A 57,671-nucleotide genomic window follows, 5' to 3' on the forward strand; every position below is an offset into this window, starting at 1 on the left:
ACGGTTGGCTGGCTGACCGAGGATGGACCTATGCGGTAGGTAACATTAGCCGCCCGGTAGCACGACTGTTGCGGCAGACCCATAAGGCACTGATGCGCGGGATCGAGGTTGCCCGCCCGGGGAAGACGTTGGGGGATATCGGGCATGCTGTGGAAAAAGCGGCAGGCTGGCGGCGGTTCGGCAACGTCAAGCCTCTGATCGGGCATGGCATTGGCCGCCAAATGCATGAGCCGCCAGAGGTTCTGCACTATGGTCGTCCCAAAACGGGATTACCGCTGCGCGAAGGGATGGTGATTACCATTGAGCCGGTATTTACCCTCGGAACCGAGGGGGCCGTGCTCTGGGGGGACGATGGCTGGACCATCAGCACAGCAGACGGCAGTTGGGGAGCTCAATACGAGCACACGATTGCGATTACAAAGAACGGTCCTTATATTTTGACCTCGTAAAAGAGAGTTGTGCCATAGGGAGTCAATGTGCGGGTCGTTAGCATAAGGCTCTCTAGGTAAGTTTTTTCAGGATGACACATTCATTGTGGTTGTAGAGATTTTACGATAAAGCAACAGATAAATTCCCAGCTCGACAGGCGAGGAAACAGCCATCACAATTCCCGCTACTTTGCCGTCCAGTCCTGGAAAAAAGCAGATACACAGAATAAGCGCGAGAATCGCAAAGCTCACAGAAAACAGCCTACCGATAAAGATAGGTTTAGTATTACCGATTAATATCGACCGTCCTATAAAATATTCCACCCAAGGATAAAATGCAACATAGACAGCCAGTATGCGAAGCAGTCCTCTGGTTTCTAGCAACAGTTCTCCTTCCAATCCCAATACATTCCGTAACACAGGATCGCCAGCAAATCCGAAGGAGAGTAACAGGAGTAGCATTGGCGACAGGATAGACAAAAAGCTTAAAAATATCAGCACTTCCCTGCGCTTGGTCGTATAAAATTGAATCACAATTTGATGCAAAGAGCTGCAAAACCAGACAAATAGATTCAGGATTTGCAGTGCTACAGAAAAGGATGCCACGGCCAACAGTGGATCAGTTGTATTGTTCAGCGCTGCTTGGATGGAAGGATTCAGGATAACCAGCACCAGCGCCGAATATAGCAAAGGAAGGTAAAAAGGTAGGAGATGCTTCGCGTGATGGATGGTTTGCTCCCCGTTGTCAGGAGGCAGCTTTCTTTTGAGAACCCGGCCTTCTAAAAAAGTAACGACCAGCTCTATGAGAATACCTGCAATAAAAATGGCGGCACCGACTCGTCCGTCATTCGTCCAGCCAGCACGGATCAAAAACCAGGAAGCAATTAGCATCACGATAATACGTATGGACGAGCTGAATGTCATCCATGCCGTTCGGTGCTTGTTAATAATAAGTCCCTGATATATGTTACGGACAGCTACTAATATGTATAGTAAAGTAAGAACCTGAAATACGTTCTTGGTGGGTTCAATTAATACGGGGGACACACCAAATACATATTGAAAGACCAGATTGCCTACGGGCGTCAACCCGATGCTCCAGCCGATGATCAATACAGCCACAGCCACGAACGTACATAAAATACTGATAGAATGAACGGACTTGCGATCATAACCAAATTTCGTGGTCATTTGCCGTACAGCGGTTAACGGAGTTTCCAACAGTAGGCACAAGCTGACGGCGACCGCATAGCTGCTTAATGTAAACGAAGGATGTTCCGAACGAGCAAGCACGGCATTGACGATGACATGCGTTAGTGCAGCAATTAATGACGAAATGCCAAGCGGCACATAAAATGAAACAATTTTATTCAAGTCGAATCCCCCAGTAAACGAATAGTGTAGTGAACGGGTTATCCTATCCAACTTCACTAAACAATGAATATCCTTATTATAGATCAAGATTTGGATCGTCGATATAATAGAGTGCATAATATTGGAAACTAGGAGTGGAACTTACATGAACATCAGGGAAGCAACGATATCAGATGCCGAGGGCATCGCCAAGGTGCACGTAGATTGCTGGAAGACGACGTACAAAGATATAATGCCTGCCCAGGTTCTGGAACAGATTTCCTATGAGCAAAGAACAGAACTGTGGAATGCGAATCTATCCAGTGAAGACGGTCATCGGGTATATGTTGCTGAAAATGAGAAGGGGGAAATCATCGGATTTGTGAGTGGGGGTCCAGAAAAATCAGGTGAATACCCCCCGTATGGGGGAGAAATAACGGCTATTTACGTTTTGAGTGAATACCATAGTTTAGGCTTGGGGAAGAGACTATTTTTACGTCTGCTTCAACATTTTAATAGTATGGATATTCACTCTGTAATCGTATGGGTGCTAGCAGATAATCCAGCATGTACTTTTTATGAAAGGCTGGGGGCCAAACTTATAGTAGAACAACATATTATAAATATGAGTGGCAAAAACCTGAACATGGTGGCTTACGGTTGGATACTATTCGGATAGAATACGCTTTTGTCCTTCCAAAGCACGAATCGGTGCGATATTTTGCGTAAATTCCAACGTTCCCAGATAGCGGCCCTCTGCATCACGGATGGCAAAATAACGGATGTAGACAAATTTATCCTTGATTGGAATCCAAAAATCTTCAACATCCTTGCGACCTGCCTTAAAATCTTCCAGCAGCTTCTCAACGACATGCACGCTTTGGGGTGGGTGGCAATTCTGTACGGTACGACCAATGACGGCTTTCGTGCGTGCGAAGATTCGTTCCTTACCATGGGAAAAATAGCGAACAACATCATTTTCATCAATAAAAGTCAGGTCAACGGGTAGATGATTCAACAGTAGTTCCAATTGTTGTACAGATATAATCCCCGTCTCGAATCGCACGAAGCCCTGCGGTGTTCCAGATGTGCCTTCCGTTTGCTCAAGGGCTTCTGCCGGTTCCTCTGCCCGTTCAGGTATCCATTCACGTTCGGGAGCGGTCAAGCAGAACCCGATTTCTTCGCTTTCCCGGGCTATTTTCAGCCACTCATCCTCTGTCAGCTTACTGAGTGCCATCGGTAGCAAAATATTTTCTTCCTTGAATATCATTTCATTCACTTCGCTCATGATATGGGCAAGTGCCTTCCCAATCTGTTCACGATCTCCGTTATATTCGGTGAGCAGATTCTTTGCCTCCTTAATCGCGGCACGAATGCTGTCGTCCACACCCCACATAACTTTGGTTGGACCAAAAATTCCATAGCGTTCTAGATAAGGAAAGACCAGATTTTCTTTGCGGCTATAGTGCTTGTCGAGATCGAGCAGCAGACTTAAATCTTCCAGTAACTTGTAGATGATTTTGGGGCTGTCGTCCTTTTGAAATTGGTCCGCGTGCAATGACAACTTGAAGTTGACCAATCGTTCGATCTCCCGATTTTCCAGCTTGAAGGTATGAACGGGATGTCCCGGTTGTTCCTCTGGTCCTGAAGGACGGTGAATATCCTCAATGGAACCCTTGAATATCGATGTATGCACGGAACAAAGACGCTGCACTTCCGATACGGGAATTCCCTCCTCGGTCATCAATGCATGCTCCATAGCTGAAATTTCCGCTACGCTTACTCCGCCAACAGCCTCTGCGAAACGCGCTTTGACTTCCTCCACGCTTTTCCCGGCATGTAATTCTTTTATAATTTCCTTTAGCGTTTGTTGGCGTTCCGTTAATTCCTGTGCTGTATGTTCACGGTTGTTAATTAGCTCGCTCATGATTGTTAGCTCCTTTATTTTTGAATGGTAAAACCATGTTGCAAAAACGTGCTTTCCACGGTTTCCATAGCTACTTTTTTCATTGCAATACCTTTGGACAGTGTCATAAAACGACCTGCGGTCTGTAACATGCCAGGCTTGGCGATATCGTGAAAACCCAGCTCTACCATAATGTCCTTCACTTCGGGATAACGATTAACAAGGTTAAATATGGGCTCATCCCAGTGCAGTATCTTATCCATTTATTCATCCCCTTGATTGAGAACGTTTATCATTTACAGAGTAGCATAGGTTCTGACGAGCTTTTGTGATTGTACGCACAATTTACATTCAGGTGTTGACAGTTGTAATTCATGGTTTATATACTGTGTATAAGGATATATACAGTAATAACACTGATTACTGTAATAATAACTTCGTATGAAGAGAGAACGAGGTCGTCATTACAGGCAGTGCAGAAGGGATCAGGATAAGAAAATGACAATCATCAAGCAGGCATGGAAGATTAACCGGCACGATTTTCGTAACAATCCATATGTCATGCTGTGGACATTGCTGTTTATTGCGTATTTGGGATTTACTATGAGTTTTGCTGTAAGTGTGCAATGGGGTGAACTTGGAAACTTGAGTCCAGTAGCCGATTTTATCATGCTGGTGTTGATTCCGTTTCTCGGATTCATTTATAACCGCCGTGCTTTTAAATATCTTCAGGAAGATTCCTATACGCATATGCTAGCCTTTTTCCGCACTTTGCCTATACCGATGAATGCGGTGATTATGAGTCGAATTCAACAGGCGCTTTTGGCGTTTGTTGTGAACAGTGTAATATTTTTCACTCTATTGTTTACGTTGTCAGCTACGTTTCGGGTATATGCCAGTACAGGTTTCTTTGTATCGTTTGCACTTACCTGGATAGGCTACGGCATGCTGATTCAAGCCATTTATATTCATTTGGAATTTCTTAAAAGAGGAAAATCCTACTTTTGGCTATCCATTGTCATCATGCTCATTTGTGGGATAGTTACGATTATAGTTCGAGTATGTGGAGCCAATCTGGTATCGTTAACAGCATTTTATAGCAAGGAATGGAAGCTGTTGTCTCCGGTGATGTGGGGAGCGTTGCTGGCAGGAGTTCTGGGTATGTGGGTGTCCTATAAGGTGACACAGCGTAGGCTTATGAAACGGGACTTAACTTAGCGGTATGTGTACAAAGATAGATAAAAAGGGGGGGAGAAGCAGGTGAATATACCAGTGCAAATTGATGAGAATAGCGCGGAACCGCTGTATGCACAAATTGAAAAGCAACTTCGTTCACTCATCGTAACCGGACAGATTGCAGCGGGAACGCTGCTTCCCTCCATTCGGGAGTTTGCAGGGACGCTCCGCTGCAGCGTCATCACCGTCCGGCGGGTCTATCAGGATTTGGAGAATGAAGGCTTGCTTCGTACCCGGCAGGGGACGGGCACCTTCGTAGCTCTGGTCGAGGACGATAAGCGCTCAGGTTATCGCCTTAAAGCAGTGACCGAGGCGTTGGAAACGGCGATTGACACAGGCATTGCTGTGCAGATGACAGAACAGGAATTGTTGGAGCTTTTCGCAGAAATGGTGAAGAGAAGGTATGAAGTCCAAGTGAAGGAGTGACACCCGTGAAGAACGATATAAATCATCATGTGGAAGTTCCTATGGGGATACAGATAAAAACACCCATTATTGAGATGAGCCAAGTCTATAAAACCCGAGGTAACCGGGAAATTGGACCGATTAATCTAACCATTGAACCGGGATATGTAGTCGCTTTGGCTGGACATAACGGATCGGGCAAAAGTACATTGATTCATCTGCTGACTCAGCTTATCCACCCGGATTCCGGTGAAATCCGTTGGTTCGGTCAAGCGTATCCAGACGGCATGCCGGCAGATACACGACAATGGGTTGGGTATATGTCAGAGCAGCCAAGCCGGGAGGAAGATCGAATCACGGCAGAAGAAGCAGCGGCTTTTCGAGCCTTGTGGTATCCCGGCTGGGATGAAACACGTTTTCAGCGTCTGATGGAACGATTTCAGGTCCCTCAGCATACGAAATTATCGCGCATGTCCAAGGGAGAGCGTCGTAAGTTTGAACTGGCTGCAGCCTTGGCACCTCACCCTCGTTTGTTGCTGCTGGATGAGCCTTCGTCGGGTTTAGACCCTTTTGCCTGGAAAATCATGCTGGAGGAACTGCGGGATTGTATGGAGAACGGCAAAACGACGGTCATTATTGCTACTCATATTATAGACGAGATCAAGCGTTTGGCGGATTATATTGTCCTGATGCATGATGGCAAGCTGCTCGGCAAGCTGGAAAAAGACCATTTGCTCGAAAATAGCAAAGAAATGTGGTTTGAAGGCACGCCAGAGGAGGCATCGGAGCTTCCGGGAGTGGTAGAGACGGAGAGCGAAGGCGGATTGCAGCGAATTGTAACGTTGGCAGCTGGAGAGACCAGCGCCATATTGGAACAAGCGGGCATTCGCCCTATCCGTGTGCGGCGTTTGGAGCTGGATGATATTTTAATACATTGGTCTGCTGGACAACTATCAGAAGATGCGGAGATATACACGCAGAAAAAAGGAGCGGAGTAATCATGAGCATGCTGCAATTGAAAGAGGTCGTGAAGCAATATGGGAACCACACGGCGGTGAACGGAATTTCGCTGAATGTGAACGGCGGGGAGATTTACGGATTACTGGGAGGCAATGGAGCAGGCAAAACGACAACGATGCGCATGGTGCTCGGCCTGATTTACCCTGATGGAGGAAGCATTCAATATGAGGGCAAGCCCTACAGCAAGGAGCTTCAGCGGACGATGGGCTATTTGCCTGAGGAGCGTGGACTATACCCCAAGGTGAAGGTGAGCGAGCAAATTAACTATTTGGGCAGGCTGCGCGGCATGTCGGCCAAGGAGGCGGACAAAAGCCTACGCTACTGGCTGGAACGCTTTGGAGTGCCGGAATACTACGACAAGCGGATTGAGGAGCTATCCAAGGGGAATCAGCAGAAAATGGGCTTTATTGCCGCTGTTGTGCATCGCCCAACGCTGCTTATTTTGGATGAGGCCTTCAGTGGGCTTGATCCGGTGAACGTTGAATTGCTTAAGGATACGGTGAAAGAGCTGCGGGACGATGGGGCTGCGATTTTATTCTCGACCCACCGCATGGAGCATGTGGAGGAACTGTGCCGCCATATTACGATCTTGCATCGCTCAAATACAGTTGTGCAGGGAAGTGTGCAGGAGATTAAGGGCCGTTACCCACGTGAAAAAGTTCGTCTCATTACTACAGGTGAAGTGAATGGACTGGAGCAGCTGCCCGGCGTGCGCCGTGCAGAGCCTATGGATCGCGGCTGGATGCTGCATATTGAGCAGCCGGATGCGGCGAAGCTGATTTTACAAACGGCGTTGGAGCAAACGGATGTAGAGCATTTTGAGATCAAGGAACCTACGCTGAACGAGATTTTCATAAGAGAGGTGGGGGATTCCCATGAATAGACTGGGTACGGTGATCGGTTTTACGTTTCGTCAGAAGGCGAGAACCAAATCTTTTATCATTACAACGCTGGTACTGGCCTTGCTCATTACGATTGGTATGAATCTGCCGTATTTGATTTCTTTGTTTAAAGGAGATGGGGCAGGAGGTTCGGGCACAACGGCAGCCGAGCATCATCGCTTGGGACTGATTGCCGGAAGCCGGATAGAAGTGGCGAATCAACTGGAGCAATTCACCAAGGAGCAATCCAACCCGGCAGCCATCTGGGTGCGTTATGACAGCGTACAAACGCCGGCCATGCAGCAAGCCTTGAAAAACGGGGAGCTGCAAGGTTACGTGCAGTTCACGGAGCCTGCCGCCAAGGGAGACGCGTTTCCTAAAGTGGAGTATGTCTCTGTAGAAAAAGAGCCATCTCCTGCTGTAATTACATTGTTGCAGACGGGACTTCAGGAAGCTAAGGTCAAAGCCATTATGGGTGGCAATGCATTGACCAGCGATCAAATTCGTGAAATTAGCACACCTGTATTGGTGGATAGCAGGGAAGTAGACGGTCCGTCTGAGGCAGGGGGAGCCGTGGGGACAGAGAAAAAAGAGACCTCTATGATTAACTATGGTTTGGTCTATGTACTGATGATTTTATTCTTCACCTCCTCCATGATGACGGGGAATATGATTGCTGCAGAGGTGACATCGGAAAAAAGCTCACGTATCATGGAGATTCTCATCACAAGCGTCTCACCGTTGACCCAGATGTTCGGAAAAATTATCGGCATTTTCCTGGTTGGCCTGCTGCAAATTGCTGTCTTTGCAGCCGTTGTGTGCGCTAACCTTATGCTGCCGCATAATAATGTCATTCTTAGCTCAGCCGGGCTGGATCTGTCGCAACTGAATATCGCAGTGTTGGGCTATGGTCTGGTATTCTACATCCTCGGCTACTTTCTGTACGCAGTATTGTTCGCTGCGGTGGGCTCTATTGTTAGCCGTACCGAGGAGTTGGGACAGGCGATCATGCCGATTACCGTGCTGTCACTGGCGGCCTTTTATATCGGTATCTTCAATATCGCCGCACCTGATACGATTTTCGTAAAGGTGGCCGGGTATATCCCATTTTTCTCGCCGACTGTCATGCTGTTGCGGATTGGTCTGGAGCGGGCGAGCCTGCTGGAAATCTGGCTGTCACTTGGTATTCTGGTCGCCTCCATTTTGTTGTTCGGTTGGCTGGCCGCCAAGATCTACCGTACGGGCGTCTTAATGTATGGCAAACGTCCTTCATTCAAAGAGTTAAGAAAAGCTATGAAGGCTTACAAGATTTAAATTTTTAATTGCGGTGTGTGAGTAACGGTTATAGGTGAGACAAAAGTAATTAATAAATGAGATTTTTTTCAATACATGTTTGAGATAGAGTGGGGACCTTGATTCATCAGAAGTACCGATGGATCAAGGCTTTTCTACTTTATATGGTGATGATTAATAATTGGTATGTTTTGAGAGGAGAAGTTACTACTGAATAGAGATTATCTTCAATTTTATTGAGATTAGTCGTTGGGTAGCTGATTCTATTTTTAGTTTTCGCCGTCCAGACTTGTATTTGAGATTTATTTTGAATATTCAAACGTTTCGCAACTTCACATATACTCATATACTCTTCATTGACCAACCGAGCGGCCTCCAATTTTAATTCCAAGGAGTACGCCCGAAGGTTTGTCTTTTTTTAGCCATGAAAAAACCCCCTTTGCTAGGCAAGATTAAGTCCATCTTAACAGATGTCTTTTTTCTCTTGTCTACTAAAAGGGGATAATTTGTTTTAGTTCTGTAAGGGAAATTGATGTACTATTCGCCAGTCTTCAGCCGTATATGAAGGCTTATAGGAAGCCCTCTAAGTTGGATGAAATTTTATGAGATATCGAGATTAAAAGCTCACGTTCTTGTTCCGAGAGATCTTGTGAAGCAACTTCCTCCATTTTTGTCCAAACGGTAACAGCTTCATCCACGAGTTTTCGGCCAGTTTCAGTCAATGTAACTAGGGTGACGCGTCCGTCCTTGGGCGATCTGGAGCGAGTGACCAGCCCTGATTCTTCTAACCGCCGAACTGATTTGGCAATCGTTGAATGATCTAGTCGCATAGTCCGCCCGAGACTCTGCTGCGATTGTCCGTCTTGCTCTCCTAACTGCATCAACATAATTTCTTGACCTGTAAATAGACCAACTTCACGCAACAAGTGTGCGGCTAAACTACGATGTGATCTCGCCATGGAAAACACTGCAAAGTTAATGGGGAATTGCTGGATGACTTGCATTTCTTTCTCAAAATTAGACGTATTAGATATAGACTGGTTCTCTTCTTCAAAGTTATTCATTACTTTTCACCTTTCCGCTTTTACTTTTTATTAAGCGTAGAGAATAATTCAATACTTGTAAAGTAGCGGAGTTGTGAATGGAAAAATACCCTACTATAGCTTTTATTTCGCTGTAGTAGGGTGCCGAACAAAAAGGTTAGAAGTAACTTTTATTTCATCGTTGGATAATCGGTATAGCCGTGGCTGTCGCCGCCATAAAAAGTTTTAGGGTCGGCTTCATTCAAAGATGCCCCTGATTTCAAACGTTCCACTAAATCAGGATTGGCCAGTGCCAAGGTTCCTACCGACACCATATCTGCCAAGTTATCTTTCAAGTCTCTATCCAGTTCTTCTAAAGGACGTCCTGGTCGATTAACAATAAGTACATGGGGCCAAGCCAAACGTATATTTTTAAGAATCACTTCATCGCCACCATGCAGAATATGAAGATAGGCTAGGTTAAGTTTAGCAAGTTCAGAAATCAAGTATTCATATACTTTAGGACCGTCTTTACCTTCACTAAGATCACCTAAAGGAACCCCAGGAGAGAGTCGGATTGCAGTACGACTTGCTCCAATTTCCTCAGCTACAGCTTTCGCTACCTCGATGGCAAATCTAGCGCGATTTTCAATCGAACCTCCATAAGAGTCGGTGCGTACATTCGCATTTTCAGAAATAAATTGATGTACAAGATAACCGTTTGCTCCATGAATCTCTACACCATCAGCGCCAGCCTCTATCGCAGCTGCTGCAGCTTTGCGGAAGTCCTGAATCGTTTCCTGAATTTCTTCCAGACTTAATTCACGTGGGACAGGAACATCTTGCATTCCTTTTGCAGTATACATTTGTGCCTTTGGAGCTACAGCTGAAGGTGCAACGGGTTGACGGTGATGAGGTGTATTCTCTGGATGTGACATCCGACCTGCATGCATTAGCTGAATGAACAAATATCCTCCTGCATTATGAACACGATCTGTAATCTGTTTCCAACCTTTAATGTGCTCATCAGTATAAATACCAGGTGAAGATAAATAACCTTGTCCATCTTCGGATGGCTGGGTTCCTTCACTGATTAGTAGACCCATTGAAGCACGTTGTTCGTAATACTCCGCACTAAGTGTTCCGGGAGTACCATCATAAAGGGCGCGTGATCTAGTCATTGGGGCAAGAGCCAAGCGATGTGACAAGTTCAAATTTCCTACTGTTAATGGTGTCCAAATTGTATTCATATGAAAACCCCTCTCGTTTTTTCGAAAAATATGTTTCCGGCAACGTAAATTTAGCAAATATATATTTGATTGTCAACACATTTATATTTTTGAACAATCTCTGCCTATACCAACAAGAACTAACTAGCAAAGTAGCAGAGTATTTCAAAGTATAAGGCTCTTCTATTTAAAATGCGTATCATTCATATCTTATAGAAGACCTACATTTTTTCATCATTCATACTTGATATATATTACTGCGAATATAAATAGTATTAGACGTAATCGCTTACATTTCGTACAGTGTAAAAGAAGATTCCACCTATAAAAAACGCTTGGTTGCAACAATGTACTTGTTTTATCAAAGTAAGATACATCCAGAGTATCTCTGAAGGGGAGTTTTTAATGAAAAAAAATTACGATGAATTGGCGCTTAATATTGTGGAACATGTTGGCGGCGATGAGAACATTGAAAGCCTATACAATTGCGCCACCAGATTGCGCTTTCAGCTAAAAGATAATAACAAAGCAAAGACAGAAATCCTTGAAAACCTTGATGGTGTGTTAAAAGTGGTACAAAGCGCAGGTCAATATCAAGTAGTTATTGGTAGTGATGTAGCTGAAGTATACAAAGCGATAGTTAACAAGAACGGCCTAGAGACTAATGAGGAAGATAAACAGGAGTCTAAAGGGAAGTTAAGTAATCGTATTTTCGGTATTATTTCTGGAATATTTGCTCCGTACCTCCCTGCCATTGCGGCGTCGGGTATTCTTAAAGGCTTGCTAGCACTTTTTACTTCGGTGGGTTGGTTAACTCCTGAAAGTGGAACATATGCCGTTTTGGCAGCGATCAGTAATGCGCTCTTTTACTTTTTCCCTATTTTTCTTGCCTTTACTGCAGCAAAACAATTTGGAGCCAATCCTTATGTAGCAGCAGTAATCGGTGGTGCGCTACTAGAGCCTAATTTTACTGCTCTCATGTCCAACGATGCGACAGAATCAAGTTTTATAGGAATACCTACGGTTCTTATGAGTTATGCTTCTTCGGTTATTCCAGTTATTTTAGCAGTGTGGCTATATTCTTATCTTGAAGGATTCTTGAATCGTATTCTTCATAAAGATATTCGAATGATTTTGACACCGCTTGTAGCCTTGGTTATTACAGTTCCGCTCACCATTATGATATTTGGTCCAATAAGCGGATATCTTACAGATGCATTAGGTGCAGCAATGACGTTTCTCGGGGAGAAGAATGGTATTATTACCGGAATTATTGCCGGGGGACTCCTCAGCTTTCTGCCTCTGTTTGGATTACAATGGGGGATTATTCCTATTCTACTTCTTAATCACTCGACATATGGGTTTGATACGTTCAACCCAATGTGGGTAATGGGGACTTATGCACAAATGGGAGTGGCTCTAGGCATATTTATTAAGGCAAAAGAAAGAACTCAAAAAAGTTTTGCCTTGTCAACATTTTTCACTGGAATCGTTGCAGGTGTTACAGAACCCATTTTATACGGGATTGTTACGAAGTATAAAAGAACCTTTCTTCCAATCATTATTGGCGGAGCCATCAGTGGAGGATTGATTGGGGCGCTTCAAGTCAAACAATATGCATTTGCGTTCGCAGGAGTCCTTGCGTTCCCGACATTTTTTGGAACAACCTTTTGGTGGTATGTATTGGGGGTCCTAGTATCTATCATGATTTCTGCATTAATTGTCATTTTCTTTGGCTTTGAAGACAAAGAAAAAACAAAAAAGACTCCAAATGAACCATCTAATGAAGGAGTAAAAATAAAGGAATATCAAGAAAAAAAAGACGCTTCGGAAGATGTATACAGTCCACTTAGTGGTGAGGTCGTAAAGTTGGAAGACATGAATGATGGTGTTTTTTCAAGTAAAGATATGGGAGATGGTATTGCCATTATTCCTTCAGAATACAAAGTATATGCACCTATTCAAGGGCGCATTACTAATTTTCTTTCGTCAAAGCACGCTATAGGGATTACTTCGGACAACGGAGCTGAACTTTTGATTCATGTTGGGATTGACACAGTGAAACTAAAAGGAAAGTATTTCACTGCAAAAGCAAAAGAAGGAGATTATGTCGAGGTAGGGGATCTCTTACTTGAATTTGATGGCGTTAAGATAAAGGAAGAAGGTTTTGAACTATTTACTCCACTTATTGTAACGAACACTTCAAATTATTCAGCTATTCAAATCAGCGTCGATAAAAAGACAATTACCAACGGAGAAAGGCTTCTGACTTTATTGCCTTGATTCAGCATTTCGAATGCAATCGGACTGTTTGAGATTGAGCTAACCACCTGTAGAGGAGGCATTGAAATGGTAATGGATGAATACGAAGTAAAACAAAGATATGAAAATGTATACAGTATAAGTGATTGTCCGGCAATCTACAGTTACTTGGTGGTCGGATCTGAGGCTGCCATGTTGATCGATACCGGATGTGGCGTTGGGAGCATTCGTAAAGTAGTAGAGGGTATTACGGACAAACCTTACATTGTTGTGAATACACATGGTCATAACGATCATGTTGGTGGAGACTATCAATTTGGAGAAGTGTTTATTCATCCTGCAGATTTGCAATTAATGTTGGAGTTATACACAGATTCTTCTTATCAACAAGAATTTTTCAATCTTTTCGGTGATTACGGAATTCAATATTTTGATCCAAAATATAAGGATGATTTTTTGAAAGCCGGGCCTCCTGAAAAGATAAATGAGCTATACGATGGACAAATATTTAATTTAGGGGATATTGAAATTGAGGTCATTCATGTTCCGGGACATACTCCAGGTTCTGTCGCTCTCCTCGATAGGACGAACAGATTGCTCTTCAATGGTGATGTTGTGATGCGAAACTCGTCTTTAATTCATCGAAACGGTATGAATGTGCAGACTTACATCGAAAGCCTTAATAAACTATGGAATCGCAGGGACGAATTTGATTGGACGATTGCTTCACATGGTCATCGGGACCCCAAATTAGGGTTTAGGCCACTGGAGACTTTCTACATCAAAAAATTGCTTGACTGTGCTTCCGCTATTGATATCAATCAGAGTGTTGAAAAAATTGAGGTGGATGGAAAAGGGCTTTTATTTGTAGAACCAGGAAAAGTTCTTGGGGAAATAGATACGGTGGCTATTGGTTACAAACCTGAACAATTATAATTTCTAAAATAGGAGAATTCATATGAACATTCAATCGTTTCCAAAAGATTTTTTATGGGGAGGTGCAATCTCTGCTAATCAAGCAGAAGGGGCTTATCTAGAAGATGGTAAAGGCGTGTCAGTCAGTGATGTTCTAACAGGTGGACTATAAAACGTTAATCGTCAGCGCAGAAGCCAACAATACAATGGCGTTCAGATATTGGTGAGTGGTCACCTTCTGAATGCCCCAGATGTGCAAGGAGTCTGCGGACAAATAGGTTTTCATCCGAGAGTTGCACCGTTCTACGCTCGTTCCTTCGTTGTAAAGTTCCTTCCAGCGCTTCGTGTCTCGATGTTGACCGGAATAGCGGAGAAAGCCGCTTTTCGTATCGAATTTGACGACCATTCCATAGTTGGAGGATGAACAAGCAGCCATACCGAGCGTGCACTCCATGTTCCCGTTCCATAAGAGCAGGAGCCATATCGCCGTCATTGACATGAGCCGGTGTAACCGAGAGCGCCATGGGTAGCTCGCTTGCGGTATCGACGGCAAGATGAAGCTTGTAACCAAACCACTTGACTTTGTTGCCAAAAGAGTCAAACTTCGCACCCCAGTTGGCATTTCCGGTCAACTCGCTTTTCCGTTTCGGCTGCTTCTTCTCATAGGCATGAATCGCTGCACTGTCGACCGCCACATGACTTCCGTCGATGATTCCTTCCTTCTTGCATTGTGCGACAAGATCCTCAAACAGGCGCTCTGCCAGTCCTTCTTCATACGGAATTTATCAGGTTTTTATTTTTAATATAAGAAAAGGAGCGCAAGAAATGAATACAACAGAATTAGCAGCATTTATCATTGAAAGTGTTGGTCAAGAAGAAAATGTAAATGAAGTTACTCATTGTGCTACCCGCTTAAGATTTATTTTAAAAGACCGATCCAAAGCAAATAAAGAAGCACTGAAAAACAGCGATGATGTGTTAGCCGTTGTAGAAAGCGGAGGACAGTTTCAGGTGGTTATTGGCGGGCGAGTGGCTGAAGTATACCTTGAAATTGTGAAACAGACGAACTTATCACAAGCGGCAGCTACATCAGCGGATAAAAGCCAAGAAAAGGTTGGGATAATACCCAAAGTCTTTGATGTTATCTCCGGAACATTCTCCCCGCTGATTCCATTATTAGCGGGTGGCGGGTTACTTAAAGCTTTATTAACATTATGTGTTACATTTGGCTGGATGGTCAAGGAAAGTGGTATTTATATCTCACTTTCCGCAGCTGGTAATGCTATATTCTATTTCTTGCCGGTTTTTGCAGGATTCACGCTTGCTAATAAATTAAATGCAAATGGATATATTGGTGCTGTAATTGGCGCTGCCCTTCTTGAGCCGAACTATACAAACCTTTTAGTCAAAGGAGCTGCAGCAGTTGATATTTTTGGCATTCCAATTATTCCTGTCAGCTATGCAAATTCTATATTCCCTATTTTTATTGCAGTCATTGCTTTCTCATTTTTAGAAAAGTTATTAAAGAAAATTATACTGAAAGATTTGCAATTTTTTTTAGTTCCATTAGTTTCATTAGCAGTTATGGTACCTTTAAGCTTTCTAGCATTTGGTCCATTTGGAACTTATGTGGGTGCAGGTATTGCCAATGGAATACAAGTTTTATTAAGTTTCAGTCCCCTATTAACAGGTGCTGTTCTTGGTAGTGGGTATATGTTCTTGGTAATATTTGGACTCCACTGGGGGATTGTACCGATTACATTGCAAAATTTACAAAATGGAGGCGATCCGCTCGGACCAATGAAAGCAGGATCTACATTTGCTCAAATGGGTGTTGCAGCAGGGGTCTTTCTAAAAACAAAAGACAAAAAATTGAAGGCAATTGCCGGTCCTGCAGCAATCACAGGTATGATGGCTGGTGTTACCGAACCAATTCTATATGGTGTCGTTTTGAAATATAGAAGAACAATTCCTTATGTTGTAATTGCGGGTGCCATTGGCGGTGCTTTAGGTGCATCTTTAGGTGTTGAATTGAAATCGTATTCATTCTATAGCGTGTTAAGTATACCGGCATTTGCACCCATTGGCTTGCATGTACTGAGCGTTTCAATCAGTTTCTTTATTGCACTTGCCCTTACTTATTTCTTTGGGTATGAAAGTAAAGGTGCTGTAAATAAAAATCAAAAAACAGGAAATGCTGCTGATCTGAAAAATGCGAACAACGATGATTCGGAAGAAATAATTTACTCGCCTGTTCAAGGTAAAAGACTTTCTTTAACGAATGTCAATGATGAAGTTTTTTCTTCTGGTGCCATGGGAAAAGGGGTTGCCATTGAACCGATAGAAGGGGTGATCACTTCTCCAGTGAATGGTGTTGTTACAACAGTTTTTCGGACAGGACATGCTATTAGCGTTACATCTGCGAGTGGTGCTGAAATATTAATTCATATAGGTTTAAACACAGTGAAACTTAAAGGGAAATACTTCAATACGATTGTAAAAGTAGGTGATTCTGTCCAAATCGGGGATAAATTAGTTGAATTTGACATCGGGAAAATTAGAGAAGCAGGTTTTGAATTAACAACACCGATTATTATTACCAATACAGATCGGTATCTCGATGTTATTCCGCATACTCTCGATAATACTCAAGAAGTATTAACGTTAATTAAAGCTAAATTTGTTAGTTGAGTTTATAAAATATCATGAATTGAGAGGAGAATACACATGAAGAATCTAACATTTCCAGATAATTTTTTATGGGGAGGAGCTATTTCTGCCAATCAAGCGGAAGGGGCTTATTTAGAAGATGGGAAAGGCGTCGCTGTCAGTGATGTACTGACAGGCGGATTGTACGGTTCAAAATTATCGGAACCTGTTGGTAAATTGCCTTCTCACGAAGCGATTGATTTTTATCATCGCTATAAGGAGGATATCGCGCTTTTTGCAGAAATGGGTTTTAAATGTTTCCGTACCTCCATTGCTTGGTCACGTATTTTCCCGAATGGGGATGAAGAAACCCCAAATGAAAAAGGATTGCAGTTTTATGATCAATTATTTGACGAGTTAATAAAGAACGGAATTGAACCCGTTGTAACTATTTCACACTATGAGTTACCACTGGGTCTTGCGGATAAATATAATGGGTGGGCAAACAGAAGGTTGATTTCACTTTTTGAAAAGTATTCTAAAGTATTATTTGAACGCTACAAAGGCAAAGTGAAATATTGGATGACATTTAACGAAATTAATAGCATATTGGTTCATTCTTTTACTAGCGGAGGAATTAGAGATAAAGAAGATACCAATGCGATCTATCAAGCAGCTCATAATCAATTTGTAGCCAGTGCATTAGCAGTAAAAGCCTGTCATGAAATCATTCCAGACGGCAAAATCGGCTGTATGATTTTCTACAGCCCGACATACCCATTTACTTGTGCGCCAGATGATGTAATGACATCCGTGACAAAGGAAAGGGAGTACTATTTGTTCTCCGATGTCCAGGTTCGCGGTGAATATCCTGCATTTACTAAGCGCTTATTTAAAGAAAAAAATATTCATATCGAAGTAACCAAAGATGATCTAGATATTTTAAAGAATTATGTTGTAGATTACGTTGGATTCAGTTATTACATGAGTCGTACGGTTTCGGCACAACCGGAAGGGAAAAAGGAAGTCGGCGGAAACATGGCCAAAGGCATTAAAAATGAGTTTCTAGAGATTTCTGACTGGGGTTGGGAAATCGATCCTGTAGGTTTGAGAATTGCAGTTAACCGTTTGTATGACAGGTATCAACTTCCACTGTTTGTTGTTGAAAATGGACTGGGAGCTGTAGATATCTTGGAAAACGATACGGTTGAAGATGATTATAGAATCAATTATTTGAAACAGCATCTCATACAATTAGCCGAAGCGATTAAAGATGGCGCTGAAGTCATTGGATATACCAGCTGGGGGCCAATTGATATCATTAGTGCCAGTACCGGTGAAATGAAAAAGCGATATGGCTACATTTACGTGGACAAGGATAATGAAGGGAATGGTAGCCTGAAACGTTATAAAAAGAAAAGTTTTTATTGGTACAAGGAAGTGATCCGTAGTAACGGACTTAGTCTCTTCGAATAATCGCAGAAACCCGTGGAAGCACGATATTTCTTGTGCCTTCCACGGGTTTCTGCTTTTAGAACATTCTATTAATCTTATGGATTGAACAAAGGAACGATGGATTCATTTACGAGTTCAATGAATGTTTGTATGACAGGGGATTGATTTTTACTATCCCAGACAAGAGCTGTAACAGTATGAAACTCATTGTCTTTGATTTCTCGATAGATCACTTCATTTTGCAATAATAGGTGCATGGATGCTGGTACTAAGGCTACACCGATCCCCGTAGAAACCAACGAAATGACCGTGGACATTTCTTCAGTTTCTTGTACAATCCTTGGACTAAATCCTGCTTGGTAGCAAGAATTAATTACTCCGTCGTAGTGGACTTGGTTAGCCCGTCTTCCTGTAACAATAAAGTCTTCATTTTCTAAATCAATGAGTTGAATTGGAGATGCAGTTGTTGAATTTACAACTAATGGATGTTCTCTCGGTAAGGCGATTATCAAAGGCTCTTGTCTTATGATTTGAAGATTTATTTCTTCGCTTTCAATAGGTTCACTAATGATCCCTACGTGAATGGTTCCATCTTTTAATGCATTAATTTGTTCGGACGATGTCAATTGTTTCAAAACCACATGAATAGCGGGGTATTGAGCTCTATAATGCTTAATGATTGCTGGAAGAATATCATAGGCTGTAGAAGCGATAAAACCAATTACGATTTCACCAATCTCCCCACTTTTCATTAATCTAACAGTATGGATTGCTTCTTCTAAATGATCAAAAAGGTGATAAACCTTTTCTAAAAAAACTTTGCCTTCTTCAGTTAAATCAACATTTCTTTTTGTACGATGAAAAAGTTGTACTCCGATTTCCTCTTCCAATTGGCGAATCTGTAGACTTAAAGGTGGTTGTGCCATATTCAAACGGTTAGCAGCTTTACCAAAATGTAATTCTTCAGCAACTGTTTTGAAATATTTTAAATGTCGTAACTCCATCTGTTTTCTCCTTTTAGTAATACTTATTATGTATTATTGCCACGTTATATATATATTAGACGTTTTATTTTTGGTTTTGTAAAGTTAAATGTGAGAAGGGTGTGAAATTAATATCCAAATTTTAAAGGAGACGAGTACCTTGAAAAAGCTAACTAAAAACCAAACAATAATTTATCTTATTGTTCTGGTTATTATGTGGGGAGCCAATTGGCCATTAACTAAATTAGCACTAGCATACGCGCCACCAATCTTGTTTGCAGGGATGAGAACACTGATAGGTGGGGCCATTTTAGTTATTTTTGCTCTACCTAAATACAAGTCATTGCGATTCAAAGAAAACTGGTATATTTATGTAATTTCATCTTTGTTTAATATTATTTTATATTATGGTCTTCAGACGGTTGGTTTAAATTATATGCCTGCTGGATTATTTTCAGCTATTGTATTTCTTCAACCTGTCCTTTTAGGACTATTTTCATGGATTTGGTTGGGTGAGGCGATGTATGGCCTAAAGATTATAGGTTTAATCTTAGGTTCTATTGGTGTGTTTACATTGAGTGCAACTGGTTTTAACGGCAACGAATCATCAGTCGCAGGTGTAATTTTAGCGCTAGGGACCGCTCTTTTCTGGAGTTTTGGGGTTGTGTATATGAAAAAAACAAATGAAAGAGTAGATGCAACTTGGGCAATAGCACTCCAACTACTCATTGGTGGGGTGATTTTAACGGGGGCAGGATCAGTATCTGAGAATTGGACGGATGTTGTATGGAATGCACCTTTCATTTCCTATTTACTTATTATAGCGATATTTGTGATTGCAATTGGTTGGTTAATTTATTTCACACTTGTTGGTTCTGGAGAAGTAAGTAAGGTAGGTTCTTATACATTCTTAATACCAGTTGTCTCTATAGTGACAAGTACGCTATTTTTACATGAAAATATAACTATAAATATATTAGTGGGACTACTGTTAATTGTAATAAGTATATTGTTAGTTAATTATAAACCAAAAATCAACTCAGAAAAGTCGAACGTAAGACGAGCATCATAATAGTAAATTTAGATGTTTCCATAAAACCTGTACCCTATGTAAAGGACATTTCTAAAAAGAATTATACTGCTTGAGTTTTGTGATACAACAAGCCCAGGGTAAGTTTCCAATACAAATTTTTGATGAAGATAACTTTCCATATAATGAATGTACCTTAGTGTGCGCTAATCTCATCTTGAGAGTCCTAATGATCTTAGAAATGTACTTCCTTTTTTAGTAAAGTAAATATTCTACATCATTATAATTTAATCAGGAGGTTAGGGATTAAATCTGCTTTATACAAAAAAAGATTTTCCAAAGATTGCGCTCAGATTCTATTACTAGAGGGATTATATATGAGTAGGAGGAGAAACTATCATTTCGTAAAATAACTTCGGCTACAGACAAAAGTTAGGACACAGGAAAAGACTGGTTGGGTAGAGATTCAGTTCTATGGCTAGTTATCCTATCGATAACTTTAGTAGTTCTAGTAATTTGAGATCTGCTCAATTCTTCGATTCTTTACCCAGTTGGCTGAGAGTTATGGTCGTTGTAATCGACATCCTTGGATTTGGGCTCAAAATAGTTCGAGTTTTAATGAATTATAGATTTTCTCATTCTTCTAGATTTAATCAATGGGATCTTATACAACCCAGTTTTTCTGGTCGTATATAATGTGAACTTATAATACAAATGCTTACCTTTGGATTTCCAATGGTAAGCATTTTTTGAGTGGTTTAAACCAACAGAGGTATTTAATTTGAGTATGTATATTTATACATTTCGTCTTTTGCGGATATTCTCATCAATTCTGAAAATCAGTCATTTTCAGTAAAGTAAGGGTATAAGCATTCTCACTAATTCTGACGCCACACAAAGTGTATGAAGCTATGAATAGTTATGCATTTTTATACATTAAATAATATTTATTTTCTCCGAATGGGTGGGTTCGATTGTGAACCTACCCATTTTCCATTGAACACAGTTATGGTTCTTTCTGTAAACAAAATCACTAATTTGTCCGATACATACATAAGGATGATTTACTGTTAAATATACCCTTGAAAATTATGATTTCACATATCAACTACTTGAGACGTGCAGCCTATGTAATGTGACGACTAGAAAGGAGGTAGAGCGTGAATCGTGAAGAGGTTTTTCGACATTTTAAAAATGAGATGGCGTATTGGGATTAGCTCAGAAAGTATGCGATGTAGCTGCGTCTATTCCTGTATTGGGTGCCCTACCGAAAGCAGCAAGTCAAAAAATAGCTTCGATTCGTTCCGAAGTGGCTTCCTCTGGACCGTCATCCATAGTACATTTGCATACTGGTTCGGTGGTGACGGATTGTAATATTTAAAATATTGTATGGATTTTGACCATTCCATTTAAGCTTGATACAATAGGTTAAACTAAGTGGAGATACTTCAATATAGAATGGTGTGGTCTAAACTTGCAACATGAAAACGAACTTTTGGATGTATGGTTGTCTTTGTCTCACATCCATTCCACTTTAAATGATAAGTTAGAACAAGCTTTACTACAAAATTATGATTTATCTTTGAAGGAGTTTTATGTTTTGGGTTTTATATCCAATTCCGAGGAAAAAAAATTACGACTGCAGCAACTTCAAGAATTGGTGGGATTAAGTCAAAGTGCGACATCGAGACTCGTAGTGAGAATGGAAGCCAAAAACTGCGGGGCTTTACAAAGACATACATGCGAGGATGATCGGCGAGGTGTGTATACTCGGATTACGGAATTAGGTGAAAATAAATTCCAGCGTGCACTTCAAACCTTTAATCAGGTGTTACAATCAGAACTTCAGAAAGATGGAGTGAAGTCACAATTTCAAAATCTTACGCAAAAGCTGTTTTAGACTTTGATAGAAATGCTATGATTGGAAAGTGAATATTTACATGATTGCGCATGCATGTTTTTATCAGGCTTCCAACCATGTATGTATAGAAACGCCCTTCCAAAACTCCTCCTCATAGGAGGAGTTTTATCATCTGGAACCGTCGCTACTCCTTTGATTAAGAAACAGAGGCCGTATTGCGTTTTTCCTTGGCATTGCCGCGGTCGCGACGACTCAGCAGAAATCCGACCAGAGATGCCGTGGATTGCTGGAAAATCATCCCGAGTACAACAGGTAGTGCTACCGGGGCCGGGAAATAGGTGATGGCAAGCACGGCTCCTGCGCTAATATTGCGCATGCCGCCGTTAAAGACAAGCGCCGTACGGTCTGCATTATTCCACCGCATCAGTCCTGATATCAGATAGCCGATTGCATATCCAGTGGAAGCAAGGACGATTATGGATAGGCATACTCCGACAAGCTTGAGATTAAAATCGACCAGATAAGGCGCGATGACAGATCCGTTAATCATTACGACAAGAGCCATAGCCAGCTTGGAGAATGGGCCCAGTCGAGGTCCCCATACCTGCTTGATCTTCCCTTTAGTCCATTCGTTCAACACCATGCCGATTAGCGAAGGAACGACAATCATCCAGAACAGGCTCTGCATCATCGCCCAGGTATCGAGCTGCACATCCGCTCCGATCAGTAGGGACATGATGCCCGGAACTGCAAATGGGGCCAAAATCGTATCAATTAAAATGATCGCCAATGTCAGCGCCGTATTGCCTTTATAGATGTTGACCCACACGAAGCTGGAAATGCCCGTAGGGATAGCCGCACCAAGAATAAGTCCAGTGATCGTATAAGGATCATCATTGAAGGCCAGATGCCCCAGCATCATGGCAAGAAGCGGCATGGCCAGGTGAAGAATAAACAGACAGGCGATCAGTGGACCAGGATGTTTTATCACATGGACAAAATCCTTAAACCCCATACTGATGCTGCCCGCGAAGGTCATGAATGCAAACAGCCAGGGAGAGAGTTCTGTATATTGTGACAACGGCGTACCGATTAGGACGCCAATTAGAATGCTGATTGGTGTAATTAGCGGCATAGCTGCATTTAGTCTACGATTCAACGTGAGGAGCATACAAAACTTCCTTTTTTAACCTTAAGTATAGACCTTGCACCCCCGATTCGTAAATGATCTGTGACCTTGCTGCAGCCCGATAGAAGCAAATTTGAACGCTCCTGATGAACATAGATCAACCCTTCAAATTATTTCGGTATTCCAAAGGAGAGCAGCCCATTATTTTTTTGAATAGTCTGGAGAAGTAGTAAGGGTCCCTAAAACCGAGTTGTATGCTAATTTCTTTAATAGAAGCATTCGTCAAATCCAAAAGCTGACTGGCCCTCTGTATCTTCATTCTTAAATAGTAATCGACAGGAGAGTAGCCGGTGGATTGCTTGAATATCAAGTTCAGATGCTGCTTGGATACCTGAACATGCCGACTAAGTTCCTCAAGCGAAACGGTGGATTCCAATTGTTCACTCATATAGCGTGTTGCTTTATCCACATGACTCTGGTACGTACTGTCTTCCTTGCGAAATGCAACGGATACAACAAAACTCAGCAGATAACGGACAGTTTGCGATACTTGAACTAAATGTATGATGGAGTATGATTTATTCAGTAAAAGGTCGTAACACTGATGAAATAGCTCCAGTAGTTTGACTTCATCACTGGCGGCCATGGAAATATACGTTTTAAAAGGCTCAAATAATGCCATAAAGTCATCCACTTGGTCCCCTTTGAGATGAAACCAGTAAATCGTCCAAGGATCTCCATCGTCAGCCCCATAAGCATGCGGCATGTCCCTGGGAATGTACGCAAAGCTTCGCTCCGTCATGTCAATCATTAGGCCATCCTTTGTTCGTATCCAACCTTTTCCGCTGGCACAGTAGATGAATATATGAGAGTCACATCCGTGCATTCTTTCACGAAAATGATGGCGGGCATGGCTGAAGCAGCCTATATCCGTAATATATAGATTTTTTGTAAGCGGATTCGAATTTAATTTATCCAGCATATAGGGTGGAAGGACATATAACTTTTCACCCTCAAATCCATCAGCTTTCTTATTCATAATCTATCCATCTCCCAGCCGTAAGCGGCTCTAATGATGAAATACGTATATAATCCATCATAAACAGTGGATTGTCAATTGTCTGTAATGTCGCTTACTTGTAAGCTCTGAATATAAGGGCGACTATGAGGGAGTGATGGAATTGAGCACTTTCGATGCTAAGGCACGCGTGTGGGAGGAAACCGTGCAGATCCCAACGTATGGAATTGGTAAACCCGACAAAAATCCAATGTTTCTGGAGAAACGTGTCTACCAGGGAAGCTCCGGTCGAGTGTATCCGCATCCGGTAATTGATAAAATTGAGGATGAGAAGAAACTTGAAAATTACCAAATGGTTTTTCTGGAAAATAAATATTTGCGCATTGAGATCATGCCAGAGCTGGGAGGCCGCATTTATCGTGCGGTCGACAAGACCAACGGTTACGATTTTGTATATTATAACAGGGTCATCAAACCAGCGCTTGTGGGCTTATTGGGGCCGTGGATATCTGGAGGGATTGAGTTCAACTGGCCGCAGCATCACCGTCCCAACACTTATGGACCCGTTGAATACAAGTTGGAAGAACATGACGACGGAAGCGCAACGGTATGGGTGAGCGAAATTGATCGTATGTTCGGCACGAAAGTAACAGCTGGTTTTACACTACAACCGGATAAAGCATACCTTAAAGTTGAGGCCCAGCTATACAACCGGACTGCCGAGCCTCAAACGTTTCTATGGTGGGCCAATCCAGCCGTAGCGGTACATGAGCACACACAATCTGTTTTTCCTCCAGACGTATCAGCCGTGTTCGACCATGGAAAGCGAGATGTATCCCGTTTCCCGATCGCTACAGGCACCTATTATAAAATGGATTATTCTGAAGGTGTAGATATCTCCCGATACAAAAATATTCCTGTCCCCACTTCATATATGACCTATAAATCGGATTACAATTTCATAGGTGGTTACGATCATATAAAACAAGCCGGGCTTTTGCATGTGGCCAACCATCACATCTCTCCTGGAAAAAAGCAATGGACATGGGGAAATGGCGAATTCGGCCAAGCATGGGACCGGAATCTAACAGACGAAGATGGTCCCTACATCGAGTTGATGACGGGGGTATATACCGATAACCAACCAGATTTCACTTGGCTTCAGCCGTATGAAGAAAAATCGTTCTCGCAGTATTTTATGCCTTACAAACATATTGGTATGGTCAAAAACGCTTCAATTGACGCAGCCGTTAATCTGGAATTAAATCGCAGCGAAGGGACAGCACAGATTGGAGTCTATGTAACTTCGTCATTTCGTGAGGCTGTTGTGGAATTACGCAGTCAGCGGAAAGTTTATATTAAAGAAACCTTAGATCTGACACCTAATAAGGCCGTTATACAGAAGACAGTTATTTTGGCTGAGGATGGGGATTATGAACTATGCTTAACCGTCAAAGACGCGACCGGAAGGGAGCTGATTAGCTACCAGCCGAAGAAAAAGGAAGTTGAACAGATCCCGGCTGCTGCCGCCCCCCTGCCAGAACCGGAGGAATTAAGAACGAACGAAGAATTGTATTTAGCAGGACAACACTTGGAGCAATACCGTCATGCTACCTTTGAACCCGAGGCGTATTATCTTGAGGGCCTGAAAAGAGATAAAAATGACAGCCGCATAAATGTGGCATATGGTACGTTGCTTCTTCGTAGAGGATTGTATTCAGAAAGTGAAGAGTGCTTTCGTAAAGCTATCTCGCGGGTAACCTGGCGTAACTCTAATCCCTATGATGGTGAGGCCTACTACCAGCTTGGTTTGTCGCTAAAACACCAAGAGCGGATGGATGAGGCGTTTGCTGCATTTTATAAATCAGTATGGAGTGCGGCATGGCAAGACAGCGGGTATTTCTCACTGGCACAGATTGCGACAGAACAAGGGAACTATGAAGAAGCATTGGAGCTCGTGGAGCGTTCAATCATCCGCAATGCTCACAATTACAAAGCACGCAACCTGAAGTCGGCTATTCTTCGTAAGCTCGGCAGCTACGAAGCGGCAATAGCCTTCTCCAAGGAAACGATGAAGCTCGATATCGCCGATTTTGGAGCTTACCGTGAGCAAGCATTATCTTTAGAGGCTCTCGGGTTACGAGATGATGCTAAAACGGTCCTCGAAGAGTTGGGAAAATGGATGCGGGGAGATGTGCATAATTATATAGCGGTAGCATCGGACTACGCGGCGGCGGGACTCTATGAGGATGCAGCATGTGTGCTGGAAGAAGCTCCAAGGCAGGCGAAGACATACCCTATGCTGTATTACGTTCAGGCCTTCTGCTATGCTAAAATCGGCAAGCATGAGCAGGTGAACAATGCTCTCGCCCAGGCCGCAGATGCAGTACCCGACTACTGCTTTCCTAATAGTCTGTTTGAGTTGGATGTGTTACAATTTGCAATTCGAACGAGACCGGGGGACGGAAAGGCGCATTATTACTTAGGTAATTTACTCTATGATAAGAAACGGTATCTGGATGCTATTTCCAGCTGGGAAACGTCTCATTCCATTGACGATACTTACCCCGTTGTTCACCGTAATCTTGCTCTTGGATATTTTAACAAACAAGGCCAAGTAGAGAAGGCTCGCCATTCGTTAGAGCAGGCCTTTGCGTGCAATACTTCAGACGCGCGTGTTCTTTATGAGCTTGACCAGCTGTATAAGAAGCTGAACATCAGGCCCAACGACAGATTGAACCTAATGGAGAGTTATCCGAGAATCATAAAGCTTCGCGATGATCTGTTTTTGGAATATGTAACCGTTCACAATACGATGAAGCAACATAAGGTAGCTTTGTCCTTGCTGACAGGGAGAATATTTCATCCATGGGAAGGCGGAGAGGGGAAGGTAACTGGACAGTATAGGCTTGCCAAGGTAGAGCTTGCCAAGTCCGACCTGAGGTCTGGACGGATTGAACAGGCTGTAAAAGGGCTGCGGGAGGCTTTAGTGTATCCAGAGAATCTTGGCGAAGGTAAGCTAGAGGGTTCCCAAGATAACGATATTTACTATTATTTGGGCTGCGCGTATGAGCTATTGAAATTAACAGATGAGGCAAGGCAGGCCTTTTCCACGGCCTCTCAAGGACTGGGGGAACCTATTAACGCCATGTATTATAACGATCAGCAGCCGGATATGATATTTTACCAAGGATTGGCCTGGCAGAAACTTGGCTATGCGAAGGAAGGCGTGCGTCGATTCAACAAGCTCATTGATTACGCCGAAAGACACTTATTTGAACCCGTGAAAATGGATTATTTCGCGGTCTCGTTACCCGACTTTCTCATCTTTGAAGATGACCTGAATATTCGTAATCAGGTTCATTGTACTTATATGAAGGCACTTGGTTTGCTTGGATTAGGGCGACAGGACGAAGCTATCTTGCATTTTGAATCGGTGCTTAAGCTAGAAGCTAACCATCAAGGAGCATTGAACCATATGGACTGGGACTGGGAGGGGAAATCAAATGAATAATCGCATGAGAAAGTTACCGCGCAAATTGACGATCACCATGTGGGACTTCTCCTGGTATACAATGACACAGGAAGGTGAGCCCTACAGCGATCTTGAAGCCCGTTTTAAAGAAGCGGTCGAAAGAGGCTACAATACGATCCGAATATGTGCTATGCCATACATGTTGTTTACTGCGGATGGCAAACGTCCCGGTCCCTTGGAGTTTGCTAACCTTGGGGAAGTAGGCCAGCGTACGCGTTGGTATAACTGTCGTGGCGGCGCAGTGCTGGACGGGCATGCTCATTTACTTGAACTGTTTAAACAAGCTAAGGCTCATAACTGTTACATTATGTTATCCTCTTGGGAATATCAGCAGAGTCCCAGCTTTCTGGCTCATGCTGGGCTTAGAGATGAATTAGCTGCAATTCCCCCTAAGGAGAGATTCATGGCCATTGCAAAATCAATGGATCAGTTGATCCGTTTCGTCACAGCAGAAGGCTATAGGAACCAGATTATCTATACAGAGCTGCATAACGAAGTGGAATTTGGGCAGTTAAACGCCGTCGGAACGTCTGAAGGCATAGCCGAAACGAATGTACCAGCGCTTATTGAAGCCATGCAGCCCTACGTAGAAGAAGCAGTTGGATATCTCCGCCAATGTCATCCTGATATCATGATGACCGCCAGTTATACGTTAAATGAAGCCTACCCTAAAGCTTACGTCGCGCGCAATATGCAGGTTGCCCATTTTCATCTTTATATTAAAGGGGTACTCAATGAGCTTATGGAAGCGGCAGCGCTTTATGATGAGTTGGCGCCGTTCCCCAATCCATTCGTGCAATCCCTATTAAGAGAAGACGCTCCTCCATGTGCAGAGTGGACCCTGCCTCCGGAGCAGAATTGGCGGATGGAAGGCAATCCAGTCGGCATGAGGCTTATTTATTTGCACGACTGGGTAGATCCCGATCAATGGGATTTATTTTTGTACGATCGGTATGGAGACCATAAAATTGCCATGTTGCAGAAGGCCGACTCCCGATTGGAAGAGATTCATGAATGGACTCGTCATTCCGGCATTCCAATTGTCATAGGAGAAGGTTATGTAGGCTATACGCCGCTGTATGCCCAATTTGAAGAAGGCCCAATCGGTAAATTTATAGCTGAATATGTGTTGCGAAAAGGAATGGCACTCGGGTTCTGGGGAATGACCCTCTGCTCTAACTGTGCTCCCCATCATCCATTCTGGAATGATATCGCTTGGCAGCGCAAGTGGAATCAATTTATCCTGAATTCAGATTAACGAGTGAGGGGAGTGAACTCCATGAGAAACTATCGGGTTACAGTCAAAGACGATCAAAAACGAATTGTTAAAGGACATATCAAACTTGGCGGCACCAATCCAAAAGGAGAGGAAATCGGATTCACCAACTATTTTATGGAGAAGGACGGAGAGCCCTTTTTCGGTATTTGTGGTGAATTCCATTATGCCCGTTATGATGAACGCTATTGGGAAGACGAAATCATTAAAATAAAAATGGGCGGCGTAAACATCATTGCCACTTATATTTTTTGGAACCTACATGAAGAAGTTGAAGGTATTTTTAATTGGAGTGGGAACAAGAATCTTCGTCGTTTCATCGAGTTGTGCGGCAAACATCAGGTATACTCCATTATTCGGATCGGACCCTTCAATCACGGGGAAATTCGAAACGGCGGTATGCCGGATTGGTTATTTGGTCGACCATTTGAGGTTCGCTCTAATGATGAGGGGTATCTGTTCTACACGAGAAGATTGTATAACGAAATCGGTACCCAGGTTAAAGGGCTGCTATATAAGGAAGGGGGGCCGATTATCGGCATCCAAATCGAAAACGAACATCATCATTCATCTGCCCAGTGGGCATTGACTGTAGGAATTAATGATATGTGGTTAAACAGCGGAAGTGACGGTAACTCGCATTTGTTAAAACTTAAAGAAATAGCTCTGGAAGCGGGGATTGATACTCCGATCTATACGTGCACAGGATGGGGAGGAGCCACAACTCCTGTCCCTGATATGCTGCCGTTATGGGGCGGGTATGCCTATTGGCCATGGATCTACTACGAAGAGGGACGTTTGGAGGGGATGGACGAGCATCCTGCGACACCGGAATATATTTTCCGAGACAAGCATAATAACGAGATTCCAAAGAGCTACAATTTCGAGCCTCAATATGCTCCTGAAGACTATCCGTACGCTTGCTGTGAAATGGGTGGCGGCATGGTTCAATTTTATAAATATCGGTTCGCCTTTCCCTACCGTAGTGTTCCAGCGATGACTGTCATGAAGGTTGCAGAAGGCTGTAACCTGATCGGATACTACATGTATCATGGGGGTTCCAATCCTCGAGGTCAGGTTAACCCATATACAAATGATCTAGCTACACCCAAAATATCCTATGATTTCAACGCCATGATCGGCGAATTCGGTCAAGTAAGGGAGTCATACCAAAGAACAAAGCTGCAACATTACTTTTTTTCAACGTTCCAAAAGCAATTCTCTCTAACAAAGACTATTCTGCCAGGGGATACGTCCCAGATGGACCCTTATGATGTGGAAACGTTACGATATGCAGTGCGATCCAGTGCCAGATCGGGGTACCTATTTCTAAATAATTTCCAAGACCATGTCGAAAATGACGACCTGTGCGATTTTAATGTGAGCATTGAGCTGCCCGAGGAAACGATTGTAATCCCTAGTCAAGGTGAACTGACGTTAGGACGTGATAGTTTTGCCATATTGCCATTTAACTTCAATTTAGATGGAATGAAGCTCAAATATGCTACGGCACAGCTGATAACAAGGATAGAAGAAGATGGAGAAGTATATTATTTTTTCTTTGTACCAGCGGGCATGAAAGGAACGTATGCAATGGAGTCACAAGATATCATCAGTGCCACAATCGACAAAGGTTCGATAGAGCAATTCGATGGGAAAACGATCATTAAGGTTGCTGAAGAGGAGGATAGTCTCATCCATCTGGTATCTGAAAGTGGCAAAAAAGTTGCCATCTACACGATGACTGATGAGCAAAGTCTTACATTTTGGAAGGTAAATATGCAAGGCCGAAATAGAGTCATTTTGACAAATGCCAATCTACTAGTATCTGAGGGCGATTTAAGGCTGGAATCAACGGGCCAAGAAAGGGTAACCCTGAGTGTATTCCCGGATTTTGACGCCTCATTCACATCTATTTCCGGTGGAGAACTGCTTGAAATATCAGAAAACAATGTATTCAAAACGTATCGTTTAAAGGCTCCTAAGAAAGAAATCCAGTTCAATTTGAAAAGGGTAAATAACGATAAATTTACTATTGATTTCGAAACAGATGCGTTTCATGGAATCAAGGAGGCTCTGCTGCGTATCGATTATACTGGAGATATCGGTTATGCTTTTATCGATGGCGAACTGATCAACGATAATTTCTGCAACCATACGACCTGGGAAATAGGTTTGAAAGCATTTGAACATCGGCTCATCGAGCAAGGGTTGTACGTGTATATTTCCCCCATTCGAAAGGGTAAGGTTCTCAACAGCAATACGACTATGGCGGGCTGGAACGAGGCGACAAAGGAACGTATCGTAGATATCGGTTCGGTTAACCTTGTGCCTGTATATGAAATCAAAATCACCATATAACCCAGAAGGTTATATGGTGATTCTTTTCCAGAATAATCTACATAAAGTAATCAGCCAGTGAATACATGAGTCTTTTTTATTTTCTTAATGTGTTTTTAGTAGATACCGGCTTTTTTCGATGTTTGTTTGATCCCGTTGCTTCCGTTAACTACAGTTTTTCCCCAATCCGTCAGATTGCCATTAGGTCCTGTTACAAGATCAAGGTAGGAAAGGTTGGAACTATTACCATACCAGGACCAGGCTAACCAGCCTATCCCTTTGGATTGTCCGTATCTCATGATTTCTGTCTCGTCGACATCTGCTCCTTGATGGTAACCGCCAAATTCACCAATAATCAGCGGAAGTCCTTGATTCAGAACGTTATCAATATTGGTTCGAACAGTTTGAGCATCTTTACCCGCGAACTCATACATATGGATGGAGAATACCGTATTTTTCAAAGAATCAGCTGCAAATACAGATTTACCAAAGTCATTGATAGACTGAGGATATTGTCCCCATCCGGCACAATCGACGATGAGCGTATTTTTGATACCTGCGTTTCTCAACTTGGGAATCGCTTGCTTGTATCCATCAGCCCAACCACTCCCATTCCAAGAACCATACCATTCGTTCGCAATGTTTACGATAACCCGATCTTCCTTGCCGATCAGAGCATCTTTTATGCTAATCCAGTAGTTCACAGCTGCATCCAAAGACGCGTAGTCGTCTTTGCCCGTAGCGTCATGAACTTCAAGCACAGCAATCATTTTGTAACTCGTGACGAGAGAGATCATATTTTTCACGGAATTAATGTCATCCTTGGTGTACTGGTTTCCGTTTGAAAGGACAATTCGGACGGTATTAGCACCTGTCTGGGCAATTGCCGGGATAGCTGTATAAAGATCGTTTTTGTACCAAGTGTGAGCATGATTGACGCCTCTCATAACAAACGGCTTGTCTGTAGAATCATACAATTTGGTACCGCTTACATAAAATCCTGAAGCAGCTTGTGCCTTGGAGAAGAATCCCCCCAAACCAATCATGATAAGCACACCGACGAGTCCAGACAATAATGCTTTTCTTAACAATACCTTCATTTTTTTACCTCCCTAAATATATTATTCAACTTCCTGCTATATAGAGATGAAGTAGGTATGTAAGTATGTATACAGCAGTAAGCTAAACACAACATAAAACGCTTTCATTTTTGGTGATAGTTATTTTTTGTTATTCTATCATTTGTATTTTTGTTATGCAATTGATTTTTTTAGCTATTTTTTTGCTTTTGAAATGCAGATACATAGATTACTTATTTATGTGTGATTTTTCTATGATTTTATTGTGCTCGTTGCTTCTATTAAGGTGTATTCCTTCGATATTTATTTGTAATTTAGTTTTTTAAGATAAAAATAACCTAACTAGTTTTTCTTTAGTGTGCCTAGATTATGTAGATAAACCTAACGTTCTGCTTGGCTGATTATCTTGAACAAAGGTGAGATCTATCGGAAGCAATACTTAAGCTTCACCACGATATTAAATTATAGTATGATATTCTTATGAAAAATTTTACCAGAGTGAATAGGGGCAAGCTGATGAGAAAACCAATCATTGCAGTCGATATGGACGATACCATCTGTCATCTCGTCAAACGAGCCATATACCATAACAATAGTGAATTTCCCACTCATCCGCTTCGGTATGAAGAAATGTTAGATTGGAACACTGATCATCTACGTCATCCGAAGAGCACGCTTGATGTATTTTATGGACGACCGGGTTTGTTTGAGGAACTTGAACTATTTGACGAGTATGTTGTAGAAGAAATGGAAAATCTTTGCAATGCTTTTGATGTCATTATTGTGACAGCGGCAGAACCCAAGACCGTCGTAGAGAAATGGAACTGGCTTCAAAGACATATGCCATTCATTCCGATTGAGAACTTTTTCCCATGTAAACGAAAAAACCTGATTAACTATGATCTCCTGATTGATGATGGTCCTCATAATTTAGTGCCTGCGCTAGAGGCGGGGAGAAAGGTGCTTTGCATTCCTCATCCATGGAATCTGAGAGCAAGAGAGCAATATGAGTTCCCCGTCATGACATCCTGGCAAGGGGCAAAAGAACGAATCGACTCCATTTTAGGGGTTCTGTATAAATAATAGAACCATTCGTAAAACAGCTGGCTCCTTTGGAACTGGCTGTTTTGCTAGAAAGAATAGCACTAATGATTGAAATGAAATGGTACAATTGATATGCAAATCCATGAGGAGGGAACGTGTATGACCATGACTATGGGGCAGGTTGTGAATCATCTGACCAAGGGAATAAGCATACCCAACACCAGCGTAGATCTGCTGGAACCAGGATTTATAGATATTGAGGTACACGGAATTGTAACCGCTTTCTCTGCTTCGCAGTATGTGATAGAACAAGCTATTTCTCTAGGTGCAAATTTTATCATTACGCATGAAGGCATCTTTTATAGTCATCAGAGGATGCATGAATGTTTACTACATGATCCTGTTTTTTTGCAAAAATCTCGCCTCATTGCCGATGCAGGTATAGGCATTTATCGGTTTCATGACACCATACATCGTTATCAACCGGATGGAGTGATGGTTGGGCTTCTTCAGGCGCTTGGCTGGCACAACTACATTGTGAAGCAGCAGCCGACGGCCGCCATTTTGACTATTCCGGTTATGGAAGTTCAGGAGATCGCTGAATATATCAAAGCCAAACTACATATTCGTTATGTACGGGTGGCTGGCGAGGTTTCCATGCCGTGTGAACGAGTGGGAATCTCAGTAGGATACAGGGGAGGTGGTGAACTAGCCATTCCATTATTTCTAAATGAAAATGTAGATTTAGTCATTGCCGGTGAAGGCCCAGAATGGGAAACACCAGAATATGTTAAAGATGCTGTCTACCAAGGTCAAAGTAAAGCACTTATCATGCTGGGACATGCTGAAAGTGAAGCACCTGGGATGAAGTATCTCGCAGATGTACTTTCCGCTCAATTTCCAATGCTCCCCGTACACTTTATTGAAGATCGCCCGGTGTTTCAAATATTGTAATGAGAACACGTCTTTTGTGATGGTCATCCAGCACTGCTGTTATATCCGTTCATCCACTTTATGAAATGGAGGCAAGATGATGGGAAGCAGAGTGAATATGCCGTTCAAAACGGGCTGGAAGTTTATAGAAGGTAATTACGCAGGTGCTGAGAAAATGGACTACAACGATGAGCATTGGCGACTCCTTCAAGTCCCTCATGATTGGAGCATTGAGAAGTCCTTTGATCCACATATGCTGTATGGTGGCAATCAAGCTTATTTGCCGAGATGGTCTGTCGGATGGTACAGAAAGCATTTTAATGTGAAGCCTTCCTCTCCAAAACAGCGCGTATACATACAATTTGATGGCATTCACAGTAACAGTGAGGTTTGGATCAATGAACATTTTGTGGGCAAGCGGCCCTATGGATATGTTAGCTTTCAATATGATTTGACTCCATATATTCGGTGGGATGAGGAGAATGTGATTGCCGTCAAAGTGGACAATACGATTCTTTCACCTGACAGATGGTATTCCGGGGCCGGTATTTATCGTAATGTTTGGCTGATTTGTACGAATTATATTCATATAACCGAATGGGGGACTTACATTACCACACCTGAAATTTCGCCAGATGAAGCCAAGGTAACTGCCAGAATCCAGGTCACTAATCATCACGCGCATGCCGTAGAGTGTACGATTATGACTGAAATGCTGGACCCACAGGGACAGATCAAAGGAAAAGTTGAAAACCGAGTCACTCTTTCGAGCTGTGAAACGGGGGAAATAGAGCAAAAAACGCGAGTTTTAGAGCCAGAACTATGGTCACCGGACAACCCAGTGCTCTACGAAGCCCAGACGACGATCTATTGTGACAATACAGAGGTGGATCGTTATTGTACTCCTTTTGGTATAAGAGAAGTGAAGCTGGACACTCAAAAAGGTTTATTTCTGAATGGGCACATCTTAAAGCTAAAGGGAGTGTGCATTCACCATGATTTAGGCTGTCTGGGGGCTGCTTACCATGATACAGCCATGAAAAGAAGGCTTCAAAAGCTGAAGGAAATGGGCTGTAACTCGATCCGTTTTGCTCATAACCCGATGGCGCCCGAATTATTAGATTTATGTGATCAGATGGGGTTCTTGGTGGTTGATGAGGCTTTTGACAAATGGAAATCTCTTTTCTATGAGCATTTATATGATGAGTGGTGGGAAAAAGATCTGGAAGCAATGTTGCTCAGGGACAGGAACCATCCCAGTGTTTTCATGTGGAGCGTTGGGAATGAAGTGGAGAATCAAGGTCAGCCATCCATGCTCAAAATGTTGGAGCAGCTCGTGGGTTTCTGCCATGAAAAAGACCCAACCCGACCAGTTACATGTGCGCTTGAGCCGCATAATACACCGATCAGCTTGCGTGAGGGTTCAATTGAGGCCAAAGTGGAGCATACCAAACAGCTGGCACAACGAGTGGATGTTCTAGGGTTAAACTATCAGGAGCAGTGGTATGAGCACTATAGGGCGGCCATGCCGGATACGCTTATCCTTGGAACAGAAACATTCCCATACTATCGGGGTAAGGATAACCGGGTTAAAGGTTATTTGCCTCTGAATCCCTGGTTTGATGTCGCTAATCATGATTATGTGATCGGTCAATTTGTTTGGAGTGGAATTGACTATTTGGGAGAAACGAGTTATCCCTCCAAAGGGTGGTCTTCGGGCCTGATTGATACTTGCGGATTCCACAAACCAGTATCTTATCTCCAACAAAGTTTATGGTCTAATCAGCCTGTTGTGCACATAGCCGTATTTAACGAACATATGAAATCGGAATTTAATCCGACATGGACGATGCACTGGAAATCTCCGGCTATGGATGATCACTGGACATTTCCTGAATACGGTGGAAAATTGATACGGTTGGTTACCTTCACCAATTGTGAGAGCGTGGAATTGATCATGAATGATGAATCATACGGTGAGAGGAAGTTAGTGGACTATCCTAATCATTTAATCGTATGGGAGCTTCCCTATACACTGGGCAAAATCCGGGCTGTGGGTCGTAATGGAAACAAGAAGGTTTGTGAGCATGAATTAACCACTGCCGGACTTCCTTATGCTCTAAAGTTGGAGGCTGATCGGGTAATTCTACCTGCTGATGGGTATGAGATATCTCATGTGGAAGTAACCGTCATAGACCAAAATGGGATCATTGTACCTAACCAGGATTTTGATGTAGCCTTTAAACTACAGGGTGATGGTCGTATCCTTGGAATAGACAATGGTGATCTCACCAGCGATGAATCCTTCAAGGGGAATGAGAGACGAACACACAGAGGAAGGTGTCTCGTTGTTGTACAATCGGGTTATGTGGCTGGTGAGTTGTTGCTTCAAGCGTCCGCAGATGGAGGGTTGCTGGGAGAAACCAGACTGAAAATAGAACAAGAACGCAAATGATAATTCAAGGCTGATTCAGTCTAGAGCTTGTATGGTTTAATTAAAAAGGTCTGAATAGGTGGTGGGCGCGCATGCCCTACCTGCTCAGGTCTTTTTTAATATGTTTACAACTGACGGTCAATAACGATCTATGACTATAATTCTCTTTTTGACAAATAGTTTGGATGCGAATAGAATGACTAATTATAATATAACTTATTAAAAGATTAATAAAAAGTGGTGATAAGGAGATAAGTAAATGCCAGTAGAACCATCCATGAATCCTCGGGTAATTCGTAATATTTTGTTCTTATTATTCGCTTTACCAGGTGTAGCTTTTGCTTCCTGGGTGTCTCGAACGCCTATTATACGGGATATTTTGCGTGTCTCGACTGCCGAAATGGGAATCATTATTTTTGGATTAGCTGCAGGTTCTTTAGTGGGACTACTCAGTGCAGGCAATATGATTTCTCGTGTAGGTGGACGGGTGGTCATTCTGGGAAGTGCGATTTTGATTGTAAGCGGTTTTGTCATTGTAGGGTTGGGAACTGCATTTTCGCTCACGAGCATCGTGTTTGCTGGTTTAGTCATCTTTGGAGGTGGTTATGGGACAGCAGAAGTAGCTCTGAATGTCGAAGGTTCCGCGGTAGAAAATCAATTGCAAAAAACGCTTTTGCCGGCTTTTCACGGTTCATTTAGTATGGGGACACTTGTAGGTGCAGTCATCGGTTCTGGAGCAGCGGCACTACACATACCTGTTGTGGTCCATTTTGGAGCAATGGCTGCCATGATTGCAGTGGTAACTTTCTATTTTTATCGTTTTCTGCCTCACGATACAGGTATAGAGAAAGAAGTTCCTACTCAAAAGGTTGGATCTAATCTCAAGGCGCAGCTTGCTGTATGGAAAGAAAGACGAATTTTATTGATCGGTATCATCGTGTTAGGTATGGCGTTTGCAGAAGGGTCTGCGAATGACTGGCTACCGCTAACGATGGTGGATGGTTATGGCGTGGATTCTTTAACAGGTTCCTATATGTATGGACTATTTGTGGCAGCGATGACCATTGGACGTTTTACCGGAGGATTCATACTGGATAAATACGGCCGTGTCCCTGTATTGAAAGGAAGTGCTGTCCTGGCTGCTATCGGTATCATTCTAGTGATCTGGGGACAGCATTACCTCATAGCCGGAGTGGGCGTCGTATTATGGGGGCTTGGAGCCTCACTTGGTTTTCCTGTGGGCTTATCTGCTGCCGGAGATGACCCTCGTGGTGCAGCTATCCGGGTTGGAGCCGTAGCCACGATCGGTTACATTGCCTTTTTAGTAGGTCCCCCAGGCTTAGGGTTTTTAGGTGAATATGTTGGACTTCTGCATGCCTTGATCGTAGTGCTTGTTGGCGTTATTGTTGCTGGCTTGATATCCGGTGCAGCCCAACCTATTGGGGTGAAAGAAAAGAAATCAAATTAAAATATAAAGGGGATTGTCGCATGACTATGAAAACGGAAAAACAAAAGATGATGGATGGGGAACTGTATGTAGCTGCTGATCCTCAATTAACGCAAGAAAGAGAGTATGCGAGAAGATGTGTACGTCTCTTTAATCAGACGGCAGAGACGGATCATGACTACCGTGAAAAGTTACTTAAGGAGCTTTTCGGATCAACTGGTGAAAATATAGGTATGGAACCCAACATACGCTGTGACTACGGATACAATATCCATGTTGGGGAAAATTTCTACGCCAACTTTGACTGTACCATTTTGGATGTTTGCGAAGTGCGTATTGGAGATAATTGTTTCCTGGCTCCAGGAGTTCATATTTACACAGCGACTCATCCCATAGATCCGTTTGAACGAATCGCTGGCCCTGAGTATGGGAAACCTGTAACGATTGGCAACAATGTATGGATTGGCGGTAGAGCAGTTATTAATCCCGGTGTTACGATAGGTAATAATGTCGTCGTGGCATCAGGAGCAGTAGTAACCAAGGATGTTCCAGACAATACGGTTGTAGCTGGAAATCCAGCACGAGTGATTAAGCAAATTAAAATATCCTAAACAGCATACAAGTAAATCGTTTAATATTTTGTACCGATGATCCTATTAAAAGGGCTTCTTATTTTAATAGGATCATTTGAATTTAAAGACTTGAACACTTAGGATCTCTTGGAGGACTATACAGAGTAATAAATAATCATATTCATCCGAACCAGTGTTTCTCCTAGATTATAGTAAATGTGTGGGCGGTCTGCTTTAAAGCGGATCGAATCCCCAGCTTTAACCGTGTACATTTCTTCGCTAATTTTTACCACCATCTCACCCTCAAATACCGTAATAAATTCTTCTGTACCTTCACGGTGCGGCGCTGAACTCAGTTCCCCGCCTGCTTCAATCTCTACGGTGTAAACCTCAAAATTTCTACTTCCTTCATAGGGGAAAAACGGATACAACCGATAGTGATTATTTTCTTCAAGCACTTGTACTTTGCTTTTAGGAACGACTACTGCATCTGCAGGTGGTTCATTAATCAGAGCAGTGAAAGAGATTTTTAAGCCGTTCGCAATTTTCCATACGGTTGTAATCGAGGGATTAGATTCTCCCCGCTCAATCTGACCGAGCATCGTTTTACTGATCCCCGTCAGATCAGCTAATTTATCTAGACTTAATTTTCTTTCATTTCTTAGATACTTCAAATTTTTACTTAAAATCAGATTAATATTCTCCATAATTCTTCGCTCCTATTGTGCTTTATAAAGAACATATTGTACAATCATAAAGTACAAATGTGCGCTTCAACGTACATTTCATTCAATTATAACATACGGGAGTTGATTGTTGCATGCCGTTTATTCCGTTCCTTTCTTATGTACTTGTTACCAGCTTTACGCCAGGTCCCAACAATATTATGTCTTTAGACAGTGCCAGACGGTTGGGTTTGAAAAAAGCATTCCCATTCTTGCTGGGAGTAACAGCAGGCTGTTTCGCTATTATGCTGTTAGCCTGCTATTTTAATCTTGCTTTGTATCATTTTTTGCCACGAGTTAAGATCTGGATGAATGTCCTCGGCAGTCTGTACATGCTCTATCTGGCGGTGAAAATTGCAAGGAGCAAATCCTCTACGGACGATAATGATCACAATGAGGGATATTCCTTCAAATCAGGACTGCTGCTGCAATTTATCAATTTAAAAATCATTTTGTATGGTATTACGGTCATTTCAACGTTTGTAATGCCTTATGATGTATCGTATGTAGAGCTTATTACGATTTCATTACTCCTGACCTGTATTGGTTTTGTAGCTGTAGTATGCTGGGCGATTTTTGGCGCTGTGTTTCAACGTTTCTTGAATAAGCATGAGCGTTCCTTCAATATCATAATGTCCTTATTGCTCCTTTATAGTGCACTATCGATATGGATGTAAATGAGCACCTTATTCATCATAGAAAAGAAGGGTTCCTGACTATAGGCAGGAGCCTTTTTTTCGTGTGAATTGAGCTTATTCTACGAGTCATAACATACAATCGAACAGAATGGATGAGTCTCCTGATCATTTAGCTGCAAAACGGGTATTACCTTAATAGATAAAGCTGTTGACAACTTGTATATACATGACTTAATCTTGTATATACAAGATATTGAAAGCGTTATATTATTTTTACGCTACTTCATTTCGCAAGAAAGGAATGAGCATGAATGGAAGCAATGAACAAGACTTTAATTCCTCAAGATAAAGATTGGTGGCGTAAATCAGTAGTCTATCAGGTTTATCCCAAAAGTTTTAACGATACGACGGGCAAAGGAACCGGTGATATAAGAGGGCTGACGCAAAAGCTGGATTATTTAAAAAAACTGGGTGTTGATATTGTCTGGTTGCAGCCTGTATATGTCTCACCACAACGTGATAACGGGTATGATGTAGCCGATTATTGCCGGATTAATCCTGATTATGGAACAATGCAGGATTTTGAAGAATTGAGCGAGGGAATCCGGGCACGTGGGATGTACTTAATGATCGACATCGTGGTTAACCATTCTTCCACAGAACATGCCTGGTTTCAGGAGGCACGGCTTTCTAAGGATAGTGAGTATAGGGACTACTATATCTGGCGTGATCCAGCACCCGATGGTGGACCACCAAACAATTGGGTTTCCAAATTTGGTGGACCTGCTTGGCAATATGACGAGGCAACAGGCCAATATTTCCTGACACTATTTGATAAGACTCAGGCGGATCTAAACTGGGAAAATCCCAAAGTCCGTCAGGAAGTTGTCAATCTGCTGGAATTTTGGGCTGAGAAGGGAGTCAGTGGTTTCCGGCTCGATGTCATCAACTTGATCTCCAAAGATCAACAATTCTCGAATGATGATGGGAGCACGGTTCCTGGCGACGGACGTAAATATTATACGGACGGTCCACATGTGCATGAATACATTCATGAGTTACATGAGAAAGTATTTGCCAAACAAAATAGCGTCACTGTGGGTGAGATGTCCTCTACCTCCCTAGAGCACTGCATCCGTTATTCCAATCCAGAGAGAAAAGAATTGTCCATGACCTTTAATTTTCATCATTTGAAGGTGGATTACCCAAATGGACAGAAGTGGGAACTCATGCCATATGATTTTGAAATGCTGAAAAAGCTATTCTCGGATTGGCAAACGGGCATGCAACAGGGTGGCGGCTGGAGTGCATTGTTTTTTAATAATCATGATCAGCCAAGGGCAATCTCTCGCTTTTTGGATGATGGCCAATACCATGCGGAAAGCGCCAAGCTGCTGGCAACCACGCTACATGGTCTTCAAGGTACACCTTATATATTTCAAGGTGAAGAAATTGGGATGGCCAACCCGCAGTGGGCAGACATTGAAGAGTTTCGGGATGTTGAATCTCTGAATATGTATCGTATTTTACAGGAGCAAGGCAAAAGTGCAGAAGAAGCATTGAATATCATTCGAGAGCGGTCTCGTGATAATTCGAGAACACCGATGCAGTGGGATGGCACTCGCAATGCGGGCTTCACTACAGGCACTCCTTGGATTAAAGTAGATGAACGATATCCACAGATTAATGTTCAGGCTCAGTTAGAGGACCCGAACTCTATCTATCACCATTATCGTAAGCTAATTCATCTGCGTAAGACGGTGCAAGTCATTACCGATGGGAATTATCAACGCTTGGACGAAGCTCATCCTCAGGTCTACGCCTATCAACGCAGCAATGAAGAGGAGACTTTGATCGTCATCTCTAATTTTAGCGGACAGGATGCGCAATTCCGTATACCGGATTCATTTTATTCACGATTAATAAATCAAGCGTTGGATGCGGCTGAGCTCTTAATTGGTAATACCCAGCACGCCCCAGAGCTAAAACAAGTGATCTCTTTAACCCCATATGCTTCATATATGTGGATTGTTCGTAGACTTAGTGAATAGTATGGAGACATCTAGTAGCACCCCGGGCACGTTATTTTGATAACCGGGGTTGCTACTTTAAAATGAGCAAACGTTAAGGGAGTGGGCTAAATGGCGATTGAAAGATCACAGGTAGAAGACATTATAAAAGCCGTTGGTGGCAAAGACAACATAGAGGCCTCTACGCATTGCGTAACTCGTCTGCGATTTGCCCTTTATGATGATAAGCTGGTTGATAAAGATGCACTTGAACAAAATGATCTGGTCAAAGGCCAATTTTCTTCACAAGGACAATATCAGGTCGTGATTGGCCCAGGTCTGGTGGATAAAGTATATGACGAAATGATCTCCATTACAGGAGGTAGTCGGGCTTCTAAAGACGATGTCAAAAATGCGGCAAGCAAAAAACAAAATCCAATTCAGCGTGCTATCAAGACGCTGGCAGATATTTTTATCCCCATCTTGCCCGCAATCGTGACTGCAGGCTTATTGCTTGGAATAAATAATATTTTGACTGGCAAGGGAATCTTCTTCGAAGGTATGGCTCTGGTTCAGGTCTATCCTCAATGGACCGACTTTGCTGCTATCATTAACACCATTGCCAGCACCGCCTTTACATTTCTACCTGCCTTAATTGGATGGTCGGCTGTTGTCCGGTTTGGCGGCAGTCCTTTACTCGGGATCGTACTGGGTTTGATTCTGGTTCATCCAGATCTGCTAAGTGCATACGGTTATGCAGATGCCGTTACCAAAGGAACCGTCCCGGTTTGGAATTTGTTTGGGTGGGAAGTGAACAAGATTGGTTATCAAGGACAGGTTTTACCCGTTTTAGCATCCGCTTACGTGCTCGCGCACATTGAGAAATTCCTAAATAAGAAGATAGCAGATTCATTTAAACTGTTACTTGTAGCACCGATTACATTATTAATAACGGGATTTCTGGCATTTACAGTGATCGGTCCGGTTACTTTTATGATTGGTAATGCTATTACGTCTGGTCTTGTATACGTTTTCGATTTGGCTCCTGCGCTGGGAGGCCTGATTTATGGAGGCTTGTACTCCTTGCTCGTGATTACGGGAATGCACCATACTTTCCTGGCGGTGGACGTGCAATTAATTGGTACGCAGGGTGGAACATTCCTTTGGCCGATGCTGGCGCTGTCCAATATCGCTCAGGGTGCCGGAGCACTGGCAATGATGCTGGTATTGAAGGAGCAAAAGGGAAAAGGATTGGCTCTTACCTCTTCAGTGTCTGCATTTCTGGGTGTAACCGAGCCTGCCATATTCGGGGTGAATATCCGATATAAATATCCGTTTGTATTCGCAATGATCGGTTCCGGTATTGCAGGTATACTGCTCACCGTAAATCATGTGATGGCTTCTTCCATTGGTGTGGGCGGGATTCCAGGCTTCTTGTCTATTTTCCCAAACAACTGGGGTGTATTCTTCATCGGGATGGCGATCGTGTTAATTGTGCCATTTGCTTTAACTTTAATGTATGGCAAGTTGTTAACTAAGCGCCGTCAGGCTGCACCAGCCAATGATTCCGTACAAAAAGACTCGCTTCCGCAAAATACCGCAATAGATGTGCTTGAAGTGAGGACTCCCGTACGAGGACGTGTTGTACCGTTGGAACAGGTCCCTGACCCGGCTTTTGCCGAACGGCAGATGGGGCAAGGTATTGCAGTGGAACCGAAGGATGGCAAGATTCTTGCCCCATTCAGGGGAAAAGTTATTCATATCATGATGAAAAGCAAGCATGCCTTGATTTTGGAGCATTCGACAGGTGTACAGATTCTGGTACATGTGGGGATCAATACGGTGTCACTGAAGGGTGAGGGATTCACCATGCATGTGGAGACCAATCAAACCGTGGAGCAAGGACAACTACTGATGGAATTTGACCGTGATCTGATTCAGAAATCCGGATATCCCGTCATTACACCAGTCATTGTCCCGGATGGTCAGAGTATGATTGAATCGGTTGAGGAACTGCCAGGTGAGGCAGACGATTTGCAGTATACCTTAATGAGAATTCATTTGAATTCTTCATCAGGTCATAGGAATTAATTCAGATTCAATTCGCACAGTCTATTATAGTGAACAGGGAAGTGAAAGAATGCTACAATGAACGTGGTGATGAAAATTGACAAAGAATATATTTTTGCAAATTTATCAGGAGTACTCGGGACAGATCCAGACAGGCGAATTGGCTCCAGGCACGAAAATGCCATCTGAAAATGAACTGGCCCGAGAGTATAACACTTCTCGTGAAACCGTACGTAAAGCACTTCACTTGCTTGCACAAAATGGGTATATCCATAAAATAAAAGCTAAAGGATCTTTTGTTCTGGATATTGGACGGATGGATTTTCCTATAGGAGGACTGGTCAGTTTCAAGGAAATGTCTGAACGAATTGGGCGTACATCACGAACCATTGTACATGAAAATCAGCTAATTCCAGTTCCAGATGACATAGCCAATCATCTTGAGATTGACAAAGACAAGTATTTGGTCTGGAAAGTTATTCGTGCGCGTGAGATTGAAGGTGAATGCGTCATACTGGATAAAGATTACTTTCGATCAGACATTGTACCTGTGCTTACCGAGGAAATTAGTCGTGGGTCCATCTACGAATATTTGGAGGGAGAGCTCCATCTTCAAATTAGTTATGCCAAAAAAGTGGTTTCTGTAGAAAATGCAGACGAAGAAGATCATAGGCTGATGGACCTTCAGAACTACACTCATGTGGTCGTAGTGCGTAACTATGTTTATCTGGAGGACACCACGTTGTTCCAGTATACCGAGTCAAGGCATCGGCTAGACAAATTCCAATTTATCGACTTTGCCAGACGTTCCCACGGTGAAGACAAGAGAGCAGATTTTTTAAAATAACGATCATAAAATAGTTAAGAAACCCCGTCTTTTAAGACGAGGGTTTCTTTTTTACCTTGGATGCAACTGCTAAGCAAGCTTGTATACTGGCATTTGAGGGATTTGAATTTGCGTTTTATCCAAAAGCTGTTTATTGGATATTAAAAGGTTATATACTGTTTAGAATACAATTCCATGATCAATGCAATGGGAACGAGGTGTATGTTATTTATGTATAGAGTGGCGATCTGCGATGATGAGCACAAGCAGAGAGAACTTGTTAAAAATATGCTGATTACTTTGTCGATAAAGACCAGTATAGAATTTAAAGTTGAATTATTCGACTCCGGAGAACAGCTGGTATCTCATTATCAAAACCATGAGTCTCCATTCCATATCTTAATATTGGATGTTGAAATGAATGGCATGAACGGAATTCAAACCGCCCAAAAAATAAGGAGTTTAAATCACCTGGATGAACAGATTGTTTTTTTAACGAGCTACCCTGAATATATGGTGGAAAGTTTTGACGTAGTCACATTTCAGTATTTAATAAAACCGATTGCTCCCCATATCTTTGAGGAAAAAATGATAAAGCTGTGTCAATATTTTCAATCTCTCGATAAAAAATTCGTTATCATCAAGTCAGCTTATGAGGAAGTGCTTTTAAAATATGATGATATCATTAGTATTGAAGTGGTCAAAAGCTTAACCATAAAAAACAAACTGCATTTTGTAACCTCTACTCAAACCTATGATAGCAAAGGGATTCTTTCGGACTATGCTTCAGCATTAAAAGAACATAATTTTCTACAAATTCATCGTTCGATTATTATAAACTTAATTCATGTGAAAAAATTTGCTGGCGGTGATGTTTTGATGTCAAATGATGTGAAGTTACCTATTGGGCGTTCTAAAATAAAAGAAGTTAAAGATTTATATACCAAATTTATGATCATGAAGATGCATTAATATGATGGAATATAACTCCCTGCTTCTTAATCTTTGCGTTGTCCTTGTTATGTGCTTCCAAGTGAATTTTTACTTTAACTCGGTTTTTGATAAGTCCAATCGAAAGCCGAACAGATTCGTGTACTTCATTATTTTTGGGTTGCTGAATTCCTTATATTTAAGTGTTTATTTGACTCCTGCGGTATCTTCGATTTTAGCATTACTTGTCATATTTAGTTTAGCGCAATCGTATACAGTGGAAATAAAGACAAAGATCATTTTTTCTATTCTTTATGCTGTATTGATAACCATCGTTAATTTTATATCTCTTTATATTTTATATGCTGTAGGCTCCGTTAAAATTAGCAACTTTAGCCATTTGAGTGGACAAGATCACTTGATATTCTCTAAGGTTATGTTACTCAGCTGCATTATCATGTTTGCTGTCATTCAGATTATACGGCTATTTGCCAAACGCAGAACCTTCCCTTTGCAGCATCGTTACTATATTTTATTTCTAATCGTTCCCATCATAAGTTTATACCAGGTCAATGTTTTATCTGTTTATAGTGAAAAGAATATGTATTATTTTGGTTCTATTATTGGCTTTATTTCCTTAAATGTTTTTATCATATATATTTTTGATAATGTCATTGAAAAATTTCAATTAATGCATGAAAATGCTCAATTACAACATCAGATGGACTACCAAGATGCTAACTACGAAAAAACGGTTCACAGCTTCAAAAATATAAAAAGAATCATTCATGATACACACCAACAGTTTTTGTATATTGAAGAATGTATCAAGAGAAATGAATTGGCAGAGGCAAGTGAACATATTAAGGTTACCTTAAATAAAATCGAAGGAGCATATCAAAGGGTTAATACCGGTAATCTGGTTATAGATGCCCTTGTCACGAATAGTCTTAATATTGGGCAAGCCAATGGCATAAAGATAGATACCCAACTTCACTTATATTCACAGAAAGTAAATATTGAACGTTATGATTTATGTGTAGTTCTAGGGAATTTGCTGGATAATGCCATAGAAGCATCTAAAAAGGTCAAGATTGCCGATGACAGGTACATTCTTATTAAAATACATTCCAATGAGTCTGCGCTTTTCATTCACATCCTTAATCATGTGGAGAATGAAGTGGCTCATTTGCATAGTCAAAAATCAAATCCGGATTTTCATGGTATTGGCTTAACCAATATATCTAGAATATGTGACAAATATGGTGGGAATATGACCATTGAAACGAAAAATAAAGTATTCAATAATATGGTTTTATTGCCATTTTATAAGGACATTCCTTAGACATCATGTTGTTTAGGGATTGTTTTTTACATTTAAGGGTGTTTTTTTATATAGAATCCTCGTTCATTGTATGATCAGGTCAGTAATAAAGCCTGGTGAAGCTATAAGAGGAGGAAATATGGAATGAAGAAAATAATAGCTGTGTTCGTTTCTGCTATGCTTTTTGTACTGCCGATGACGAATACTTTTGCTCAAGGCACTGCTGAACCCATCAAGGAAAAGGCTCGCAGTCTAGCCTCGGAGCTGGTATCCAAATACGGTGCTAGCGGTGTACAGTATGCCATTATGGACCAAGGAAACATTGTATTATCGGATAGCGTGGGTGTAAAGAATAAAGCAACCAACGAGCCGATCACCAAAGATACGATGTTCGGTATAGGCTCTACAAGCAAAATGTATGTATCTGCTGCAACGATGATGCTGGTCGATGCCCATAAGGTAGATATTGATCAGCCGCTAACAACATACATTAAGGACTTTAAAATGTCTGATGAAAGATACAAACAAATTACACCCCGTATGCTGTTAAATCATTCGTCAGGTCTTTACGGTGCTCACTATAAAAATAGTATGTTATTTAATGACAATGATACAGAAAATCATGATGAGCTCTTGCTAAGGTTGCAATCAGAAACTTTAAAATCAAACCCTGGCGAATATTCCGTATATACCAATGATGGATTTCAATTGCTTGAAATATTGGTTGAGCGGGTGAGCGGTCTAAGTTACACCGATTTCCTGGCAAAGCATATTAGTACACCTTTAGGTTTGAAATCTACCAAAACACCTCTCGATCAATTTGATAGACAAAAGCTGTCCAAAACTTATTTTCCTGCGATTGAGGGAGCTTTACCGGTTGAAAATGCCAATGTCATCGGGACAGGGGGCTTATACTCCACCGCAGAAGAGGTGGCTATGTTTTCAGAAGTATTAACGGGGAACAGACCCGATATTCTGTCTGCACAATCGGCGAAGTCCATGAAAAGTCATGAATATCGAAATGGAATATGGGTACCTGAAGAGACAAACAGCTTTAATTATGGACTTGGTTGGGATGCGGTTCAGTTGGCACCGTTTAGTGATTACGGAATAACTGCGTTATCCAAGGGTGGGGATACTGTTTTGTATCACTCTACTTTGATCACCATACCAGAGCATCATATTTCTATGGCTGTGCTTTCATCTGGAGGGTCTTCCATCTTAGATAGTATTTTTGCTTCTAACATTTTATTGGAAGTTTTAAAAGATAAGGGCATCATTAAAGACATCATACCGGAGAAAACATTTGAGCCTCCTGTAAAAGTGGAAATGCCATCTGATTTACTTTCTTATTCGGGATTATACGGTTCTGTGGGTACAACCATCAATGTAGAGATTAAAAACGGTGAGTTTGATTTACCTGCTTTCTTGGATGGATTCGTCCCGGCGCAAAAATATGTGTATACAGGCAATGGACAATTTAAAAGCAGTGATGGCAGTGTAGCCATAAGCTTTGACAAACAAAAAAACGGGAAAACGTATATTAAGGCTAACCTATATTTAAACTTTCCGGGATTAGGTCAAATGGTTATGGTGACTTATGAATATCAAAAGCTAGATGCCAATCCTATAAATCCCATAGTTAAAAAGGCATGGGAAAACAGAAATGGGAAAAATTATTATGCTTTGGATGAAAAGATATCTTCCATATTTTATCTGGCCCCCTCATTTATAACGAAAAAAATATCCGTTGATCATGATGGATACGCAAGTGGTACTAAAATTGTGGATGAGAATAAAGCAGTAAATGCCGTTGAGATTCCTGTTATGAGTGGAAGAGATGCATTTGATCTGAATTTTTATACCAAGGATGGTTCGGAGTATTTAACCATAGATGGACAATCCTATATCAGTGAAGATGCTGTTAAACCTATCTTGGGAGGAAAGTCAGTGTACACCATACCATCTAATGGCCAAGCCACATGGTATAAAATAGATAAAAACTCAGCTAATAAAACGATGACCGTTGATTTTCCAACAAGCGGAGGCTTCGCTGTCTATGATGAAAACGGAGCGGTTGTACAATTTTCAACTGCTAGCAATAACAATTCGGTTGTACTGCCCAAAGGTGGCTTGATCGTTTTGGGTGGCAATGCAGGGGATGTATTTAAAATCAATTTGAATTAAGCGTGTAGCCGCTTCTGGAAATTCAGGAACGACCGTTGCAGCGTTGGAAGGTTAAGTAGATAACCGCGAATCTTAAATCGAATTGGCCTTTATATAAGGCCAATTCGACTTTTTCATTCAGCAGATGAGCCTAAATCCGTAATAGATAATTTTATATCGAAGGTTACGGGTATTTTGCTGAATTTGTAATCCCAATCATCCTTTACCTTTTTCCATACCTGAGGTTTCTCGATATGCAAATGATCACCAAAACCGGCAACATCGACTTTATATTCTGACTGTAATTTGTGCATAACAGACTTAATCCTGCGAGTCACTTGTTCTTCAAATTCTTTCTCTGCCTCTTTCATGTTTCGTGTCTCAGTCGGGTCCGCTTTATCATCCCAGTTTTCGATTAGACGTCCTTTAGATTCAATTTTTACGTGGAACGAGATATCGTTGCCCTCGGTCACCTTGGTTGTTATTTTGCTTTTTACCGATTTGATTTCGTAAGTTATGGCTTCATTCCGCTTGTCATACGTTTTGACAGCCCCACCTTTAACATCACCGGTAATCCATCCAATACTCTCCACGTCTTGTTGTCCCAAAGTACCTATCCAGTGACCGGTATCTCCTTTAATAATCCCGGCACCTGAAAATTCTAATTCTCCATCTGATTCAGTGATGTTCTGTAATATATAGCTTTTTTTGGAGTGCATCAACCCATCCAATTCAGACAAATTGACTCCCCTCATTACCTTGCTGGTTCTGAAATGGTTACGAAGCATATACAAAATATGAATGGATGGGACCTCGTCTTCATATTTGGTAACTAAAGTGCTAGCTGCTCGATCCTTGCTTAAGAAGACCAAACAACTCGGGCGAATATCATTATCACGTAGCACAAAATCCATTAATTGCTGCATCGTTTGTTCTTTCGCCAAATCGGTGGCAACCACCATGACCTTTAGATGGTGACCAATAACCGGGCGGTCCAAACGGAGAGAGAGTTGCCGGAAGATTTCAAGCAAAGAATCCCCAGTGGCTGCTATATTGACATAGTTTGGTCCTTGTCCGCCACCGCCTTGCTGCTCTGTGCTTCCAGATGATTTTTTGGGAACGATTTGTACGCTGGCGGTAATTTTATTTTTCTTGAAGTAACGACTGCCTTTCTTTTCCAGATTCTGCTCTAATGGAGTGAGCTCCCCCTTATCCAGAGCCAGTCCTGTATATATGCTGAGCTCTTCTACTTCTTTGCTGCTCCAGCAACCGACTTGAGTTATAAGTAGAATGAAAGCAAGCAGCAAGGATAGCATAGGGCGTCTACACATTTTGCTTCATTCCCTTCTTCCTGATTATGAACACGATGGAGAGAAGTACCGGAACCAGAACAAATATAACGATTCCCATGTATCCGATCGCATCGCCTAGACTAAACACTTCCATCATACGAACAGGAGTCATTGTAGAGATAAAAATAATTGGGATTAAGCCAAAAATCGCATAACGATATTTAAGACCGAACACCTGTGAGACCCCTAAGGAAGCATTGAAGAAGAAACTGCAGAAATTACAAAACATTTGCATCATCCAGATCACTAGCAGAGGAAACTCAAGCCGTTCAAAAAGAAAACCGGGGATTTCAAAACTGCGCATCAAATTGATGGTAGGCCAAGTACTTGTCACAGTGGAGTCCATCGATAATCCGCCGATCACCATAACTACGGTCAAAAAGTACAAAATTAAGGGGATACTGATCCCCACTACCATGGCCTTAAATGCTTTCTCAGGGTACTGTAAAAAAGCGACCAGTGTCATGACGACTTCACATCCAGAGAATACAAGAATAGTCGATTTCAGACCCTTGATGACAGGTAAAATCCCCTCACTCAGTACAGGACGAAGATGATCAATCTCAAAAATCCTTAAGCTAAAGACAAAACAGAGCAGCAGAAAAAAAAGACTAATCGGAAGTACAATCTGGTATAGCCGAGCGATGGGATTAATGCCGCCAAAAACCAAATAGCTTCCTACCCAGATGAATGGAATCACAATCGCCCAGATCGGAGTGCCTTCCAGCAGAAAAAACATGGTCACTTCAGCTAAAACCCGAATCTCAAAGCCGGCGATGATTAAAAAATATATAATCAATAACACACTTAAAAATCCACCCGGAATTGTGCCCACGATTCTTCTGGAATATTGATACACGGTGTTTTCAGGAAACTGTTGACTTAATTTCACCATAAGCCAGACGACCAATATGACAATACATCCACCGAGAAGGACAGAAAGCCATGCATCAGGAGTCTGTACCTTTTCAGTTACACCTCTCGGCAGTGTCAAAATCCCTGCGCCCAATACGGTATTGGTCAGGAACACAGCCGCCTGCTTGGTTGTGATCTTATCATCAGAGCGTCTAAACACCATAGCTCCTCCTTCGTCTTGGCATCATGGCCTACGTTTGGTTTGCTGAGTTTTCATCATAAGAGGTCTTCTTTTCATCATAGATATAGGAACTCGAATATACATATCCTTCCAATCGCTTAGGCGCATAGGGGATAAGGGCGTTACATACGGTACGCCAAAGCTTTTTAATTTCGTCAGATGGATACAAATTAACAGAAAGAACAATATGGTTCCTAACATGCCCAGGATGGCTGCAAAGAGCATGCCGGCGAAACGCAAAAGACGCAAGGTAATGCCCGCACTGTATGTCGGTATCGAAAACGAAGAAATGGCAGTAACCGCAACCACAATTACCAGGAAGGGACTAACGATGCCTGCATTTACAGCAGCGTCGCCGATGACCAAGCCTCCCACAATGCCCATCGCAGGACCAATGGGTTTGGGCAAGCGAATGCCGGCTTCCCGTAGGATTTCGATAGAGATTTCTAAAATCATAACCTCAATGACGGATGGGAAAGGGACGCCTTGACGGGTTTCGATGATGCTAATGACCAGCTTGGTCGGAATCAAACCGGGATGAAACGATATAAAAGAGATGTACAAAGCAGGCCCCATAAGCGCTATAAAAGCCCCGCTAAATCGCAACAGCCGTAAAAGTGTTCCTGGAATCCAGCGCTCATAATAGTCTTCAGGTGATTGAAGCAGCATACTGAAGGTCACCGGAACAATAAGTGCAAAGGGAGTCCCATCCAGTAAAATGGCTATTCTTCCTTCCAACAAAGCATTAATGACACGGTCGGGGCGCTCTGTATTGTGAGCCTGCTGGAACGGACTTAAATAATTGTCTTCAATAAGTTGTTCCACATAACCGGATTCAGCCAAAAAATCCATGTCTATCTTTGAAATTCTGCGCGTTACTTCTTCGAGGAGATCTGGATTCACAATATCCTTTATATACGCGACAACCAGATCTTTTTTGATTCGGCTTCCCACTTGAAATTTCTTCATTTCCAGACTTTTGTTTAAGCCTTGGCGTCGAAGCATCGAAGTATTTTCACTTAATACCTCCGTAAAACCAATGCGGGGACCCCGAAGTAATGCTTCAGAGGTTGGTTCATTGACGGAGCGAATGGCGCCATTGGGCGAGCCCACCAGCAGTGCTCCCTTCATTCCTTCAATTAATAAGGCAGTATGGCCTAAAAGTATAGACTCCTGCAGGTCCTCCATATCAGCAACTTCACTAATTTGAGTAAGTGGCATCAAGTTTTCTTTTATAAAGGAGTTACTTATACTTTCCTGCTGTTCCTGTGGGCGCTGTGGGTCCTGCTGGCCCTCGAACATCAAGACCTCCAATACCTGCTTGCTCATAAGCTTTTCATCCTGCATACCTTCTATGAAGATTAACACGGACCGAGCATGATATTTCTTTACTACAAACTCACGAAAATGCACATCACTATTTTCGCCTATAGCCTCTCGGATCGACTTTAAGTCGGAATCATAATTCCCTGTAATTTTGGAGCTTGGTTCATGCTGTTGATCAGCATCGCCTTCGTTATGTTCATCGGAAAGCGGACGATCAGAAGAATGTTTGGATTTTGCCCCCTTACTGCCGACAAACGAATAAATCGATGTGTTTATATAATAAATTCCTAAAGGAATAACCAACGCGAGGCCTGCTTGAAAGAGTGTACTCCAGCTTGGAATATAAGAAATAATTTTAGACCACATGATGATCACCTCCATACGATTCAATTCATGTTTCCTTAAGATACAAGTTGTTCCTAAAGTATTCCTTATAAAGGTTGTAATTACACATGAAATGGAAAGATTCGTTCGATGAATTGGGCAAGTGATGTATTTTAATATTATGAAATTTGATTTCAGCTTCTTACCTTTATCCCTTGAAATAGAATAGGGAAATCCCTAAATATTCTTAATTTGAACTATATTGTGACTGTAATCACATATAGCTCTGTCTGCTGTATTAGAATAGAAGCATAAGCAATATTCATAGGAACGTAGGAGATGTCGTCGGATAGGGAGTATCGTCGAATGAATGGAGGAACCGGTATATGATAAACAGTAAACAGAAACTTGTGGTTATAGGGAACGGGATGGCTGGTATCAATACGGTCGAACAAATTTTAAAATTAACAGATAAGTATGAAATTACGGTCCTGGGAAATGAGCCGCATCCGAACTATAACAGGATCATGCTCTCTTATGTGTTGGAAGGCAGTAAAACGATTGATGATATCATACTGAACGATTTGCAATGGTATGCGGATCAAGGGATTACTTTGTATACAGGAAAAATGGTGAAAAGCATCGACGGTGAGAACAAGAAGATTCACACCGAAGACGGACTGGAAATTGATTACGATGTAGCTTTGGTAGCTACTGGCTCACAATCATTTATTCTGCCTATTCCGGGTAAAGAATTACCGGGTGTCATCGGTTTCCGAGATATCGCCGATTGCTCGGCAATGCTTGAGGCAGCGAAGACCTTTAAAAAGGCAGCTGTAATTGGTGGAGGTCTGTTAGGGCTGGAAGCAGCTAAAGGCTTGGTCAACCTGGGAATGGATGTTACGGTCGTTCATTTAATGGAGGATTTGATGGAACGCCAGCTGGACCGGGAAGCCTCTGCGATGCTGAAAGCAGAACTAGAACGCCAGGGAATCAAGTTTGCTATGCAAATGCAAACTTCGGAAGTGTATGGTCAAGATCGGGTACAAGGACTGCGGTTTTCAGACGGAAGCGAGCTGGAAGCGGATTTGGTCGTTATGGCCGTCGGGATCAAGCCTAATATTCAGGTGGCTGTGCAAAGTGGTATGGAAACGAACCGTGGTATCGTAGTCGATGATTTGATGAGAACCTCCGTACCGGATGTATACGCCGTAGGGGAATGTGTTGAACATCGCGGAATCTGTTATGGTCTGGTAGCTCCGCTGTTTGAGCAGGGAAGTATCATTGCCAAACATTTGGCAGGCGCGGAAACTGAAGGTTATATGGGATCGGTGGTTTCCACCAAGCTCAAAATTTCAGGGGTGGATGTTTTCTCAGCTGGCGAATTCATAACCCAGCCTGAACATACGGTGATTGTTGCAAAGGATGAGTGGAAGCGCACATACAAAAAAGTGCTGCTTCGTGAAAATAAGATTGTTGGAACTGTACTGTTTGGTGATGTGAGCGAATCTGCTAGTCTTCAAAAATATGTGCGTCAGCAAACGCAGATGACAGATGAGATATATGGACAGATCATGGGTACTGGATGTGGCAATCACGGGGCGAAAACATTATCCGCTGAAACGATGGCGGATGATGAAATAGTCTGCGGCTGTAACGGTGTGACTAAAAAGGCGATTGTGGATGCAATTAATGATAATGGACTGACAACAGTCGATGAAATTAAGGCATGCACCGGAGCTACGCGTTCCTGTGGAGGGTGCAAGCCGGTCGTTGAGCAAATTCTGCAGTATGTTCTTGGAGACAGCTTCAAGACGTCAGCCAAGCAAGGAATATGTGGTTGCACATCATTGAGTCGGGACGAGATTGTGGAAGCGATCAAAACCAAAGGGCTGACAACAACGCGTGAAGTTATGAATGTACTGGGTTGGCATAATGATGAAGGATGCTCCAAATGCCGCCCGGCGCTGAATTACTATTTGGGAATGATTAACCCGGATACCTATGAAAATGAGGGAGATTCCCGTTTTGTAAATGAGCGATTGCACGCAAACATTCAAAAGGATGGAACGTTTACAGTTGTTCCTAGAATGTACGGCGGTGTAACGACTCCAGAAGATTTGAAGAAGATAGCAGATGTTTCTCTTAAATACAACGTTAAGGTCGTTAAAGTAACAGGAGGACAGCGGCTGGATTTGATCGGTGTCCATAAAGAGGATCTGCCTAAAGTATGGGAAGAACTCGATATGCCGTCGGGATATGCCTACGCGAAGTCACTTCGTACGGTTAAAACCTGTGTTGGATCGCAATTTTGCCGGTTTGGCACACAGGACTCGATGGGAATGGGAGAAGTGTTGGAACGAAAATTCGAACGACTGGATTTCCCAGCAAAATTCAAATTAGCAGTTAATGGATGTCCACGCAACTGTGCGGAATCATGTACCAAAGATATCGGAATCGTAGGTAATGATGGGGGCTGGGAGATCTTTATCGGTGGTAATGGCGGTATTAAAGCACGGTTAGCTGATTCACTCTGTAAAGTGAAAACCGATGCCGAGTTGATTGATATTGTAGGTAGCGTAATGCAACTCTACCGGGAAACAGGACAATACCTGGAGCGCACGTCGGAGTGGGTGGAACGGATCGGTCTGGAAGAGATTCAGAAGGCTGTCGTTCAGGATACAGATCATCGACAAGCTTTAGTAGAACGCATCGAATTTGCACTACAACAGGTGGAAGACCCGTGGAAAAAGATCATCAATGATGAGGATACTCGCAAAAATCTATTTGAGGTTGTCACTCCGTCTATTGTGTAATTGTATCTAAAATGCCTGAGGAAGGGAGCGATCAAGCAAATGATCAAAAATGCCGAATGGCTTGTCATCGGTCACAGTAAGGATTTTCCGATCAGAATAGGGCGTACCATCCATATCAAAGGTGCTGAAATTGCTGTTTTCCGCACTTCGGAGAATGAGCTTTATGCCGTTGAAAATATCAATCCTCATCCCAAAAGAGGTCCTCTTACAGAGGCGATAGTATCTGGTCATTATATCTATGACCCTTTATATGACTGGAAAATTGATCTGAAGACAGGCATCGTTCAAGAGCCTGATCACGGACAAGTTAAAACATTCGCCGTTTGTGAAGAGGGAGAAGAAGTTAAAGTATCACTCGAAACAGTTTAGTTCGTCTGATGGAATACAAATAAAAAAGGGCTTGACAGGAACAATCCTGTTGGGCCCTTTTTTCGTCTTGGATCAGGTAATGGTAACGCCTGCGCTTGCATAACCTACGATAGTGTTTACGAGGGAAAGTCCCGTAGCTGTTGCAGAGAAGACAAGGAGCAGACGAGTCTGTGCGGTTACCGGTATAGCCAACCCGGTAGTAATACCGCTAGAGATCGTTCCCAGAGCAATAATGCCAGCCAGTGAAGGGGCCAATGTAACGATAGCTCCGGGAACTGCTGTGAAGGTATTATTGGGTGTTGGGGAACTAAACAACTGGGCAGTAATCGTCGCAGTTGAACCCACGAGAGTTAACGCAGCTGTTGTACTGAAGTAACCAGCAATAGATGTAATTACGCCATCCCGTGGTACGGAAAAAGCAAAGTTGATCAGAGGTCCTACAAGTGTACCTGTCAGGTCAATGGCCCCGCCTACAAGGCTAATCCCTGTTGCTGAGCTTCCAAAGCCGATCAAACTGGTGGTTCCTACCACCCCGCCAAGAACGGTTGTCAGGATAGCAGGTCCGCCCGAAGCAAACGGAATGATGGCTCCCGAACCGGTCGCTCCAGTAACACCAGCCGTGCCCGTGGCTCCGGTAGCACCAGCCGCACCCGGCAGCCCATCAGCTCCGGTCGGCCCTGTGACCCCAGCTGGCCCGATCAATCCATCCGCGCCCGTAGCGCCCGTGGCGCCTGTCACACCCCCGGCAGGACCCGCAGCACCCGTAGCGCCGACAGGTCCGGCCGGGCCTTCCGGTCCAGCGGCCCCGATAGGCCCGGCGGCGCCAATAGGTCCAGCTGCTCCAACAGGTCCGGCAGGGCCGACTGGTCCAGCCGCTCCGATAGGTCCAGCTGCGCCGATAGGTCCGGGAGGTCCGGGAGGACCTTGTGGGCCAGGTCCACCTACTGGTCCAGGCGCACCGCCGG

At 42.6% G+C, this 57,671-nt stretch carries 46 protein-coding genes and 2 pseudogenes (2 of these 48 running past the window's edge); 32 read left to right on the plus strand and 16 right to left on the minus strand.

Annotation, left to right across the window (positions count from 1 at the left end; genetic code table 11):
- On the plus strand, positions 1-449 hold the 3' portion of the coding sequence (gene map, locus ACL9RM_RS08830; RefSeq protein ID WP_323873196.1) for a type I methionyl aminopeptidase. 301 nt of this gene lie to the left of the window's left edge; only the last 449 of its 750 coding nucleotides appear in the window; its start codon lies beyond the left edge, outside the window; the stop codon is at positions 447-449.
- Between the two features lie 66 nt (positions 450-515).
- Here the strand turns inward: map and ACL9RM_RS08835 are convergent, their stop codons facing one another.
- Positions 516-1,802 carry a hypothetical protein gene (locus ACL9RM_RS08835; RefSeq protein WP_250267364.1) on the minus strand — a complete coding sequence of 429 codons (1,287 nt, stop codon included), beginning with the start codon at positions 1,800-1,802 and terminating at the stop codon, positions 516-518.
- Positions 1,803-1,947: 145 nt separating this feature from the next.
- Between ACL9RM_RS08835 and ACL9RM_RS08840 the strand changes: the two genes are divergently transcribed.
- On the plus strand, positions 1,948-2,460 hold the full coding sequence (locus tag ACL9RM_RS08840) for a GNAT family N-acetyltransferase (RefSeq protein WP_250267365.1): 513 nt from the start codon (positions 1,948-1,950) through the stop codon (positions 2,458-2,460).
- Here ACL9RM_RS08840 and ACL9RM_RS08845 read toward each other — a convergent pair.
- Both ACL9RM_RS08845 and ACL9RM_RS08850 read right to left on the minus strand, forming a co-directional pair.
- On the minus strand, positions 2,449-3,708 hold the full coding sequence (locus ACL9RM_RS08845; protein ID WP_250267366.1) for a DUF438 domain-containing protein: 1,260 nt from the start codon (positions 3,706-3,708) through the stop codon (positions 2,449-2,451). The two genes, ACL9RM_RS08840 and ACL9RM_RS08845, sit on opposite strands and share 12 nt — an antisense overlap.
- Before the next feature lie 14 nt (positions 3,709-3,722).
- Entirely contained in the window at positions 3,723-3,950 is a 228-nt protein-coding gene (locus ACL9RM_RS08850; RefSeq protein ID WP_069291011.1) for a DUF1858 domain-containing protein, read from the minus strand.
- Between the two features lie 235 nt (positions 3,951-4,185).
- Between ACL9RM_RS08850 and ACL9RM_RS08855 the strand changes: the two genes are divergently transcribed.
- Genes ACL9RM_RS08855 through ACL9RM_RS08875 form a run of 5 tightly spaced genes read left to right on the plus strand, consistent with a single transcriptional unit; the run spans position 4,186 to position 8,543 of the window.
- Complete coding sequence (locus ACL9RM_RS08855; RefSeq protein ID WP_069291012.1) at positions 4,186-4,905, plus strand: hypothetical protein; 720 nt, start codon at positions 4,186-4,188, stop codon at positions 4,903-4,905.
- Between the two features lie 42 nt (positions 4,906-4,947).
- Positions 4,948-5,349 (plus strand): GntR family transcriptional regulator, encoded by a 402-nt coding sequence (locus ACL9RM_RS08860; protein ID WP_039270421.1) that lies wholly within the window; start codon positions 4,948-4,950, stop codon positions 5,347-5,349.
- 17 nt (positions 5,350-5,366) lie between these two features.
- Positions 5,367-6,326 carry an ABC transporter ATP-binding protein gene (locus tag ACL9RM_RS08865; RefSeq protein WP_250268995.1) on the plus strand — a complete coding sequence of 320 codons (960 nt, stop codon included), beginning with the start codon at positions 5,367-5,369 and terminating at the stop codon, positions 6,324-6,326.
- Between the two features lie 2 nt (positions 6,327-6,328).
- Positions 6,329-7,231: an ABC transporter ATP-binding protein gene (locus ACL9RM_RS08870; RefSeq protein WP_069291013.1), complete on the plus strand. Its 903-nt coding sequence runs from the start codon at positions 6,329-6,331 to the stop codon at positions 7,229-7,231.
- A complete protein-coding gene (locus ACL9RM_RS08875; RefSeq protein WP_235307135.1) occupies positions 7,224-8,543 on the plus strand; it encodes an ABC transporter permease in 1,320 nt (439 codons plus the stop codon). The genes ACL9RM_RS08870 and ACL9RM_RS08875 overlap by 8 nt, the downstream gene beginning before the upstream one ends.
- Before the next feature lie 139 nt (positions 8,544-8,682).
- Here ACL9RM_RS08875 and ACL9RM_RS08880 read toward each other — a convergent pair whose 3' ends face one another.
- The 3 genes from ACL9RM_RS08880 to ACL9RM_RS08890 form a co-directional block, all read right to left on the minus strand.
- Complete coding sequence (locus ACL9RM_RS08880) at positions 8,683-8,886, minus strand: hypothetical protein (protein ID WP_422759361.1); 204 nt, start codon at positions 8,884-8,886, stop codon at positions 8,683-8,685.
- Positions 8,887-9,091: 205 nt separating this feature from the next.
- Positions 9,092-9,586, minus strand: coding sequence for a MarR family winged helix-turn-helix transcriptional regulator (locus tag ACL9RM_RS08885; RefSeq protein WP_250267368.1), 495 nt, complete (start codon positions 9,584-9,586; stop codon positions 9,092-9,094).
- Positions 9,587-9,735: 149 nt separating this feature from the next.
- Positions 9,736-10,794, minus strand: coding sequence for an alkene reductase (locus tag ACL9RM_RS08890; RefSeq protein WP_250267369.1), 1,059 nt, complete (start codon positions 10,792-10,794; stop codon positions 9,736-9,738).
- A 384-nt stretch (positions 10,795-11,178) separates the two neighbouring features.
- Here ACL9RM_RS08890 and ACL9RM_RS08895 point away from each other — a divergent pair, with 384 nt between their 5' ends.
- The 3 genes and pseudogenes from ACL9RM_RS08895 to ACL9RM_RS08905 form a co-directional block, all read left to right on the plus strand.
- Positions 11,179-13,056: a beta-glucoside-specific PTS transporter subunit IIABC gene (locus ACL9RM_RS08895; RefSeq protein ID WP_414126275.1), complete on the plus strand. Its 1,878-nt coding sequence runs from the start codon at positions 11,179-11,181 to the stop codon at positions 13,054-13,056.
- 66 nt (positions 13,057-13,122) lie between these two features.
- Positions 13,123-13,971: an MBL fold metallo-hydrolase gene (locus tag ACL9RM_RS08900; protein ID WP_250267372.1), complete on the plus strand. Its 849-nt coding sequence runs from the start codon at positions 13,123-13,125 to the stop codon at positions 13,969-13,971.
- Between the two features lie 22 nt (positions 13,972-13,993).
- A pseudogene (locus tag ACL9RM_RS08905) lies at positions 13,994-14,116 on the plus strand (family 1 glycosylhydrolase); the annotation flags it as partial.
- Here ACL9RM_RS08905 and ACL9RM_RS08910 read toward each other — a convergent pair.
- Positions 14,117-14,720, minus strand: a pseudogene (locus tag ACL9RM_RS08910) (transposase); the annotation flags it as partial.
- A gap of 55 nt (positions 14,721-14,775) precedes the next feature.
- On the opposite strand from ACL9RM_RS08910, the gene ACL9RM_RS08915 reads away from it, so the two are divergent.
- Both ACL9RM_RS08915 and ACL9RM_RS08920 read left to right on the plus strand, forming a co-directional pair.
- A complete protein-coding gene (locus ACL9RM_RS08915; RefSeq protein WP_250267373.1) occupies positions 14,776-16,641 on the plus strand; it encodes a beta-glucoside-specific PTS transporter subunit IIABC in 1,866 nt (621 codons plus the stop codon).
- A 36-nt stretch (positions 16,642-16,677) separates the two neighbouring features.
- On the plus strand, positions 16,678-18,075 hold the full coding sequence (locus tag ACL9RM_RS08920; RefSeq protein ID WP_250259507.1) for a glycoside hydrolase family 1 protein: 1,398 nt from the start codon (positions 16,678-16,680) through the stop codon (positions 18,073-18,075).
- Between the two features lie 74 nt (positions 18,076-18,149).
- Here ACL9RM_RS08920 and ACL9RM_RS08925 read toward each other — a convergent pair whose 3' ends face one another.
- Positions 18,150-19,058 (minus strand): LysR substrate-binding domain-containing protein, encoded by a 909-nt coding sequence (locus ACL9RM_RS08925; RefSeq protein ID WP_250259506.1) that lies wholly within the window; start codon positions 19,056-19,058, stop codon positions 18,150-18,152.
- A gap of 139 nt (positions 19,059-19,197) precedes the next feature.
- Between ACL9RM_RS08925 and ACL9RM_RS08930 the strand changes: the two genes are divergently transcribed.
- The 3 genes from ACL9RM_RS08930 (at position 19,198) to ACL9RM_RS08940 (ending at position 21,967) form a co-directional block, all read left to right on the plus strand.
- Positions 19,198-20,109 (plus strand): DMT family transporter, encoded by a 912-nt coding sequence (locus tag ACL9RM_RS08930; RefSeq protein WP_250267374.1) that lies wholly within the window; start codon positions 19,198-19,200, stop codon positions 20,107-20,109.
- Between the two features lie 1,165 nt (positions 20,110-21,274).
- A complete protein-coding gene (locus ACL9RM_RS08935) occupies positions 21,275-21,448 on the plus strand; it encodes a hypothetical protein (protein ID WP_414126274.1) in 174 nt (57 codons plus the stop codon).
- Between the two features lie 114 nt (positions 21,449-21,562).
- On the plus strand, positions 21,563-21,967 hold the full coding sequence (locus ACL9RM_RS08940) for a MarR family winged helix-turn-helix transcriptional regulator (RefSeq protein ID WP_416381816.1): 405 nt from the start codon (positions 21,563-21,565) through the stop codon (positions 21,965-21,967).
- A 157-nt stretch (positions 21,968-22,124) separates the two neighbouring features.
- Here the strand turns inward: ACL9RM_RS08940 and ACL9RM_RS08945 are convergent, their stop codons facing one another.
- Positions 22,125-23,099 (minus strand): bile acid:sodium symporter family protein, encoded by a 975-nt coding sequence (locus ACL9RM_RS08945; protein WP_250267375.1) that lies wholly within the window; start codon positions 23,097-23,099, stop codon positions 22,125-22,127.
- A gap of 115 nt (positions 23,100-23,214) precedes the next feature.
- Positions 23,215-24,096 (minus strand): AraC family transcriptional regulator, encoded by an 882-nt coding sequence (locus ACL9RM_RS08950; protein WP_250267376.1) that lies wholly within the window; start codon positions 24,094-24,096, stop codon positions 23,215-23,217.
- A 136-nt stretch (positions 24,097-24,232) separates the two neighbouring features.
- On the opposite strand from ACL9RM_RS08950, the gene ACL9RM_RS08955 reads away from it, so the two are divergent.
- The 3 genes from ACL9RM_RS08955 to ACL9RM_RS08965 are packed head-to-tail and all read left to right on the plus strand — an operon-like array spanning position 24,233 to position 31,247.
- Complete coding sequence (locus tag ACL9RM_RS08955) at positions 24,233-27,589, plus strand: DUF5107 domain-containing protein (protein WP_250267377.1); 3,357 nt, start codon at positions 24,233-24,235, stop codon at positions 27,587-27,589.
- Entirely contained in the window at positions 27,582-28,868 is a 1,287-nt protein-coding gene (locus ACL9RM_RS08960) for a cellulase-like family protein (RefSeq protein ID WP_250267378.1), read from the plus strand. Before ACL9RM_RS08955 ends, ACL9RM_RS08960 begins: the two co-directional genes overlap by 8 nt.
- 21 nt (positions 28,869-28,889) lie before the next feature.
- Complete coding sequence (locus ACL9RM_RS08965) at positions 28,890-31,247, plus strand: beta-galactosidase (RefSeq protein WP_250267379.1); 2,358 nt, start codon at positions 28,890-28,892, stop codon at positions 31,245-31,247.
- A gap of 95 nt (positions 31,248-31,342) precedes the next feature.
- Here the strand turns inward: ACL9RM_RS08965 and ACL9RM_RS08970 are convergent, their stop codons facing one another.
- The gene (locus tag ACL9RM_RS08970; RefSeq protein ID WP_250267380.1) at positions 31,343-32,326 is read right to left on the minus strand and encodes a glycoside hydrolase family 5 protein; all 984 of its coding nucleotides are present in this window, start codon (positions 32,324-32,326) and stop codon (positions 31,343-31,345) included.
- A gap of 495 nt (positions 32,327-32,821) precedes the next feature.
- On the opposite strand from ACL9RM_RS08970, the gene ACL9RM_RS08975 reads away from it, so the two are divergent.
- The 5 genes from ACL9RM_RS08975 to ACL9RM_RS08995 all read left to right on the plus strand — a co-directional run bounded on the left by ACL9RM_RS08975 (position 32,822) and on the right by ACL9RM_RS08995 (position 38,774).
- Positions 32,822-33,388: a 5' nucleotidase, NT5C type gene (locus ACL9RM_RS08975; RefSeq protein WP_250267381.1), complete on the plus strand. Its 567-nt coding sequence runs from the start codon at positions 32,822-32,824 to the stop codon at positions 33,386-33,388.
- A 120-nt stretch (positions 33,389-33,508) separates the two neighbouring features.
- Positions 33,509-34,303, plus strand: coding sequence for a Nif3-like dinuclear metal center hexameric protein (locus tag ACL9RM_RS08980; protein WP_250267382.1), 795 nt, complete (start codon positions 33,509-33,511; stop codon positions 34,301-34,303).
- A gap of 79 nt (positions 34,304-34,382) precedes the next feature.
- Positions 34,383-36,737 carry a glycoside hydrolase family 2 TIM barrel-domain containing protein gene (locus ACL9RM_RS08985; protein ID WP_414126304.1) on the plus strand — a complete coding sequence of 785 codons (2,355 nt, stop codon included), beginning with the start codon at positions 34,383-34,385 and terminating at the stop codon, positions 36,735-36,737.
- Positions 36,738-36,975: 238 nt separating this feature from the next.
- Complete coding sequence (locus ACL9RM_RS08990; RefSeq protein ID WP_414126273.1) at positions 36,976-38,184, plus strand: MFS transporter; 1,209 nt, start codon at positions 36,976-36,978, stop codon at positions 38,182-38,184.
- Positions 38,185-38,204: 20 nt separating this feature from the next.
- The gene (locus ACL9RM_RS08995; protein ID WP_414126272.1) at positions 38,205-38,774 is read left to right on the plus strand and encodes a sugar O-acetyltransferase; all 570 of its coding nucleotides are present in this window, start codon (positions 38,205-38,207) and stop codon (positions 38,772-38,774) included.
- 116 nt (positions 38,775-38,890) lie between these two features.
- Here ACL9RM_RS08995 and ACL9RM_RS09000 read toward each other — a convergent pair whose 3' ends face one another.
- Positions 38,891-39,442 carry a helix-turn-helix domain-containing protein gene (locus ACL9RM_RS09000; protein ID WP_061831117.1) on the minus strand — a complete coding sequence of 184 codons (552 nt, stop codon included), beginning with the start codon at positions 39,440-39,442 and terminating at the stop codon, positions 38,891-38,893.
- Between the two features lie 113 nt (positions 39,443-39,555).
- Between ACL9RM_RS09000 and ACL9RM_RS09005 the strand changes: the two genes are divergently transcribed.
- From ACL9RM_RS09005 to ACL9RM_RS09035, 7 genes are all read left to right on the plus strand, one after another.
- The gene (locus ACL9RM_RS09005) at positions 39,556-40,137 is read left to right on the plus strand and encodes a LysE family transporter (protein ID WP_414126271.1); all 582 of its coding nucleotides are present in this window, start codon (positions 39,556-39,558) and stop codon (positions 40,135-40,137) included.
- Between the two features lie 272 nt (positions 40,138-40,409).
- Entirely contained in the window at positions 40,410-42,149 is a 1,740-nt protein-coding gene (gene treC / locus ACL9RM_RS09010; RefSeq protein WP_414126270.1) for an alpha,alpha-phosphotrehalase, read from the plus strand.
- 90 nt (positions 42,150-42,239) lie between these two features.
- Positions 42,240-44,198, plus strand: a complete 1,959-nt coding sequence (treP, locus tag ACL9RM_RS09015) for a PTS system trehalose-specific EIIBC component (protein WP_414126269.1) — start codon at positions 42,240-42,242, stop codon at positions 44,196-44,198.
- Between the two features lie 76 nt (positions 44,199-44,274).
- A complete protein-coding gene (gene treR / locus ACL9RM_RS09020; RefSeq protein ID WP_414126268.1) occupies positions 44,275-45,024 on the plus strand; it encodes a trehalose operon repressor in 750 nt (249 codons plus the stop codon).
- A gap of 210 nt (positions 45,025-45,234) precedes the next feature.
- Positions 45,235-45,975 carry a LytR/AlgR family response regulator transcription factor gene (locus ACL9RM_RS09025; protein ID WP_069291031.1) on the plus strand — a complete coding sequence of 247 codons (741 nt, stop codon included), beginning with the start codon at positions 45,235-45,237 and terminating at the stop codon, positions 45,973-45,975.
- A gap of 1 nt (position 45,976) precedes the next feature.
- Positions 45,977-47,278, plus strand: a complete 1,302-nt coding sequence (locus ACL9RM_RS09030) for an ATP-binding protein (RefSeq protein WP_069291032.1) — start codon at positions 45,977-45,979, stop codon at positions 47,276-47,278.
- Positions 47,279-47,401: 123 nt separating this feature from the next.
- The gene (locus tag ACL9RM_RS09035) at positions 47,402-49,444 is read left to right on the plus strand and encodes a serine hydrolase domain-containing protein (protein ID WP_414126267.1); all 2,043 of its coding nucleotides are present in this window, start codon (positions 47,402-47,404) and stop codon (positions 49,442-49,444) included.
- Between the two features lie 113 nt (positions 49,445-49,557).
- On the opposite strand, the gene ACL9RM_RS09040 is transcribed toward ACL9RM_RS09035, so the two are convergent.
- Genes ACL9RM_RS09040 through ACL9RM_RS09050 form a run of 3 tightly spaced genes read right to left on the minus strand, consistent with a single transcriptional unit; the run spans position 49,558 to position 53,563 of the window.
- On the minus strand, positions 49,558-50,754 hold the full coding sequence (locus tag ACL9RM_RS09040) for a Ger(x)C family spore germination protein (RefSeq protein WP_414126266.1): 1,197 nt from the start codon (positions 50,752-50,754) through the stop codon (positions 49,558-49,560).
- On the minus strand, positions 50,747-51,850 hold the full coding sequence (locus tag ACL9RM_RS09045) for a GerAB/ArcD/ProY family transporter (RefSeq protein WP_414126303.1): 1,104 nt from the start codon (positions 51,848-51,850) through the stop codon (positions 50,747-50,749). The genes ACL9RM_RS09040 and ACL9RM_RS09045 overlap by 8 nt, the downstream gene beginning before the upstream one ends.
- Before the next feature lie 24 nt (positions 51,851-51,874).
- A complete protein-coding gene (locus ACL9RM_RS09050) occupies positions 51,875-53,563 on the minus strand; it encodes a spore germination protein (protein WP_414126265.1) in 1,689 nt (562 codons plus the stop codon).
- A 344-nt stretch (positions 53,564-53,907) separates the two neighbouring features.
- On the opposite strand from ACL9RM_RS09050, the gene nirB reads away from it, so the two are divergent.
- Together nirB and nirD are read left to right on the plus strand one after the other, a co-directional pair.
- On the plus strand, positions 53,908-56,337 hold the full coding sequence (nirB, locus tag ACL9RM_RS09055) for a nitrite reductase large subunit NirB (protein ID WP_414126264.1): 2,430 nt from the start codon (positions 53,908-53,910) through the stop codon (positions 56,335-56,337).
- Between the two features lie 39 nt (positions 56,338-56,376).
- Positions 56,377-56,706 carry a nitrite reductase small subunit NirD gene (gene nirD, locus ACL9RM_RS09060; protein ID WP_414126263.1) on the plus strand — a complete coding sequence of 110 codons (330 nt, stop codon included), beginning with the start codon at positions 56,377-56,379 and terminating at the stop codon, positions 56,704-56,706.
- 72 nt (positions 56,707-56,778) lie between these two features.
- Here nirD and ACL9RM_RS09065 read toward each other — a convergent pair whose 3' ends face one another.
- Positions 56,779-57,671, minus strand: the 3' portion of a protein-coding gene (locus tag ACL9RM_RS09065; protein WP_250267394.1) for an exosporium glycoprotein BclB-related protein. Its footprint extends 493 nt past the window's final position; 893 of the gene's 1,386 nt are visible here — the last part of the coding sequence; its start codon lies beyond the right edge, outside the window; it ends in the stop codon at positions 56,779-56,781.

Origin of the sequence: Paenibacillus sp. S29 (assembly GCF_049319765.1) — a bacterium.
GTDB lineage: Bacteria > Bacillota > Bacilli > Paenibacillales > Paenibacillaceae > Paenibacillus > Paenibacillus polymyxa_B.

Excerpts from the sequence above, each read along its gene's own strand:
- ACL9RM_RS08840 (WP_250267365.1), top strand. The coding sequence starts at position 1,948 with ATGAACATCAGGGAAGCAACGATATCAGATGCCGAGGGCATCGCCAAG.
- ACL9RM_RS08845 (WP_250267366.1), bottom strand. The coding sequence starts at position 3,708 with ATGAGCGAGCTAATTAACAACCGTGAACATACAGCACAGGAATTAACG.
- ACL9RM_RS08850 (WP_069291011.1), bottom strand. The coding sequence starts at position 3,950 with ATGGATAAGATACTGCACTGGGATGAGCCCATATTTAACCTTGTTAAT.
- ACL9RM_RS08855 (WP_069291012.1), top strand. The coding sequence starts at position 4,186 with ATGACAATCATCAAGCAGGCATGGAAGATTAACCGGCACGATTTTCGT.
- ACL9RM_RS08870 (WP_069291013.1), top strand. The coding sequence starts at position 6,329 with ATGAGCATGCTGCAATTGAAAGAGGTCGTGAAGCAATATGGGAACCAC.
- ACL9RM_RS08875 (WP_235307135.1), top strand. The coding sequence starts at position 7,224 with ATGAATAGACTGGGTACGGTGATCGGTTTTACGTTTCGTCAGAAGGCG.
- ACL9RM_RS08885 (WP_250267368.1), bottom strand. The coding sequence starts at position 9,586 with ATGAATAACTTTGAAGAAGAGAACCAGTCTATATCTAATACGTCTAAT.
- ACL9RM_RS08890 (WP_250267369.1), bottom strand. The coding sequence starts at position 10,794 with ATGAATACAATTTGGACACCATTAACAGTAGGAAATTTGAACTTGTCA.
- ACL9RM_RS08895 (WP_414126275.1), top strand. The coding sequence starts at position 11,179 with ATGAAAAAAAATTACGATGAATTGGCGCTTAATATTGTGGAACATGTT.
- ACL9RM_RS08900 (WP_250267372.1), top strand. The coding sequence starts at position 13,123 with ATGGTAATGGATGAATACGAAGTAAAACAAAGATATGAAAATGTATAC.
- ACL9RM_RS08915 (WP_250267373.1), top strand. The coding sequence starts at position 14,776 with ATGAATACAACAGAATTAGCAGCATTTATCATTGAAAGTGTTGGTCAA.
- ACL9RM_RS08920 (WP_250259507.1), top strand. The coding sequence starts at position 16,678 with ATGAAGAATCTAACATTTCCAGATAATTTTTTATGGGGAGGAGCTATT.
- ACL9RM_RS08925 (WP_250259506.1), bottom strand. The coding sequence starts at position 19,058 with ATGGAGTTACGACATTTAAAATATTTCAAAACAGTTGCTGAAGAATTA.
- ACL9RM_RS08945 (WP_250267375.1), bottom strand. The coding sequence starts at position 23,099 with ATGCTCCTCACGTTGAATCGTAGACTAAATGCAGCTATGCCGCTAATT.
- ACL9RM_RS08950 (WP_250267376.1), bottom strand. The coding sequence starts at position 24,096 with ATGAATAAGAAAGCTGATGGATTTGAGGGTGAAAAGTTATATGTCCTT.
- ACL9RM_RS08955 (WP_250267377.1), top strand. The coding sequence starts at position 24,233 with ATGGAATTGAGCACTTTCGATGCTAAGGCACGCGTGTGGGAGGAAACC.
- ACL9RM_RS08960 (WP_250267378.1), top strand. The coding sequence starts at position 27,582 with ATGAATAATCGCATGAGAAAGTTACCGCGCAAATTGACGATCACCATG.
- ACL9RM_RS08965 (WP_250267379.1), top strand. The coding sequence starts at position 28,890 with ATGAGAAACTATCGGGTTACAGTCAAAGACGATCAAAAACGAATTGTT.
- ACL9RM_RS08970 (WP_250267380.1), bottom strand. The coding sequence starts at position 32,326 with ATGAAGGTATTGTTAAGAAAAGCATTATTGTCTGGACTCGTCGGTGTG.
- ACL9RM_RS08975 (WP_250267381.1), top strand. The coding sequence starts at position 32,822 with ATGAGAAAACCAATCATTGCAGTCGATATGGACGATACCATCTGTCAT.
- ACL9RM_RS08980 (WP_250267382.1), top strand. The coding sequence starts at position 33,509 with ATGACCATGACTATGGGGCAGGTTGTGAATCATCTGACCAAGGGAATA.
- ACL9RM_RS08985 (WP_414126304.1), top strand. The coding sequence starts at position 34,383 with ATGGGAAGCAGAGTGAATATGCCGTTCAAAACGGGCTGGAAGTTTATA.
- ACL9RM_RS08990 (WP_414126273.1), top strand. The coding sequence starts at position 36,976 with ATGCCAGTAGAACCATCCATGAATCCTCGGGTAATTCGTAATATTTTG.
- ACL9RM_RS08995 (WP_414126272.1), top strand. The coding sequence starts at position 38,205 with ATGACTATGAAAACGGAAAAACAAAAGATGATGGATGGGGAACTGTAT.
- ACL9RM_RS09000 (WP_061831117.1), bottom strand. The coding sequence starts at position 39,442 with ATGGAGAATATTAATCTGATTTTAAGTAAAAATTTGAAGTATCTAAGA.
- ACL9RM_RS09005 (WP_414126271.1), top strand. The coding sequence starts at position 39,556 with ATGCCGTTTATTCCGTTCCTTTCTTATGTACTTGTTACCAGCTTTACG.
- treC (WP_414126270.1), top strand. The coding sequence starts at position 40,410 with ATGGAAGCAATGAACAAGACTTTAATTCCTCAAGATAAAGATTGGTGG.
- treP (WP_414126269.1), top strand. The coding sequence starts at position 42,240 with ATGGCGATTGAAAGATCACAGGTAGAAGACATTATAAAAGCCGTTGGT.
- ACL9RM_RS09025 (WP_069291031.1), top strand. The coding sequence starts at position 45,235 with ATGTATAGAGTGGCGATCTGCGATGATGAGCACAAGCAGAGAGAACTT.
- ACL9RM_RS09030 (WP_069291032.1), top strand. The coding sequence starts at position 45,977 with ATGATGGAATATAACTCCCTGCTTCTTAATCTTTGCGTTGTCCTTGTT.
- ACL9RM_RS09035 (WP_414126267.1), top strand. The coding sequence starts at position 47,402 with ATGAAGAAAATAATAGCTGTGTTCGTTTCTGCTATGCTTTTTGTACTG.
- ACL9RM_RS09040 (WP_414126266.1), bottom strand. The coding sequence starts at position 50,754 with ATGTGTAGACGCCCTATGCTATCCTTGCTGCTTGCTTTCATTCTACTT.
- ACL9RM_RS09050 (WP_414126265.1), bottom strand. The coding sequence starts at position 53,563 with ATGTGGTCTAAAATTATTTCTTATATTCCAAGCTGGAGTACACTCTTT.
- nirB (WP_414126264.1), top strand. The coding sequence starts at position 53,908 with ATGATAAACAGTAAACAGAAACTTGTGGTTATAGGGAACGGGATGGCT.
- nirD (WP_414126263.1), top strand. The coding sequence starts at position 56,377 with ATGATCAAAAATGCCGAATGGCTTGTCATCGGTCACAGTAAGGATTTT.